General features: G+C 40.2%; 47 protein-coding genes (2 of these 47 running past the window's edge). 22 read left to right on the forward strand and 25 right to left on the reverse strand.

All coding sequences use genetic code 11. From position 1 onward, the window contains the following. The 5 genes from V6C71_17130 to V6C71_17150 form a co-directional block, all read right to left on the reverse strand. Positions 1-78: the 5' portion of a hypothetical protein gene (locus V6C71_17130; GenBank protein ID HEY9770185.1), read on the reverse strand. 45 nt of this gene lie to the left of the window's left edge; 78 of the gene's 123 nt are visible here — the first part of the coding sequence; it begins with the start codon at positions 76-78; its stop codon lies off the left edge, out of view. Between the two features lie 15 nt (positions 79-93). Beyond that, positions 94-900: a pyrroline-5-carboxylate reductase gene (gene proC, locus V6C71_17135; GenBank protein ID HEY9770186.1), complete on the reverse strand. Its 807-nt coding sequence runs from the start codon at positions 898-900 to the stop codon at positions 94-96. A gap of 29 nt (positions 901-929) precedes the next feature. Continuing rightward, on the reverse strand, positions 930-1,505 hold the full coding sequence (locus V6C71_17140) for a cell division protein SepF (GenBank protein HEY9770187.1): 576 nt from the start codon (positions 1,503-1,505) through the stop codon (positions 930-932). A gap of 667 nt (positions 1,506-2,172) precedes the next feature. Then, complete coding sequence (locus V6C71_17145) at positions 2,173-2,844, reverse strand: YggS family pyridoxal phosphate-dependent enzyme (protein ID HEY9770188.1); 672 nt, start codon at positions 2,842-2,844, stop codon at positions 2,173-2,175. A gap of 29 nt (positions 2,845-2,873) precedes the next feature. Then, a complete protein-coding gene (locus V6C71_17150; GenBank protein HEY9770189.1) occupies positions 2,874-3,152 on the reverse strand; it encodes a PipX family protein in 279 nt (92 codons plus the stop codon). A 433-nt stretch (positions 3,153-3,585) separates the two neighbouring features. Between V6C71_17150 and V6C71_17155 the strand changes: the two genes are divergently transcribed. Beyond that, complete coding sequence (locus tag V6C71_17155) at positions 3,586-5,991, forward strand: ribonucleoside-diphosphate reductase subunit alpha (GenBank protein ID HEY9770190.1); 2,406 nt, start codon at positions 3,586-3,588, stop codon at positions 5,989-5,991. Positions 5,992-6,091: 100 nt separating this feature from the next. Here V6C71_17155 and V6C71_17160 read toward each other — a convergent pair whose 3' ends face one another. Then, entirely contained in the window at positions 6,092-6,487 is a 396-nt protein-coding gene (locus tag V6C71_17160) for a nuclear transport factor 2 family protein (GenBank protein HEY9770191.1), read from the reverse strand. A 124-nt stretch (positions 6,488-6,611) separates the two neighbouring features. Here V6C71_17160 and ilvC point away from each other — a divergent pair, with 124 nt between their 5' ends. After that, a complete protein-coding gene (gene ilvC / locus V6C71_17165) occupies positions 6,612-7,610 on the forward strand; it encodes a ketol-acid reductoisomerase (protein ID HEY9770192.1) in 999 nt (332 codons plus the stop codon). 72 nt (positions 7,611-7,682) lie between these two features. Here the strand turns inward: ilvC and V6C71_17170 are convergent, their stop codons facing one another. The 4 genes from V6C71_17170 to V6C71_17185 all read right to left on the reverse strand — a co-directional run bounded on the left by V6C71_17170 (position 7,683) and on the right by V6C71_17185 (position 11,520). Beyond that, the gene (locus V6C71_17170) at positions 7,683-8,903 is read right to left on the reverse strand and encodes a Piwi domain-containing protein (protein HEY9770193.1); all 1,221 of its coding nucleotides are present in this window, start codon (positions 8,901-8,903) and stop codon (positions 7,683-7,685) included. Positions 8,904-9,280: 377 nt separating this feature from the next. Continuing rightward, entirely contained in the window at positions 9,281-9,427 is a 147-nt protein-coding gene (locus V6C71_17175) for a hypothetical protein (protein ID HEY9770194.1), read from the reverse strand. Then, entirely contained in the window at positions 9,391-9,819 is a 429-nt protein-coding gene (locus tag V6C71_17180; GenBank protein HEY9770195.1) for a hypothetical protein, read from the reverse strand. The genes V6C71_17175 and V6C71_17180 overlap by 37 nt, the downstream gene beginning before the upstream one ends. A 105-nt stretch (positions 9,820-9,924) precedes the next feature. Beyond that, complete coding sequence (locus tag V6C71_17185) at positions 9,925-11,520, reverse strand: NAD(P)H-quinone oxidoreductase subunit N (GenBank protein HEY9770196.1); 1,596 nt, start codon at positions 11,518-11,520, stop codon at positions 9,925-9,927. Between the two features lie 276 nt (positions 11,521-11,796). Here V6C71_17185 and topA point away from each other — a divergent pair, with 276 nt between their 5' ends. From topA to V6C71_17200, 3 genes are all read left to right on the forward strand, one after another. Continuing rightward, positions 11,797-14,481: a type I DNA topoisomerase gene (gene topA / locus V6C71_17190; GenBank protein ID HEY9770197.1), complete on the forward strand. Its 2,685-nt coding sequence runs from the start codon at positions 11,797-11,799 to the stop codon at positions 14,479-14,481. A gap of 31 nt (positions 14,482-14,512) precedes the next feature. Beyond that, positions 14,513-15,136, forward strand: coding sequence for a tetratricopeptide repeat protein (locus V6C71_17195; protein ID HEY9770198.1), 624 nt, complete (start codon positions 14,513-14,515; stop codon positions 15,134-15,136). A gap of 95 nt (positions 15,137-15,231) precedes the next feature. Beyond that, positions 15,232-16,845, forward strand: a complete 1,614-nt coding sequence (locus tag V6C71_17200) for an alpha/beta hydrolase (GenBank protein ID HEY9770199.1) — start codon at positions 15,232-15,234, stop codon at positions 16,843-16,845. Between the two features lie 156 nt (positions 16,846-17,001). Here V6C71_17200 and V6C71_17205 read toward each other — a convergent pair whose 3' ends face one another. Together V6C71_17205 and eno are read right to left on the reverse strand one after the other, a co-directional pair. Continuing rightward, complete coding sequence (locus tag V6C71_17205) at positions 17,002-19,545, reverse strand: glycogen/starch/alpha-glucan phosphorylase (protein HEY9770200.1); 2,544 nt, start codon at positions 19,543-19,545, stop codon at positions 17,002-17,004. 230 nt (positions 19,546-19,775) lie between these two features. Then, entirely contained in the window at positions 19,776-21,068 is a 1,293-nt protein-coding gene (gene eno / locus V6C71_17210; protein HEY9770201.1) for a phosphopyruvate hydratase, read from the reverse strand. 31 nt (positions 21,069-21,099) lie between these two features. On the opposite strand from eno, the gene V6C71_17215 reads away from it, so the two are divergent. Next, complete coding sequence (locus V6C71_17215) at positions 21,100-21,237, forward strand: hypothetical protein (GenBank protein ID HEY9770202.1); 138 nt, start codon at positions 21,100-21,102, stop codon at positions 21,235-21,237. Positions 21,238-21,296: 59 nt separating this feature from the next. Here V6C71_17215 and gap read toward each other — a convergent pair whose 3' ends face one another. Continuing rightward, a complete protein-coding gene (gene gap, locus V6C71_17220; protein ID HEY9770203.1) occupies positions 21,297-22,334 on the reverse strand; it encodes a type I glyceraldehyde-3-phosphate dehydrogenase in 1,038 nt (345 codons plus the stop codon). Positions 22,335-23,099: 765 nt separating this feature from the next. Here gap and V6C71_17225 point away from each other — a divergent pair. Both V6C71_17225 and V6C71_17230 read left to right on the forward strand, forming a co-directional pair. Next, a complete protein-coding gene (locus tag V6C71_17225) occupies positions 23,100-23,906 on the forward strand; it encodes a DUF2993 domain-containing protein (protein HEY9770204.1) in 807 nt (268 codons plus the stop codon). A 124-nt stretch (positions 23,907-24,030) separates the two neighbouring features. Next, the gene (locus V6C71_17230) at positions 24,031-24,534 is read left to right on the forward strand and encodes a thioesterase family protein (GenBank protein HEY9770205.1); all 504 of its coding nucleotides are present in this window, start codon (positions 24,031-24,033) and stop codon (positions 24,532-24,534) included. Here the strand turns inward: V6C71_17230 and surE are convergent. From surE to V6C71_17250, 4 genes are read right to left on the reverse strand one after another with little or no spacing between them, the layout of a single operon-like run. After that, positions 24,524-25,204 carry a 5'/3'-nucleotidase SurE gene (surE, locus tag V6C71_17235; GenBank protein ID HEY9770206.1) on the reverse strand — a complete coding sequence of 227 codons (681 nt, stop codon included), beginning with the start codon at positions 25,202-25,204 and terminating at the stop codon, positions 24,524-24,526. The genes V6C71_17230 and surE overlap by 11 nt on opposite strands. A gap of 5 nt (positions 25,205-25,209) precedes the next feature. Next, complete coding sequence (locus V6C71_17240; protein ID HEY9770207.1) at positions 25,210-26,607, reverse strand: DUF2079 domain-containing protein; 1,398 nt, start codon at positions 26,605-26,607, stop codon at positions 25,210-25,212. After that, a complete protein-coding gene (locus tag V6C71_17245; protein HEY9770208.1) occupies positions 26,594-28,048 on the reverse strand; it encodes a DUF2079 domain-containing protein in 1,455 nt (484 codons plus the stop codon). The genes V6C71_17240 and V6C71_17245 overlap by 14 nt, the downstream gene beginning before the upstream one ends. A gap of 38 nt (positions 28,049-28,086) precedes the next feature. Beyond that, positions 28,087-28,830, reverse strand: a complete 744-nt coding sequence (locus V6C71_17250) for an ABC transporter ATP-binding protein (GenBank protein HEY9770209.1) — start codon at positions 28,828-28,830, stop codon at positions 28,087-28,089. Positions 28,831-29,039: 209 nt separating this feature from the next. Between V6C71_17250 and V6C71_17255 the strand changes: the two genes are divergently transcribed. The 3 genes from V6C71_17255 to V6C71_17265 all read left to right on the forward strand — a co-directional run bounded on the left by V6C71_17255 (position 29,040) and on the right by V6C71_17265 (position 32,818). After that, positions 29,040-29,747, forward strand: a complete 708-nt coding sequence (locus tag V6C71_17255; GenBank protein HEY9770210.1) for a 1-acyl-sn-glycerol-3-phosphate acyltransferase — start codon at positions 29,040-29,042, stop codon at positions 29,745-29,747. A 412-nt stretch (positions 29,748-30,159) separates the two neighbouring features. Then, the gene (locus V6C71_17260) at positions 30,160-31,929 is read left to right on the forward strand and encodes a protein phosphatase 2C domain-containing protein (protein HEY9770211.1); all 1,770 of its coding nucleotides are present in this window, start codon (positions 30,160-30,162) and stop codon (positions 31,927-31,929) included. A 109-nt stretch (positions 31,930-32,038) separates the two neighbouring features. After that, positions 32,039-32,818 (forward strand): aminotransferase class IV, encoded by a 780-nt coding sequence (locus V6C71_17265; protein HEY9770212.1) that lies wholly within the window; start codon positions 32,039-32,041, stop codon positions 32,816-32,818. Between the two features lie 32 nt (positions 32,819-32,850). On the opposite strand, the gene hmpF is transcribed toward V6C71_17265, so the two are convergent. Then, on the reverse strand, positions 32,851-34,572 hold the full coding sequence (gene hmpF / locus V6C71_17270) for a pilus motility taxis protein HmpF (protein ID HEY9770213.1): 1,722 nt from the start codon (positions 34,570-34,572) through the stop codon (positions 32,851-32,853). A 629-nt stretch (positions 34,573-35,201) separates the two neighbouring features. Between hmpF and V6C71_17275 the strand changes: the two genes are divergently transcribed. The 5 genes from V6C71_17275 to alaS all read left to right on the forward strand — a co-directional run bounded on the left by V6C71_17275 (position 35,202) and on the right by alaS (position 42,996). Beyond that, the gene (locus V6C71_17275; GenBank protein HEY9770214.1) at positions 35,202-35,567 is read left to right on the forward strand and encodes a response regulator; all 366 of its coding nucleotides are present in this window, start codon (positions 35,202-35,204) and stop codon (positions 35,565-35,567) included. A gap of 59 nt (positions 35,568-35,626) precedes the next feature. Continuing rightward, entirely contained in the window at positions 35,627-36,154 is a 528-nt protein-coding gene (locus V6C71_17280; protein ID HEY9770215.1) for a chemotaxis protein CheW, read from the forward strand. A 198-nt stretch (positions 36,155-36,352) separates the two neighbouring features. Next, positions 36,353-38,917, forward strand: coding sequence for a methyl-accepting chemotaxis protein (locus tag V6C71_17285; GenBank protein HEY9770216.1), 2,565 nt, complete (start codon positions 36,353-36,355; stop codon positions 38,915-38,917). Between the two features lie 115 nt (positions 38,918-39,032). After that, positions 39,033-40,064, forward strand: a complete 1,032-nt coding sequence (gene pdhA, locus V6C71_17290) for a pyruvate dehydrogenase (acetyl-transferring) E1 component subunit alpha (GenBank protein HEY9770217.1) — start codon at positions 39,033-39,035, stop codon at positions 40,062-40,064. Positions 40,065-40,341: 277 nt separating this feature from the next. After that, the gene (alaS, locus tag V6C71_17295) at positions 40,342-42,996 is read left to right on the forward strand and encodes an alanine--tRNA ligase (protein ID HEY9770218.1); all 2,655 of its coding nucleotides are present in this window, start codon (positions 40,342-40,344) and stop codon (positions 42,994-42,996) included. A gap of 71 nt (positions 42,997-43,067) precedes the next feature. Here alaS and V6C71_17300 read toward each other — a convergent pair whose 3' ends face one another. From V6C71_17300 to V6C71_17325, 6 genes are all read right to left on the reverse strand, one after another. Beyond that, positions 43,068-43,352 carry a hypothetical protein gene (locus V6C71_17300; GenBank protein ID HEY9770219.1) on the reverse strand — a complete coding sequence of 95 codons (285 nt, stop codon included), beginning with the start codon at positions 43,350-43,352 and terminating at the stop codon, positions 43,068-43,070. 629 nt (positions 43,353-43,981) lie between these two features. Beyond that, positions 43,982-47,041, reverse strand: coding sequence for a response regulator (locus tag V6C71_17305; protein HEY9770220.1), 3,060 nt, complete (start codon positions 47,039-47,041; stop codon positions 43,982-43,984). A gap of 113 nt (positions 47,042-47,154) precedes the next feature. Next, positions 47,155-48,798: a methyl-accepting chemotaxis protein gene (locus V6C71_17310; protein ID HEY9770221.1), complete on the reverse strand. Its 1,644-nt coding sequence runs from the start codon at positions 48,796-48,798 to the stop codon at positions 47,155-47,157. A 39-nt stretch (positions 48,799-48,837) separates the two neighbouring features. Then, positions 48,838-49,320, reverse strand: coding sequence for a chemotaxis protein CheW (locus tag V6C71_17315; GenBank protein HEY9770222.1), 483 nt, complete (start codon positions 49,318-49,320; stop codon positions 48,838-48,840). A 21-nt stretch (positions 49,321-49,341) separates the two neighbouring features. After that, positions 49,342-49,707: a response regulator gene (locus tag V6C71_17320; protein ID HEY9770223.1), complete on the reverse strand. Its 366-nt coding sequence runs from the start codon at positions 49,705-49,707 to the stop codon at positions 49,342-49,344. Between the two features lie 103 nt (positions 49,708-49,810). Then, the gene (locus V6C71_17325) at positions 49,811-51,040 is read right to left on the reverse strand and encodes a response regulator (protein ID HEY9770224.1); all 1,230 of its coding nucleotides are present in this window, start codon (positions 51,038-51,040) and stop codon (positions 49,811-49,813) included. A gap of 227 nt (positions 51,041-51,267) precedes the next feature. Here V6C71_17325 and V6C71_17330 point away from each other — a divergent pair, with 227 nt between their 5' ends. The 6 genes from V6C71_17330 (at position 51,268) to V6C71_17355 (ending at position 56,632) form a co-directional block, all read left to right on the forward strand. Next, positions 51,268-52,017, forward strand: a complete 750-nt coding sequence (locus tag V6C71_17330) for a cobyrinate a,c-diamide synthase (GenBank protein ID HEY9770225.1) — start codon at positions 51,268-51,270, stop codon at positions 52,015-52,017. Positions 52,018-52,064: 47 nt separating this feature from the next. Beyond that, the gene (locus V6C71_17335; GenBank protein HEY9770226.1) at positions 52,065-52,631 is read left to right on the forward strand and encodes a hypothetical protein; all 567 of its coding nucleotides are present in this window, start codon (positions 52,065-52,067) and stop codon (positions 52,629-52,631) included. 436 nt (positions 52,632-53,067) lie between these two features. Next, positions 53,068-54,021, forward strand: a complete 954-nt coding sequence (cysK, locus tag V6C71_17340; protein ID HEY9770227.1) for a cysteine synthase A — start codon at positions 53,068-53,070, stop codon at positions 54,019-54,021. Positions 54,022-54,107: 86 nt separating this feature from the next. Then, entirely contained in the window at positions 54,108-54,803 is a 696-nt protein-coding gene (locus tag V6C71_17345; protein HEY9770228.1) for a J domain-containing protein, read from the forward strand. A gap of 109 nt (positions 54,804-54,912) precedes the next feature. Further along, a complete protein-coding gene (locus V6C71_17350) occupies positions 54,913-55,782 on the forward strand; it encodes a 6-carboxytetrahydropterin synthase (GenBank protein ID HEY9770229.1) in 870 nt (289 codons plus the stop codon). 412 nt (positions 55,783-56,194) lie between these two features. Further along, the gene (locus V6C71_17355) at positions 56,195-56,632 is read left to right on the forward strand and encodes a CAAD domain-containing protein (GenBank protein ID HEY9770230.1); all 438 of its coding nucleotides are present in this window, start codon (positions 56,195-56,197) and stop codon (positions 56,630-56,632) included. 54 nt (positions 56,633-56,686) lie between these two features. Here the strand turns inward: V6C71_17355 and V6C71_17360 are convergent, their stop codons facing one another. Then, positions 56,687-57,671: the 3' portion of a hypothetical protein gene (locus V6C71_17360; GenBank protein ID HEY9770231.1), read on the reverse strand. It continues 344 nt past the right edge of the window; the window shows 985 of its 1,329 coding nt (coding positions 345-1,329); its start codon lies off the right edge, out of view; the stop codon is at positions 56,687-56,689.

A 57,671-nucleotide genomic window follows, 5' to 3' on the forward strand; every position in this document is an offset into this window, starting at 1 on the left:
GACCAACCTTTCGGAGTTTTTAATTAGCTGCTGTAAGATTGCTCCCTCATATTGTTGCTTAGATTCAACGTTTGCCACTTTCTATTTTTTCTCCTACTTACCTAGTTCTTTAGATCTAGCTGTAGCAGTCTTAACTGCCTCAATTAACGCCGAACGAAACCCTGCACTTTCTAATTTAGCAACTCCCGCGATCGTTGTTCCTCCAGGACTCGTCACCCGATCTTTGAGGACTCCTGGGTGTATACCTGTCTCTTTTACTAAAGTTGCTGTACCCAATACTGTTTGGGTTGCTAACTGAAGAGCGATCGCTCTGGGTAATCCTGAAGCTACACCACCATCTGCCAAAGCCTCAATTGCCAGTGCCACAAAAGCAGGACCCGAACCTGATAATCCAGTTACGGCATCGAGCAAAGATTCTGGTACTTCTACTACTTCTCCTACGGCGGTAAAAATAGATTTAGCTCGTTCAATGTGTTGCTCTTTAGCGTATGTTCCTGAAGCGATCGCGCTCATCCCTGCACCTACTGTAGCGGGAGTATTGGGCATGACGCGAATTACTGACTGCTGCGGAAAAGCTGCTTCTAGTTTATCTATAGTTACTCCTGCCAAAATCGAAATAACGGTGCTGTTGGTATTGGGAGTAATGTCAACGACAACTGAATTAAATGTTTGAGGCTTAACGGCAAGTAATAGTATTTCAGCAGCAGATATAGCAGCCTGATTGTCTGCCGTAACTTGAACTTGGTATTTTTGGGCTAAAAAATCTCTTCTTTCTGCTCTAGGTTCGCTAACTAATACGGTATTAGCAGCAAAAACTTGTTGCTTTAAAAGGCGGGATAATATAGCTTCTGCCATTACCCCGCCACCAATAATACTGAGGCAAATACTATTAGATTTCATAATCTAATAATACTATTGATTCATTGAACTTACTGAGCTGCTGCATTGGGCTGTTGTCCCCAGGCATCAGGAGCAGGAACAGATCGACGTACATGAGTTTCTGGAGTGTGTACATCTTTCAAAATTCCCGAAAGACTACTGACTTTAACCGAGCTTGGAGTAAACAAAAAGATGCTTTCGCCAACTCTTTCTTGATGACCATCCATAGCATAAGTGCCGCCAGCAATAAAATCAACGGCTCTTTGAGCTTCTTCTGGGTTCATGACATTCAGATTCAATACTACTGACTTACGTTCGCGCAACGCTAGAATAACCTGAGGCATTTCTTCAAAAGAATGGGGTTCAATAACTACTACTTCTGAATTTCCGTTGGCTAATCCTGGCATACCGATCACATTATTTAGCTTCATTTCTTGTTTGCGGTTATTTTTCTGGTTGCTGGGAGATGATACTTTGGTTAGTTCTGGTTGAGTGTGAGATGCCGAAGAGTTAAGAAATGCTTGAGAATCCATTTCTTCCTGAGCAGGATCGTATTCGGCATAATTTTCATCTTCACCCTCGTATCCGTTTTCAATTCCAAAAAATTCTTTTAATGTATTAAACATATTGCTGACAATCCCTATTAATTTACGACTTTTAATTGGCTAGTACGATATTTCTTTAAAATTACTGTTTAGCTATAAGACTCGCCCTTTCCTTAGCGTTCAGATGCGGCTATAACCTTTCTGACGCAGCAAGTTCGCTTATCAATCTAATAAAAAACTATTTTTTTTGGACAACTTGTTTTTATGAGTTATCTTTTGTTAGTCATAGTTTGAAATATTAGGTCAACTATCAGTTTCATCCTCAAAATTTAGTGAGAAAGTGGCTGTGTTCAAAGAAATATTTTGTTTGGCGACTCAATTCTACTCCACATAACCCCAAATGACAGGTTCGGTACGATCTATTTATTGATTTAAATTTATTTAACTTAGCTTTTATTTATTTTTATTTACAATCAAAATTGAAGTGATTTGTTACTATCTGAATTTGGAGAGTGATAGAAAATCGATATATTTAATTTCATCTAGGTAGCGATCTGCAATTTTTCTCAGCTATCAGCATCTAAACCAAAAGCATACTTAAGGGATACATATCTTGATACTTAGGCATAAAAAATACTTCTCAAGTCAAATTATGCTCTGTTCGCTCAATAGCAAAAGAGCGAGCGCTTTGATTATACCTCCAGTGTTTTTGCTGATCCTTTCGCTTTCACAATGCTTGCTTAAGTATTTAAGTATTTCGCTCGCCAAAAATAATTCTACCTAGACGAATTGCCGTAGCACCTGCTTTGATTGCCAGTTGGTAATCACTAGACATTCCCATCGATAGCTGTTCCATGCTTAAATTCGAGTAGTTCTTTTGTTTTATTCTTGTTGCTAATTGATGGATTTCTTGAAATGCACTTAAAGTTTGTGCAGGAGACAATCCCTGAGGCAAAATTGTCATCAAACCCTGAATATTAAGATACTGATATTGATTCAATTGCTCTAAATCTTGTAACAATTCTGCAACTTGCCAGCCATACTTATTAGGATCTGATAAAACCTTGGTCTGCAAGAAAACTTTAGGTATACGGTTCAACTCCTCAGCGAGCCTGTTTAATCTTTGCGCCAAAGCAAAACTATCTACTGAATGAATCCAGTCAAAATTTTCCATGACTTTTCTAGCTTTATTTTTTTGAATATGACCAATAAAATGCCAGCTAATATCAGTTAAATCTTGTAGCTGTTCTTGTTTTGTTAAAGCTTCTTGAAGACGATTTTCACCAAAATTGCTGATTCCTGCTGCATAAGCTTCTCGCATTGCTTCAATGCCGACTTGTTTGGTAATTGCGATTAACTCAACATTTTGGGGAATTTGCTGCTTGATTAATTTAATTTGCTGCGTAATATAGCCTTCCATTAAGTTATTCTTTGAATTGGAGGTCAAAACTAAAGAAAAGTGCGTTGATAAATAGCCTGTAATTGTCGATGTTTTTCTGCTTCTCGGTCTAATAATAATCTTCGGAGTAAACTTTCCACTAACATACGAGCATCTGTCCTGCTAATAGGTTCAAAAGAAAAAGACGCGCTACTAGTAGTTACGGTAAAAAACAGACGTTGAGCGTACAGGGTAGTAAATAATTCTTGATTATCTTTCAACAGACATATTCTGTAGAGAAGTCCGAAAGTAGGGTGATTCAGGTAAACTTCATTGGGTTGATTATTCACTCGGTAATTAATTAATTTTTGCTATGTGCCAAGAATATTCTAAAAATTATACTATTCACCCTTCACCAGTGGAAATTCAAAGTTATAGATATAGCAGTCAAATTTATAGCTGAGGACATCAGAATCTTGTTACAAAGAAAACGGGGAAGAGGAAATAGGAAAACGAGTAAAAATATTTTAATCTTTGCCCCGACTGCTATAACTCAGTATAAGTGAAGCTAATTATCTTAGATGAGCGTTAAACTATGGCTCAGTTGTGATAGCATTTTTGGGTCGAAAATCAAGTTATCGTTCTGATACCAAAGCTCAAAAAAACTAGATCTAAAACTATATATAGAGTAATATGGGCTAATCCTCGTTTACGAAACGCTATATGTGGTAAAAGTTGAGCTATAGTAAACAGACGAGTAAAAACTTTTCAGCCTCAGAGTATATGCAGCCAAGTTTCCCGTTAACCAGCAACTCCATATCAACAGCTAATTCAGAGCCAAAAGTCTCGAAAACTGGACGTAATCAGCAGCCGATCGCTAATCCTAATGGTTTAGGTAGCGTATTGCCTCAACAGCGTGATTCTACTTGCGCTCAGATGCCAGGAGAAATATTTGAGGCTGGTTCAACGACATCGATTCAGGTGGTAAGACGAGATGGTTCACTTACGCCTCTTAATATATCTAAAATTCGTTCTGTAGTTGAATGGGCCTGTAGCGAACAAAATGTTAATCTAATTACCCTAGAAGCTGGTTTAACCACTAGATTACGCAGCGGTGTAACCACTAGAGATATTCAGGATAATTTAATCGACTGCGCGTTGGGAATGTGTAGTCCTGATGAACCAGCATGGCGTTATGTAGCGGGAAGACTGCATATCTGGAGTCGCTGGAAAGATACTCAGGTAAGTCGGGGATTTGGCTATGGAAACTACCCCGCAGCAGTGCAATTTCAGCTAGAGGCCAAACGTTACGATCGCAATATTTTAAAATACTCTACGGCTGAACTAACGAAAGCAGGAACTTGGATTAATCCTGATTGGGACAAAGATTATGATTATGCTGGGGCAGTACTGTTAACTAAACGTTACCTGTTAACCAATGAACTACCTCAAGAAGCTTATCTTACCTGTGCTTTACTGCTTGCTGTTAATGAAAAGTCCGAAGTTAGATTGAATGTAGCCAGATCTTTTTATGAAGCGATCGCCCAACGGAAAATTTCCTTAGCCACGCCGATTTTAGCTAACTTAAGAGTGCCAGATGGTTCTTTGAGTAGCTGCTTCATCATTGGCATGGATGATAATTTAGAAAGCATTTTTGCCGAAATCACCAACGCAGCCAGAATTTCTAAGAATGGTGGTGGCGTTGGGGTAAATGTCAGTCGGATCCGCGCTACTGGTAGCTGGGTAATGGGCAAAGATCATGCTTCTGGGGGCGTTATTCCTTGGATTAAGTTGCTCAATGATACGGCGATCGCCGTTAATCAGGGTGGACGTAGGGCTGGGGCTGTGACTATTGGCTTGGATATCTGGCATTTAGATGTGCCTGAGTTTTTAGAGATGCAGGCGGAAAATGGCGATCGTCGTCGCAAAGCCTATGATGTCTTTCCCCAACTGGTAATCGTCGATGAATTTATGCGTCGAGTCGAGCGATGCCAAAAGTGGACGCTGGTAGATCCCTATGAAGTTAAAGAAAAGTTAGGTATTGAGTTAGCCGAACAATGGGGCGAAAACTTTGAAGCTGCTTATGCTCGAATTGAAGCAGAATTGGATCGTAAAATTACTCTCTACAAGCAAATAGATGCCCGCGAATTGTTTAAACACATTATGCGGAGTCAGGTAGAGACAGGAATGCCTTATCTGGCGTTTAAGGATACGATTAATCGGGCAAATCCCAACAAGCATGAAGGTTATATTCCTGGGGTAAATCTCTGTTGTGAGAGCTTTAGCAACGTCAAGCCAGGGTTGGAGGCGCACTGCTGCAATTTAGTATCTCTTAATTTAGCTAACGTCGAAGAATCTGAAATAGCTGATGCTGCTCGCTTAGCCGTGAGAATTCTCGACAATACAATTGATATAACCAAGCCTCCCTTTACCGATAGCAAGACCCATAACGACAAATACCGCACGATTGGCGTAGGCTGTATGGGGTTAGCTGACTGGCTGGCAAAACGCCATTTAACTTATGAAAGCCTAGCGCAAATTAGTCATCTGTTTGAAGAGGTTGGCTACTGGTCTACCGCCGCTTCGATGGAATTAGCCAAAGAGCGTGGTGCTTATGCGGCGTTTCCTGGTAGCGAATGGAGTAAAAACAAACTAATAGGTTCTAAGTCGTTAGAGGAGATTTTAGAACTTGCTCAAGATAAAGATCGTTGGATCCAGTTAGCCCAGAATATTAAAACCTACGGTATTCGTAATTCACATATTACGGCGATCGCTCCTAACACTTCTTCTTCTCTGGTACAGGGTTGTACCGCTAGCATTCTACCTGCATACAGTAAGTTTTTCTATGACAAGTGGGCAAAAGGTACTGTACCTATTGCTCCTCCCTTTATCGAAGATTGCTTTTGGTTCTATCGCGAAAATAAAAGTCTCGATCAGAAAATCGTAGTTAAAGCAGTTGCAGTTATCCAACAGTGGATCGATACAGGCATTTCAATGGAATTATTGTTTAATCTCAATCAAGGAGTATATTTCCCTGATGAACCAGAAAGAGCAGTGAAAGCTAAAGATATTTATGAAACCCTAATCATGGCATGGAAAGAAGGCTGTAAAGCTGTCTATTACGTTCGTACTGTCCAAAAAGATGACTTTAAAGAGTCTGGTGAAGGCTGTACAGCTTGTGCCAATTAAAATTGCTTCATGTTTTTGAGGATGGGTAGAGTTATAGCGAAACCCATCTTTTCTCTAAGTTAGTCCAGTAATTTATTTAATCTCAGACGCTACTATTAAATCACCGCATGATCGGGCTACCATGATGACTGACGATATACCATTTCTGCGCCATTTTCTGAAAGACATTAGTTGCCATTGATTGCGCCTTCATTTTTTTGCCTCGGCTTGACTGCAACACTATTTCTCTGACCATCACGTAAGCAAGTGAGCGATCTGTTTCCACTTTGACAATTTCTATATCTATCTCCAAAGAATCAGTGTTACGAAAAATAGCGTCCCACGAGTCTCTAATCTCTGACCAACCTAAAATCGGCTGACTACCAGGATGAATGCACAAGCTAGTTGAACCTTGCCACCATAAAGATGTCATTGCTTGGAGATCCTGACTAGAAAAAGCCTGGTAAAAAGATTCATTAGTAGCTAAAACTATCTCTTTGTCTGTTGGATTAGTCATAAAAGAATTCCGCTTAACACCTATAGATTGTGTCTATAAAGTTTATCGTTTTCATTATGTTTTCTCAGTTGGCATAAAAAACTATAATAATCAGGCAAGATTTAACGATGCTGGAGAAATTCTTATGGCGCGGATGTATTACGACGAGGATGCCAATCTAGACCTGTTGAAAGATAAGACAGTAGCAATAATCGGTTATGGTTCTCAGGGACACGCTCATGCCCTTAATCTTAAAGATAGCGGAGTAAACGTAATTGTTGGTTTATATCCTGGAAGTAAGTCAAAAGCCAAAGCAGAGGCAGATGGATTAACCGTTCATTCTGTAGAAGATGCAGCTAAAGCAGCAGATCTAATTATGATTCTGCTACCAGATGAAGTCCAAAAGAAAGTGTATACCGAAGAGATTGCGCCTCATCTAACCGACGGTAAAATTTTAGCGTTTGCTCATGGGTTCAATATTCACTTTGGTCAAATTATTCCTCCCCAGTCGGTAGACGTAATGATGGTTGCGCCAAAAGGTCCAGGACACTTGGTTAGACGCACCTACACTCAAGGACAGGGTGTACCCTGCCTATTTGCGGTATACCAAGATGCGACAGGTCAGGCACGCGATCGCGCTATGGCTTATGCTAAAGGTGTAGGCGGTACTAGAGCGGGTATTTTAGAAACTTCTTTTAGAGAAGAAACCGAAACCGATTTGTTTGGCGAACAAGCAGTTCTTTGTGGTGGTCTAAGCGCTTTGATTAAAACGGGCTTTGAAACCCTGGTAGAAGCTGGCTATCAGCCTGAATTGGCTTACTTTGAATGTTTGCATGAAGTTAAATTAATCGTCGATTTGATTGTTGAAGGCGGTTTGGCCAAAATGCGCGATAGTATCTCGACTACCGCTGAATATGGTGATTATACTCGTGGTCCGAGAATAGTCAACGAAAATACTCGCGCTGAAATGCGTCAGATTTTGCGAGAAATTCAGCAAGGGGATTTTGCCCGTGACTTTATCTTAGAAAACCAGGCTGGTAAGCCAGGATTTACCGCTACCCGCCGTTTGGAAGCAGAACATCCCATTGAAGAGGTGGGTAAAGATGTTCGCGCTCACTTTAGCTGGCTCAAAAATGTCAAGTAATGAGTTGAGCTACTAGGCGATCGCCTTAGTTGAAGATTATACCTTTAAGTAGGGCGATCGCTGTACATCAAATTAGGCACAGATAATTTTCTGGCGATCGACTCCTTGTAACACCCCAACTCCTCCCAAACGCTGAACCAATTTTGCCATTCTATCGGCAAAATGAATAACGCAAGGAAGACGACTATAAGCAGATGCGCTGGCAGGGTTTAGCATACACAGTCTATCAATTTGACGAGCTAAAATTTCTAAAGGCGCATCTCCATAATCTCTAACTACTTGCAAAGGACGCGCGCTTCCTCCCGCCTTGGCTTCAGAAGTAACAATACGAAAAGTATCTCCATCAGCTGATAGTATCGCTGTTCCAGGTAATGCGTCTTCTAAAGACTCTGATTGATAAGGTAATACTGCCATCCTACCTGCACCACTTTTTCTCACCCCTAAAATATCGACGGCGATCTTTGCTTGCTTCAACTCGGCAACTGTTTCCAAAAATTCATCCGCCTGAACCAAACCATCTCTCAGTAACAGTATCCGTTTCGGCATTCTATTTTCTTGATTCTGAAATATAGTAATAATATTACTTACAGTACGCCAGACTACTCGACCACTTATTGTTTCTCGTTGCGCTTCAGGAATTTCCCAACCCAAATTTTGTCCGTTGGCTAAGACAGCAAACGCACTTGTACCGTAATACATTTGTCTATTTGTTCCCGCATCAAAACCAATCACTACTTCTGCTGCGTATTGATCTTGGATCGCTTTTAATCCGACTGGCTGCCATTTTGCTTTCAGTAATAAACCTAGAACAATGTTAGCAATGCGATAATCTTCAAGCTTAAACATAGGCTGCATAAACTGAAGTGCAATATTAGCTTCTAAAGCTTCTCTTTGAAATTGAGCTTTTATTGTATTTTCTAACCAGGGGGTGACAACCAAAATAGTTTGAGTACCTTGATTTGCCCAACTCTGCCAAAATTGTTTACGTGCTAACGAACTATTTGGTAAATCCTGTTTATTTTTTGCAGATTCTAGAAAAATATTTACATCACTTTTTTTAGCTACACTTTCTAGCTTATTGCTAATAAATTTTGACCAGCCACCGCTGTTTGTTAAATCTAAGCAACCAAACTGTTTTTCCCCAACACTATAACAGCCTAAATCTAGACTTTTTTTAGGACGATTAACCTTAATTGATTTAGTTAATAGTAAGGGCGATTTATCTCTCAAAATAATTCCTAGAACTTTTTGAGGTTTTATCCTAACATCAACATTGTAAATTTTTTGAGCCAACCATTTAGCTGTATTCTCCCCTTTTTTAAAGCGATCTTTAGTAGGTTGACGAGTTTGAGAAAAAACTTAGCAGCTTCTTTGGAACCTCTTTCTTTTAAAATACTTAAAATTTCCATTGTTATACTAGGTCTTAATCTAGTAGAAAGATGTGGTATTTCTTGATTTTTGCTATCTAAATAAACAACCCTCGCATCCTTAATTTCAGCTTCTGTTGCAGGTATGTTTAATTTTCGATGATAATCTGTTAGACTCGCCCCTGTTAATAATATTACTTGCTCAGGGTTTTCATTACTAGTGCGAACTAGTTGCCAAGAAAGAAAATTATAGGTATTTCGTACCCACTTAATTGGAATATCAGAATAAGTTTGTAACCATTGTTATAATGTCCAAGGAGAGTAAAAACGATGATGAGTATCAAGTTCAACTAATACCATGCCTGAATAGTGAAGCTCTAAATCTAAACGAACCCCTGTGTGAACTTCCCAACCTAAATCTTCGAGAATAATTTTATCCGCATTCCACAAATAAATCCTCCTTCTCGGGCTTTTTCTATTCTATTTCTTGCGGATCTTTGTCTAATTTCATTACCTAACCAACGCCTTTCTAGTCTTTCTAAAGCCTGTTTTTCAACTAACTTTTCTGAATTTAAAAGCTTGGTTTCTTGATGTTGTAAAGTCCAATCTTTATTACTCAAGTATTTGTCAGATATTTTCTCTTTAGTAATAATAGTTGAACCAAATCTTACTCCTGATGTATATCCAATTTTATAAGGAATGCTGTTGATTGCAGAATATTCTTGACCTAATTCAGGAGATGACTCAAAGTTGCATTTATAGATCTGAACAGTTTTATCCACCTCAGTTAATTTTTTAAGCGGAAAGCGATTTAAGTAGACTTTAACGTCGGCTTGATTCATTCAAGTAAGTTTGTTTAGTTTCTGATTCGTGCAAATAATTGAGATTGTATCTCCTAAAAAAAAAGCCTGCCAAGGCAGACTAAACATAAGTGTTATCTAACTAAATTAATTAGTTGATTGTTGATTAATCAAATCTTTCACTGTCGAGACTTGAACTTTGCTTTGAGGTATTTGTATTTCTTGAGTAATAATCGCCGATTGCAATATTGGCGTAGTAGCAACAGAATTACTGCTCAAGGTAAACAAAGGATTAGATAAAATTCCAGCTAAGGAAGTAATAATTGCTGAAGCTACAAGACCTACTTGTAAAGGTCGCATGCCTGGAAGCTTCCAGTTGATAGTCGGGTAGTTTTTAACCGACTCGGACATTTCCTGGGGTTCTTTCACTACCATCATTTTAACGACGCGGATGTAGTAGTAAATCGAGATAACGCTGGTGATTAAACCAAGTAAGACTAAGCCATAAAGCCCAGCTTGCCAACCTGCCCAAAATAGATAAATCTTACCGAAGAAGCCAGCCATCGGGGGAATACCGCCCAAAGAAAGTAAGCAGATGCTCAAGCAAAGAGTTAGTAAGGGATCTTTTTGATATAAACCTGCATATTCACCAATTTGATCTGTACCTGTACGCAGAGAGAACAGAATAATACAGGTAAACGCTCCCAGGTTCATAAATAAATAGATAAACAGGTAAAAGATCATGCTGGAGTAACCATTATCAGTACCAGCAATCAGACCAATCATCACAAAGCCAGCTTGGGCGATGGATGAATATGCCAACATTCGCTTGATGCTAGTTTGCGCTAGGGCTACCACGTTACCCAATATTAGACTGAGAATTGCCAGGGCAGTAAAGATAAAGTGCCACTGTTCGGTTAGCGAACCAAAAGCAGTTACCATCAGGCGAATAGCGAGAGCAAAACCCGCTGCTTTTGAACCAACAGACAGGAAAGCCACTACGGGAGTGGGTGAACCTTCATAAACGTCTGGTGTCCACTGGTGGAAGGGAACTGCCGAGATTTTAAAAGCAATACCTGCAATAACAAATACCAAAGAAATCGCTAAACCCAAAGACTGTACGCCGTTGATGGCTGTAACTTTACTAGCGATCGCATTAAGATTTGTTTCTCCCCCAGACAAACCATAAAGTAATGACATTCCATAAAGGAAAATTGCGGAACTGGCAGCACCAATCAGCAAATACTTCAGCGCAGCTTCGTTAGAACGAGGATCGCGCTTCATGTAGCCCGTCATCAGGTAAGAAGAGATACTCAACATCTCTAGAGAGATAAACACCATCGTCAGCTCATTTGCCCCAGAAAGGAACATTCCCCCTAAGGTAGCGGTAAGCATAATTGCGATGAATTCTGCCAAAGATGTTCCCGACTGCTGAATATAGCGAATAGACATCGGGATAGTGACCATTGCAGAGAGAGCGACAATCCCGCGAAAGACAATGCTAAGATTGTCACCATTAAACGAGCCTAAAAAGGCGATCGCCTCAGGGTTGTTCCACTGAAAAAAGAGAGCTACGAGAGTTGTAAATAAGCCTGCGATCGCCAGATACGGCAACCACCAGGAGGAACTACGCCCAAAGATTAAATCGCCTACTAAAACAGCCATTATAGTAATAATGACAATGCCCTCAGGCCAAATTGTCGCTGCATGAAGCTGAGAGGCTACGCTGCTAGAAAAATCCATAGAGTTTTTAGGTATTGTCAGATATAGATACAATTGAAAAATTGCTGTAAGAGCTATACAAAGGATTGTAACTCTCTATCTTTATTCTGTTTCAGCTTATTATGTTTTGGCTTTTTAATAAACCGAGCATCAACTTTTCGCAAATCTTGGTTATGGTGAAAACAACACCTCAACAAAAAAGATGTTTGTCGTTTGAGGGATTATAACTATAGATTAGAAAATAAATCTCTATTAAAAATTAACTCCTGCTATTAAACTTTCGTTAACTTCATCTCTATGTCAACATTAGTTATTGTCGAGTCTCCTACAAAAGCGCGTACTATTCGTAACTATCTGCCTTCTGGCTATCAGGTTGAGGCATCTATGGGTCATGTTCGAGATTTGCCCCCCTCTGCCAAAGAAATTCCCCCTGCCTACAAAGACAAGGAATGGGCAACTTTGGGAATTAATATAGAAGATAAGTTTCAGCCGATTTATGTCGTTCCAGAGAAAAAAAAGAAGATAGTCAGAGAATTAAAAACTGCTTTAAAGACCGCAGATGAATTGATTCTGGCGACAGACGAAGACCGCGAAGGAGAAAGCATTAGCTGGCATTTATTAGAGATTCTTAAGCCTAAAGTGCCGGTAAAACGCATGGTGTTTCATGAAATCACTAAAGAAGCGATCCAAAGGGCATTACTAGACTGTCGTGAGGTAGACCAAGATTTAGTCCATGCACAAGAGACGCGACGCATTTTAGATCGTTTGGTGGGCTATACTGTCTCGCCTTTGCTGTGGAAAAAAATATCCTGGGGTTTATCCGCAGGTAGAGTTCAATCTGTAGCAGTGCGCTTAACTGTAGCCAGAGAAAGAGAACGCCGAGCATTCCAATCTGGTGGTTACTGGGATCTCAAAGCCGACTTGGAACAAAACAAAAAACCTTTTGAAGCAAAGCTAATTACCCTCGATGGCAAAAGGCTAGCTACTGGTAGCGACTTCGACTCAGATACAGGAAAAATTGCTGAAGGTCGAGACGTTGTATTGCTCAACGAAACTGAAGCCAATAAGCTCAAAGAGCGAATAATTGACAAGACTTGGACAGTTACTAATCGTGAAGAAAAAGCTTCCAAACGCCGTCCTTCTCCTCCTTTTACTACCTCTACCCTACAGCAAGAATCTAATCGTAAATTCGGTATCTCTGCTAGAGAAACTATGGGAGTAGCCCAAAAACTCTACGAAAAGGGATTTATTACCTATATGCGGACAGATTCAGTCCATTTATCTAAACAGGCGATCGCGGCTGCCCGTAACTGTGTAGAACAAATGTATGGCAAGGACTATCTCAGTCCTAAATCTCGTCAATACAGCACTAGCAGCAAAGGCGCACAGGAGGCGCACGAAGCAATTCGTCCGGCTGGGGAAAGTTTCCGTACACCAAAAGAAACCAAGCTTAAAGACCGCGAATTTAAGCTGTATGATTTAATCTGGAAACGGACTGTTGCTTGTCAGATGGCAGATGCCCAACTGACTCAAATTGCGGTTGATGTGAGCGTAGAAAATGCGGTTTTTCGCGCCAACGGTCAGCGAATCGAGTTTCCAGGCTTCTTCCGCGCCTATGTCGAAGGTTCGGATAATCCAGATGCAGCTTTAGAAGATCGAGAAGTACTTTTACCTGCTTTGAAAAAAGGCGATCGCCCCGAGTGTAAAGAATTAGAAGCGATCGGACATGAAACTCAACCTCCCGCTAGATATACCGAGGCATCTTTGGTTAAAACTCTTGAAAAAGAAGGTATTGGTCGCCCTAGTACCTACGCTAGCGTTATTGGCACAATCATCGATCGCGGTTATGTTCAGATGCGTGGCAAGGCTTTAATTCCTACCTTTACCGCTTTTGCGGTGACTGCCCTGTTAGAAGAACACTTCCCCGATCTAGTTGATACAGAGTTTACTTCCAAAATGGAGCAAACTTTGGATGAAATTGCCCGTGGTGGGGCCGAGTGGATTCCCTATCTCAAGCAGTTCTATAAAGGAGAAACAGGTCTAAAAACTCAAATTGATGTCAAAAATGATCAAATCGAACCAGCGATCGCCAAAACCATTCACTTAGAAAACCTCGACGCTACGGTTCGTATCGGCAAATATGGTCCTTATATTGAAATAACTAATGATGAGGGAGAAACAGAAGTCCTCAAAGTTTCGATTCCCGACGATTTAACCCCTGCGGATCTAAACCCAGAGCAAATTGAAGCTTTAATTCGCCAGAAGAAGGAAGGACCTGAAAAAATTGGTCTGCATCCCGAAACGGGCGAACCAATTTATTTTAAAATTGGTAAATACGGCCCTTATGTACAGCTGGGTGACAAAACCGATGATAATCCTAAGCCAAAAATGAGTTCGATTCCCAAAAAAGATAGCAAAACAAATGCTACTAAGGATGACGTAACTCTAGAAATGGCGGTGGGCTTATTGTTACTTCCCCGTTTATTAGGACAGCATCCCGCTACAGGAGGCAAAATTAAAGCGGCATTAGGACGTTTTGGCCCTTATGTAGTTCATGAATTTAAAGGGCCAGAAGACACTAAACTACAGCGAGATTATCGCTCGCTCAAAAAAGAAGATGATGTCTTAACCGTAACTCTAGAAAGGGCTTTAGAGCTACTGGCAGAACCAAAACGCGGTCGCGGAGGCAGCAAAAAGACACCCCTGCGGGAATTAGGCGCACATCCTGAAGATAAAGAGCCAGTCAATATTTATCAAGGTCCTTACGGTAACTATGTCAAGCATGGCAAAGTTAATGCTGGTTTACCTCAAGACGAAACTGTAGAAGGTATGACTTTAGAAAAAGCTCTAGAGTTATTAGCCGAAAAAGCAGCGACTAAAAAGAAAACCACTAGAAAAACTACGGCTAAGAAAAAAACTACGGCTAGGAAAAAAACTAGTACTGCCAAGAAGAAAACTACGGCTAAGAAAGAAGCTTCTTAAGAAGTCAGAAGTCGAGGAGAATAATAACAATATGTCCTTAAAAATTACGGCAAAAATTCTTTTAGCGATTACGCAATTAGTCGCAGGCGTCGCCAGTCTAGAAATTGTCTTATTTTTCAGCACTTTAACCCCCATAGCCACAGCGCAAAATATTTATTCCCCGACTTCCATACCCAGAGAAACTGTTAACCAGGCGACAAAACTGTCTCAGCAAGGAAAAGCTAAAGCCGAGGTGCAAGACTACCGAGGAGCGCTCGCCGATCTTAGTCAAGCTATTCAGCTTAATCCCAACGAAGCAGATTTCTATTATCAACGTGGTTTAATTCTTGTTAAGTTATCAGACAGACAGGCTGCGGTTCGCGACTTTGACGATGCAATTCTAAGAGATCCAAATCATGCCTGGGCATACCTACATCGAGGAGGAATCGCTTTAAATTTGGGGTCTAGCTATCAAATCGCTGATTATCGAGGCTTCAATTACCAAATTACCCAAGTCATTGGCGATCGAGGAGGAGATGCTCAAGCCATGCTAGATCTACGCACAGCCAGAGATTTGTTTGCTCAACAAGGCGATCGCGAAGGATATAAAACAGCAAACAGACTAATTCAACACTTTGGCACAGATATAAAACAAAAAGCTAATCAGGATTTTTAGTGACAACTAACAACTAACAACTAACAACTAACAACTAACAACTAATAATTTTCTAAACTAAAAAATAGCTCTATTGAATAAATCAATTAAATTCGGTGGTAATTGCTCAAAATATTAGGTCTGGTCTTATTTCTTTGGTTTTAGGCGTTTCTTCGGTCTTTTTTTCCTTTTCAGTCGCCGCAGCAGAAAGAATTGCATTTAATTTTCCGCCCTTGGGTCAGTTTGATATTAAGGTTGAAGATCTCGAAGCCTTTGCCAATCAAGGGGAAATATCTGCCGAACTTGCTTACTATTTAGATCGCTTGCCACCAGAGCAACTAGCAAGGCTGCCTGAGATCTTGTCTACTCCCCTAGAGTTCGATCCTCTAACTATTGCTAAATTTAGCAATTCTAGTATTGGAGAAGCGGTTATCAAGAATTTTGGCAAAGGTATTAGAGGCGATATTGAACGTAATGGTTTTTATGCTTTAAGAGGAGCAATTATTGCTGCTGCCTTTGATGATCGAGGATTAACGATCATCAATTTACTACGCCAATTTCCTTTGTCAACAGTTTATCTGGATTTGAAAGTGTTGACTCAATACATCCAACTAGGGACGGCACTCGCTTCAAATCGCGAAGCAATTAACCAAACTTGGTTTGCCGATGATGAGCATCGGCAAGGCGCAAATAATCATCATACAGAACTCAATCGGCTACCAGATCTTAAAATTTCAGGAAAATACACTTGGAACAAACAAACCATTACCTACAATAATCCTCGTCGCCCCAATCCAGGATATTTCGATCTTTATCAGCCATCAACAAAGCAACCTGTTTCCCTAATAGTTATTTCTCATGGTGTAGCTTCTAACCGTCTTACCTTTGCTTATTTAGCCAAACATTTAGTTTCCCATGGCTTCGCTGTAGCTGTAATTGAACATGATGATATTAGTCTGAACAAGTTTGATCGATTTTTAGCGGGACAGGAGCGATTTCCCGAACCAAATAATTTAATCGATCAGCCTTTGGATGTAAAATATGCTCTCGATAAATTAGAATCAGAATCCAAAATTAATCTGCAACAGGTAGGAATAATTGGTCAATCTTTTGGCGGTTATACCTCTCTAGCTTTAGCTGGAGGAGAATTAATTGCTGACCAAACGGCCACAGAGTGCGAACCAGAAAATTATCGCGATGTCCTATTAGATTTATCTTCTTTAGCCAAATGTACTTTAAATGAATTAAATCAGCCTCGCATCCAGTTAAAAGATCCCAGAATCAAGGCGGTTATCGCCATCAATCCGATGGGAAAAATTTTTGGTAAAGCTGGAATGAGTTCGATCCAAGTACCCACTATGCTAGTTTCGGGAACAAATGATTTAATCATGCCGCCTGTTACCGAACAAATTAGACCGTTTAGCTGGTTAGATGGGGATTTAGATAAATATCTGGTGTTGTTTAAACCAGGAACACACTTTAGTTTTTTGCAAGAGGGTTTAGGGGTTTTACCGATCCCCAATACAGTTGTCGGGCCTAGTCCAACTTCGGCGCATCCTGCTTTAAAAACTTTAAGCACTGCTTTTTTTAAAGTTTATCTGGCTCAACAACCAGAATATCAAACCTATTTACAAAGCGATCGCTCGAACCAACTCAGCAACGATGTCTTTGAATTATCAATTATTCGTTTCTTAACTACAGCTCAACTGGAAGAAATCATTAACAACTAGACCAAGACAATCTGGGTAATTCTTATTTAAATGCTTCAGGTTGATTCTGGGCTATAAAAAAAGATGCCTTATTTTAAGACATCTGTTTAATTAATTAAATTAATCTATTAATCTATAGTCGCATTGTTAGCTTGAATAAGATTCGACTAGCTGGTGCTAGTTATTGTATGCGTCTAAATTAATTTGAACTGACTCTACATCCCAAATTTGTTCACAGTATTCTTTAATAGTGCGATCGCTAGAAAATTTACCCATCCGTGCGGAATTGAGAATCGACATCTTAGTCCATCGATCTCGATCTTTGTACGTCTCAGAAACTCGCTCCTGACAGTCGATGTAGTCTTGATAATCTGCCAGCAACATATAGGGATCGTCAAAGAGTAAAGAGTCAACAATCGGTTTAAATAGCTTGGTATCACCGTGACTGAAGTATCCGTTAGCAACGCGATCGATTACTGCCTTTAATCCCTCGTTGCTATTGTAATACGACATTGGATCGTACCCATCTGCCTTCATTTGATAAACTTCCTCGGCTGTCAAACCAAACAAGAAAAAGTTCTCTTCCCCAGCTTCTTCACGGATTTCAATGTTAGCCCCATCTAAAGTACCAATAGTCAATGCACCATTCATGGCAAACTTCATATTTCCCGTACCCGAAGCCTCTTTACCAGCGGTAGAAACTTGCTCGGATAAGTCCGCAGCTGGATAGATTTTTTGACCCAAAGAAACATTAAAATTGGGCAAAAAGACTACTTTTAAACGTCCTCTGACATCGGGATCTTTGTTGACTACTTCTCCTACCGCGTTAGCAAATTTGATAATTAGCTTGGCCATAAAATAACCAGGGGCAGCTTTCCCACCAAAGATAAAGGTACGAGGCACAATATCGATATTGGGATTTTCTTTGATGCGGTTGTAGAGAGTAATAATATGCAGCACCATTAAATGCTGACGTTTGTATTCGTGAATTCGCTTGACTAAAACATCAAAAATGGAATCAACGTTAACGTCAATATTTTTAGTTTTCTTAATTTGCGCTGCCAGGTTAATTTTGTTTTGACGCTTAATTTCTCGCCATTGCTGACAAAATTCGGGATCGTCGGTAAATTTTTCTAATACTCGCATCTCGTCTAAGTTTTTCAACCAAGAGTCACTTTGACTTTTTTCCGTAACCAGCTTTGCTAGTCGAGGATTGCTGAGCAAGATCCAGCGACGAGGAGTAACCCCGTTAGTTTTATTAAAGAATTTTTCGGGCCACAATTTGGCAAAACCCTGAAGAGTATATTTTTGCAGCAGCTTGGTGTGTAGGGCGGCAACGCCGTTGATGGCATGGCTACCAACGCAGGCAAGGTTTGCCATCCGAACTTTTTTGTCTGCTCCTTCTTCAATAATGGAAAGCTCAGAAGCTAAATCTTCATCGTCAGGAAACCAGGTGCGAATATCTTCTAGAAAACGGTGATTAATTTCGTAGATAATCTCGATGTGTCTTGGCAACATTCGACCAAATAAACTAACTGACCATCTTTCTAACGCTTCTGGTAGTAGAGTGTGGTTAGTGTATGCCAAGGTTTTTTGAGTAATGTCCCAAGCCTGATCCCAGTCCATGCCGTGTTCATCAACCAACAGGCGCATTAATTCTGCTACCGCTACTGCGGGATGAGTATCATTGAGTTGAATTGCCGCCCGTTCGTGGAAGTTACTTAGGTCGGGATGAACGTTTAAATGAATGCGAATCAAATCATACAGCGAAGCAGAAACAAAGAAATATTGCTGTGCTAGGCGTAGCTCTTTACCTTGGGGAGTATTATCGTTGGGATACAGTACCTTAGAGATAGTTTCCGAACTCATTTTTTCGGCTACGGCGCGGTCATAGTTACCTGCATTGAACGCCTCGAAGTTAAATTGTTCACTAGCTTCAGCTTTCCAGAGGCGCAAGGAGTTTACGGTATTAGTGCGATAGCCTGCCACAGGTGTATCGTAAGGAACGGCTTTTACCTTGCGATCGCAAATCCAGCTCACGCGGTTGTGTCCTTGTTCATCACGATAGCTTTCGGTATGTCCCCCTAGCTTGATCTCGACTGAATCTTCGGGACGAGCTATTTCCCAAGGATTTTTAAACATCAGCCAGTTATCGGGAATTTCTGCTTGCCAGCCGTCCCTTAAAGCCTGATGAAAAATGCCAAATTCGTAGCGAATACCATAACCAATGGCGGGAATTTCTAAGTTAGCTAAAGAATCAAGGAAACAAGCAGCCAGTCTACCTAAACCGCCGTTACCCAAGCCTGGATCGGGTTCTTCTTCTACTAGCTCTTCGATATCTAAATTGAATTCTCCTACTACCTGGCGCATTTTTTCGTAGATACCAAGAGAAATCAGGTTGTTTTCCAAATGGCGACCCATTAAAAACTCGGCAGAGAAATAAGAAACGACCTTAACGTCTTCTGTATAGTAGGTGCGTCCAGTCTTGATAAAACGATGGAGTAAACGATCTCTGACTGTGAAGGCTAATGCCTGATAGTAATCATGAAGTGTAGCCGTAGATTCGTCTTTCCCCTGAACATAAAATAAGTTGTCATTAAAGGCTCGTTTTAGAGTCTCTATGCTCATTCCTGTGCGATCGTCTTCTACTTGAATCGTCGGATTAGCCAAATTACTACCAGTATGGTTTTGACCAAGCTTTTGAGAAGTTTTTATGTCCATATTTCCCTAAAGATGATGTTTGGATAAATAATTGCTGGTGGCATAGACAGGCATTTTGATGACAAAATCGCACCAGGGCAAACGCTGTCTAAGTCCAATTTTGTATAATTCACTTCTATACTGCCATGTCTAATTTCGATCTGGCTGTTTATAGAGTACTACTAGAATTGGGATCAAAGGCTGATAAAGACCCAAGCCTTAATTTTTGGTTGAGAAACTAAGAATTGATATTAGCCTTTTGGACCTAACCCAACTGTGCCAGCATATACCGCGCGATCGCCTAATTCTTCTTCAATTCGCAACAGACGATTGTATTTGGCAACCCTTTCACTACGGCAAAGTGAGCCAGTTTTAATCTGTCCAGCGCGGGTAGCAACCGCTAAATCGGCAATGGTCGTATCTTCAGTTTCGCCAGAGCGATGGCTAATTACGGAACGATAGCCACTACGAGTAGCCAGATCGATTGTTTCGAGGGTTTCAGTCAGCGTACCAATTTGATTTAGTTTGATTAAGATGGCGTTACCCACCTTTAAATCAATGCCCTTCTGCAACCTGGTTTTATTGGTCACAAACAGGTCATCTCCCACAAGCTGAATCTTTGAACCCAGTTTTTCGGTTAAAGTTTTCCAGCTATCCCAATCATCTTCATGCAGCGCGTCTTCAATCGAAATAATCGGATATTTTTCAACCAACTCCGCTATGTAGCTAATAAATTCTTCAGGGGAATGAGCTTCACCATCATAGGTATACTTCCCGTCTTGATAAAATTCGCTGGCAGCCACATCCATTGCCAAAGCAATTTCCTCTCCTGGCTTATAGCCAGATTTTTCAATAGCCATAATCAGTAGGTCTAAAGCTTCCTGATTTGAACCCAAGTTGGGCGCATAGCCTCCCTCGTCTCCCACTCCAGATAAAAGACCTTTCTCGCCTAATACCTTGCTCAGGGTGGCAAATACTTCTGCTCCCCAGCGTAATGCCTCTTTGAAAGAATCTGCCCCCACAGGCATAATCATAAACTCTTGAAAGTCTACATTGTTGTCTGCGTGTGACCCGCCGTTAATCACGTTCATCATTGGCACTGGCAGTACATTCGATAATGGCCCGCCTAAATAACGATATAAAGGTAGTTCAACCTCTTCCGCAGCAGCTTTAGCTGTGGCTAAAGATACCGCTAGAATGGCGTTTGCTCCCAAATTCTTTTTGTTGGGTGAACCGTCACGCTCAATCATAATCCGATCTACGGTTTCTTGTTCTAAGGCATCCACATTTAAGAGTTCGGGAGTAATTTTTTCCTTGACGTTACGGACTGCAATTAAAACTCCTTTGCCTCCGTAGCGATTTTTATCGCCATCTCTTAGTTCATAAGCTTCAAAACTACCTGTAGATGCGCCACTAGGCACTTGAGCCAATCCCACAACTCCAGTCTCTAGACGTACCTCTGCTTCAATGGTTGGACGACCACGAGAATCGAGGATTTCTCTGGCAGCGATCGCTTCAATTACGGCTTCTGATTGGTTCAGCATCAATTCTCCTTAAACTAGTAAATTTTATGTCTTGATCGATATCCAGGCGAAAATTAATATATCTTTTTTGGTGACAGTACGGGGAACTTTGTGTATTGAAGATGGCGATGCGACCCAGAGTCAAGCAGTTGCTTTGAATCGCGATCGCGCACTTTTAACAGAAATTTAGACATTAGGCATGAGAATAAAAAAATTCCGCTTGACCCTTATTTCTAAAATAATTTAAGCTTATGCCGTAGCTAGTATTTCTGTTTCTTTAGCTACCATTGCCAAAATTAGATCGATTGCTCGATTAGAATAACCCCATTCGTTGTCATACCAAGCTACAACTTTAAAGAAGTTGCTGTTTAGCTCCATACCTGCACTGGCATCAAAAATACTAGAGTGGGGATCGCCCGTAAAGTCTGTAGAAACTACAGGCTCGGTAGTATAGCCCAAAACTCCTTTCATCTCGCCTAATGCTGCCGCTTCCATGGCGCGACAGATTTCATCATAGCTGGTGGCTTGTTCGGTGCGGAAAGTAAGATCCACCACCGATACATCAGGAGTTGGCACGCGCATTGCCATGCCCGTTAATTTTCCTGCTAGCTCTGGTAAAACCAAGGCTACAGCTTTAGCTGCCCCTGTAGATGCAGGGATGATGTTTTGAGCTGCACTACGTCCTGAACGTAAGTCTTTTTTATTAAATCCGTCTACTGTGGGTTGAGTGGCCGTCATCGCGTGGATGGTGGTCATCAAGCCTTCTTTTAAGCCAAAGTTATCGTTAATTACCTTGGCGATGGGGGCTAAACAATTAGTCGTACAGCTAGCGTTAGAAACGATCTCATCGACTCGGGGATCAAAACTGTCGTGATTGACTCCTACTAGCAAGGTTTTTACTCGCTCGGGATCTTTAGTCGGAGCTGAAATTACCACTCTTTTCGCTCCTGCGGTTAAATGTTTGGATGCTCCTTCATAAGTGGTAAACAATCCTGTAGATTCAACCACATAATCTACCTGATATTCTGCCCAGGGCAATTCTTCTGGATTTCTGACTGAGATACAGGGAATATGCTTGCCGTTGACTACAATAGCGTTATCTTGGGCTTCAACACTACCCGAAAAACGACCATGAGTAGAATCATACTTGAGAAGATAAGCGATCGCTTCTGCGGGAACTAGATCGTTAATACAGACAAATTCTATTTGGGGATTGTCTAATCCAGCGCGGAATACTAATCTGCCAATGCGTCCAAAACCGTTAATCGCTACTTTGACGGTTGCCATTATTACTCCTTGAAATTATTTAAATTATTGGGTGCGATCGATAAATACTCTTTTGCCCCAACCTTACCGTTCTATATTTTCTTGGGTCGGGCTTAACTTTTATTAAATCGATAAAAGCTAATTTTTTAAACGTCTAGTTTGTTAAGAAAAAATTAATTTTCAGACTGAAAAAGTCTTTACTTTTTTAATCATCTTTTGACTATTTTGTTTAAAAATTGTGGCTTATTGTAATTGCCAAACAACTTCTTCAATAGTGAGATTAAAAACACTTTATTACAATTTCAACGATAATTTCGGTAAATATTTAGTCTTTTTTATTAAGCAAAATTTATAAATCCATTTATTCTTAGCATTTTTCGATTGTCTGGATGTTCTGACTAATTTTTAAATCAGGTTTGATTACACTATTTTTCGAGTTAATTATTATTGAATTTTGCGGTTTAAAGTAAAAATTTCTTGAGTTGGGCAAAATGTCAAGCATCTTTAAAAATTGCGCAGATATCAAAAACTTGAGTAACTATAAAATATTAAGTTAATTCGCTCTTCGATTTAATCAAACTATTTATATTTATTGACATAATCTCTCTAAAAAAAACTCAAGCTAAAATAACTAATAAAAGTTGCTCAGTTTCAAACGTTGCTTTCAAGAGAACTCAGAGAGGGGAAAGCTGATAAGCTATAGATACCTATAGATACTTAGTTGCTTAAAACTATTTACTGTAATTTTCCAATTAAGTTAAATACGTCCGTCGATCTGGATCGATCATGAATAACAAATCTAACGATAATTTCGATTTTCAGAAAACAGTGATAAATAAAGCTGCTGAAGCTGCGATCGCCAGTCAAATAGAGTCAGCTAAAAATGTTGAGGTTGAAGTAGATAGCGAAACTTCACAAATAATTCATGGAGAAGTAAACTCTCTAAAAATTATTGGAGAAAAGATTATTGCTGTCCAAGATATTCAGTTAGAGCAAATAGATATTACCAGTGACAATTTGTCGCTCAACATAGCTCAAGCGCTCCTCGGCAAAATTTCTTTTGAACAGCCTGGCAACTTTAAGGTCAAAATCATCTTTACTGAATCAGATTGCGATCGCCTATTAAATTCCGAATATGTCAAAATCCTCTTACAAAACTTATCTTTAGAAGTTACACCACAGTCAGCAAATTTTTATATTGAACAAGCCAAATGCCATTTAAAAGACGATGGTCATCTATCTTTGGTAACTACGATTGTCCTCAATCGAGAACAGCAAATTAAAATAGCCAGATTTGAAATTGCGCTCCAGGTTTGCCGAGATGGCACAATAATAAAAGTAATCAAGTTTAATGGTGGTCGGTATTTAGAAAATCAGACCTTAGATTTAGACGAGACAGTCGCAATAATGAGCAAAATTAGTGCTTTACTTTATCTGCGTGACTTTAGCAATGCTGATTTAGCTCTTAACATAACTGGCGTTGAGGTTAAAGCTCAAAAACTTATTTTACAGGGAAATGCTCAGGTAAAAAGACTACCTAATTCCATAACTCAATCGCTCGAATCTGTCGCTTCAAAAATAAATCAGACTTAACCGCTATCTAGTAGAGCGAATAAGTAACTAGTCACTAGTTATTGTTGACGGCTAAACTTATGGTTCTAAAGTTTTAGAATAATCTAAACGACTACTGGAACTATAAAATCAGGAGTATAAGCAAGTGACAGATCGAGAAAAGCAACCTCCTCAATTACCAAAATTACCAACCTTGGCGATTGAGACAGATCCAGGTTTACAGGCAAAAACTCAAAGATGGTTTGAGTATCCAGTCAAAGCTCAACCGCATCATACAGATTATGCAGGCGTTGTTTGGCACGGTACATATTTGACCTGGATGGAAGAAGCTAGAGTCGAGTACCTGCAAACGATTGGGATTGGATTTGCCGATTTGGTTGCCATGGGTTGCGATCTGCCAGTAGTAGAGCTTTCTCTGCGCTATCATTTGCCAATTCATCTGGGAGTATCAGCAATAGTTAAAGCACGTCTGGTAGAAAGTAAAGGAGTGCGCATCAACTGGGATTATGAAATACAGTCGTGCGATCGACAAGAATTATTTCTGACAGGAAAAGTTATTCTAGTGGCAGTAGATCGAGAAAAAGGCAAAATTATGCGTCAACTACCATCTCAGGTTCAAGATGCTTTAGTCAAGCATATTACAGCTTAATCAGGGTCACAGCGATATTGCCACCAAAACAAATATCCACATCTGTCCCAGGATGGCGATCGCGCTTGGCATATTCTCCTTGATAATGATAAGTATCTCCTTGGGCTCGATAATCTACTGGTAGAGGAGCAGTACTTGATTCACACAAAATAATTTTGGGTTCTGGTCGATTTGGCTCGAGATGGGGTAAATTGACGTTCCAAAAGCTACCTGGTGGCAGAGGACGAGGCAATAAATCTTGTAATACCCGACTAGTCCAACGAGTCGCTACCTCCCAATCAATAATTAAAGGGCTTTTAATCCAGTGAGAGATCGCCACTCCAGGAATACCATGAATAGCAGCTTCTCTTACCGCAGCTACCGTACCAGAAATATAAACATCTATTCCTAAGTTTCCTCCTGCGTTAATGCCCGACAAAACTAGCTTGGTGTTTGTGGCTATCTGCGTAATAGCGATCCGAGTACAATCAACAGGAGTACCGTTTACAGCATATTCCCTAGCCGACCTTTTTTCTAGCTCTATGCCTCGATGAGTTGTAACCTGATGTCCACAGCCAGAATGTGCTTGTTTAGGAGCGACAATGGTAGTTTCTCTCATGGTCACAGCCTGTTGCAAAGCGCGAATCCCAGGCGCATCAATGCCATCGTCGTTAGTGAGGATAATTGTCATTGGTTTCAAGGAATTCTAGTAAATAAAAATACATCGTCTTGTTGAAACTTTAGCTGAAACTTTGATGTTTGCTTCAGTTTAGTCAAAAGAGCTTCAGCTATTTTAAGCGAGCTTCCCCAACCAGGATGGCGTAAATTAAGCAGGATATATTTAAATTTTCCTAATTCTTCATAATTTAAGTCATCACTGGTCAACCCCAAGAGCGAACGATGAGTAAGATGTGGTGCAATATCGCTTGTGGTTAATACTCCCCCTGAACTGTCAACTAGAGCGATCGCCGTTTTGGTTGCTCCCCAAGTATCCCAGGTTTGTAGATAAATACTACCAAAATAACCATATTTTGCCAAAGCCAACCAAGCCACTACCGACCAAATCAAAATCTGGCGCTGGCTTTTAAACCAGACGTGCTTACTGCTCATCGCCATAATTAGCATCACAAACAGCCAAGGAATAATCGGCAAACAATACTGATGTACTAAATTACGTTGAGCAGGACTTTCAGAAAGAATATTAATCAGTAAAATTGGCAGTGCGCCGACAATAGGCATCAAGTGTTGGGCTGATAAGCCCCAGCAGACAGGCACGGCTAGCAAAAGAAGATAACCAAAGGTAGAGGGCGAAAAAATTTTGCCTAAGACTAAATTTGGCTTAATCAGCAAATTTTTGGCTATATCTAGTACTGAATCCCCAAGATAACTATAGCGGTCAACCGCAGCAGCTTCAGCTCCACTAAAGGCGGGAATAATCAATTGAGTGGCGATCGCAAACCAAGCGCAGCCCAATACAATAGCAATAATGCCATATTTGTACCTGGATTTGGATGAGAGCAACAGCCATAACCCCATGGCGATCGCACTCAAAGCTAAAACGGCTTTACAGCTTAAAATTAAAATAATTGCCGTAACAAACCACCAAATTCGCTTCAGCTTTACTGCCAAGATGGCACCAAAAATAGCGGGTACGGCAATAACTTCAGGATGAAAATCAAAAAGATTGACGTTAAAAATTGCGGGATACAGCAAATAGACTAACGCCAGTGTATTGCTTTGGGTTAAGCTTAAGCCCGATGCACGACTCAGATGCCACAAAGGCAATGCACCCAAACTCAAAGACAACGCCTGAATAAAAAATAGCCAATGAATGTCAGGATAAATCTGATACAGCAGGGCAAGAGGATAAATGATCCAGGCTGCATGATCGCCTAAAATATGCAGACCTCTAAAAGCAACGAAGGGTTTCTCTCCTTGACTAATTAAATAAACAGCATTGTCAAAGATAGCCAGATCGAAACTTGATTGAAACAAAGCATGGCGTACACTGCTACATAAAAATAAGCTTAAAGTGCTAATAGCGATCGCCAAACTGAGAAACCAAAACTGAGACTTATTTTTAACCAGAAGCATTGTTAATTATTTTCTTGAACAGAAAAACATCTTGCTGTTGGTAAACCAAGTTAAACTCAGAGGATTTTAACAAGTCCTCAATAGTTCGCTCGGCTACCTGCTGCGAAATACCTAAGCCCAAATGTTGCTGGGCAATCAATACTGTGTCGATACCGTGTTGTGCTACTCTTTCTAGATTAGGATCGTTATCTAGTAACATAATCGTGGAACGGTGACTGAGATGAGGTGCAATGTAGCCTGAAGTTAAAACTTTGGCATCAGGTTCAACCGAGTTAACTGCACCTTGAACCGCAGCCACGTTAGCAAATAAAGGTGCGTAGCGAGTCCAAAAATAACCATATTTAGCCAAAGCCAGCCAAGCAAGAAGCGACCAGGTAATTAATAAACGTCTAGACAGCCATTGTCTTTGATGACGTTTGGTCAAATAAGCCAAAGACGCAATCAACCAGACAAATAAAAACGGAATAATTGGCAAAGAATACTGATGAATTAAATCTCGCTGTCGCGGAAAATCAGCCAAAATGTTTAATCCTAGCATCGGTAAAGCAGGCACAATTGCCGAGATTTTGCGCCAGTGTAAGCCGAGTAAAATCGGCAAGATTAACAGTAAATAATAAAATAAGCGATCGCCTGTTAAAGCCCGACTCAACAAAATTTGGGGATTAGTCATTACCTTGACCGCAATTTCTGTCAAGGAAGTTCCCAAAGATTCATAGTGCCAAGTCCCCGCCATTTGATTCCCACCACGAAAAGTAGGGATCAGGTAAACAGCAGCGAAGCTAAACCAAACTACCCCAGCGACAATACAGCTCAAGCCATAGATTAAGCGTTGCTGCAATGCTAGCCATAACCCCAAGCCAATTACAGTGAGGCTCATCGCCTCCTTACAGCTTAGAACTAAAATAATGGCGATCGCTAATTGCTCAGAAGATTTTTTAACTGCGGCTAAAACCGCCCAAAGTAAAGCAGGTACAGCAATAGTTTCGGGTCGAAACTCCGTATAAAAATTGATGTTAAATATCGCGGGATAGAGAATATAACACAGAGCAACTGCTTTGGCATATCTTACTGACAAACCATTTTCACGACTTAAAGCATAAATCGGAATTGCACCACTGGCTAAAGCGATCGCCTGCACTGCTAATAACCAATAAACGCTAGGATAAATTACATATAGCAGTGCTAAAGGAAAAAGAATGACTGCTCCATGATCGCCAACTAAATGCACTCCTTCTAAAAGAGTAGAAATAGGAGCTTGTCCTCGACTTAGCAAGTAAACTAGCTGATCGAAGAAGCCCAGATCATTCCCCGCACGAAACAGCCATAGCTGTAGACTACTAAAACCCAATAAAATCAAAGATGCGATCGCTACCAACCCAGCTAAGAACAAAGTAGCTGATTGATGTCGATTTTTGACTATCTCAAGACGGGCAATTTTCACTAATAACTAATAATCCTTAACAAATGACAGACGAGCAATTACTGACCTAAATACGCTTCTAAGACCGAGGCATTATTCTGAATCTCTTCTGGTGTACCTTCTGCTAGGTTAGTACCTTCTGCTAATACCCAAACGCGATCGCACAGGCTCATAATCACATCCATGTTGTGTTCGATTATTAAAAAAGAAATTCCTCGCTGATTCCAGTCAACAATATGTTTGCAAATCTGATTGATTAAAGTCGGATTAACACCCGCTGCTGGTTCATCCAATAAGATTAGCTTAGGATTGGTCATCAGAGTACGAGCCATTTCTAAAAGTTTTCTCTGTCCACCAGATAAAGCACCTGCATAATCGTAAGCCTTAGCAGCCAACCCTACAGATTCCAAAATGTCCATTGCCCGTTCCTTATTTTCTCGTTCTTCTGTGCTTAATTTTGCTTGTTGAAACCAAACCTTAAAAAAGTTTTCTCCTGTTTGGTTTGGCGTTGCCAGCAACATATTTTCCAATACTGATAAGCGAGACAGCACTCTAGCTACCTGAAAAGTACGAATAAAACCTAGAGTTGCAATTTTATAGGATGGCAAATTGTGGATCGGCTGGCGATCGAACAAAATTTTGCCGCGATCGGGCTTAATAAAATTAGCCAGCAAATTAAATAAAGTTGTTTTTCCTGCTCCATTAGGCCCAATTAAGCCCGTAATACTGCCGCGAGCGACTTCAAGACGAGCATTATTTACCGCTTTGATTCCGCCAAAGCTCTTCGACAAATCTGTAGCCATAAGTAGCGGATCGTTTGACAAATCTGGTTGCACTATTTTCTAAATATTATTTGGTTAACAATTTATCTAAAGTACCAAAAATTTTTATAACTAGCTTCAAATACCTGCTAAACATAATGACAACTCAGTAAGTGTCCAGTATTTAAACCACATTTGATTAAAGAAAAATTAAGGTAGTAACATAGAATAGAGCAAATCTTAGTTCGTTAATGAATCAGTTAAAGTCGCAGCAGAATTCAATTAGTTTAAGTTCAGAATCTGATGAATTAAATTCTCGTATATCTCCTTGGATGGCTAAAATACTATATCCATTGGGATGCTATCTAGTTTTACCTCTTTTCTTTGGCAAAATTCAAATTAACGGACAGGAAAATATTCCTTTACAAGATCCTGTAATTGTTGCACCAACTCATCGCTCTCGTTGGGATGCTTTTATCGTACCCTATGCCATAGGAAGACTAGTCAGCGGTAGAGACTTGCGCTTTATGGTTTCTGCTAACGAGGTAACAGGATTTCAAGGTTGGGTTATTCGTCGCATGGGAGGGTTTCCTGTAGATACCGACCATCCTCAGCTAAGTAGCGTACGCTATAGCGTTGAATTGCTAAAGCAAGAGCGGGAAATGTTAGTAATTTTTCCCGAAGGCGGCATTTTTAATGATTACAAAATTCATGCTCTTAAAAGGGGAGTAGCCTCTATTGCTTTACAGGCAGAAACAGACAAATCAAATCGAAAGGTTAAAATATTACCGATGACAATTCGCTATAGCCAGCCTTACCCAAGCTGGGGAACAGAGGTTAAAGTCGATATCGGTAAGCCTTTAACTGTCAATGAGTATCTTGGCAAATCACTGCGCCAAAGCTCTCAAAAGCTAACCATTGCTTTAGATGAGAGCTTGAAACAGCTCTATGAGCAATGAATTTGTTCAGCAATAAGTAAAATTGCGACAAAAACCAACATAAATATAATTTCTAATTTACTATAGAGAAATCTTAAATACGATGAGATTTGGCAAAATAAATCGATTGGGAAGTTTATAATATCAGCTTGAGAGCTAGTGATTCTCCGCCTTTGTTTGGCAGAGACGGCTTTAACTGTTGGTCAAGAAACGTCAAATTTATGGAGTCGCTTATTCATCCAAATTTTAGAGTGGCTTTCTACAGCTAAAAGTAATCTCAGCTCCGCTTGTATCGGAGTATGCTCAATAGTTTAAAACATCCATGTCACACCCTGAGCTTAGAATTCAATGTTCGAGTCCTCATTGCGCAGCGTCTAACCCACTAGAAGCTAGTATTTGTGAACGATGTAGCACTCCAATAGTAAGACGTTATTTGTGGAGCAATCAAAAGGCGATCGCTCCAGAGCAAGAGCAAACCTTAATCAGCGGTAGATACTTGGCGTTGAGCGAGCGCATATTTTTAGATACTCAACCTAATCAGCCTCCAGTAACCTCAGAAGAAGTTCCTCCAGAAATCGTAGTTTATCTACAGCTCTTTTCTTGCTATCCTCATATTCCGCAAGCTTATGGTTTATTAGATGGGACAGATGCTTGGCTATTTGATTATGGTACTGTGCCAATTGATGCTGATACGGGGAAATTAATCGACCCACAACTTATTCCCCCAATCAAACATTTATGGATTGAGGCAACACCTCTGCAACAACTCAATTGGCTCTGGCAAATCGCCAAATTATGGAATCCTTTGTTGGATAAAAATGTAGCATCTACTTTACTTAATCCCGATCTAATCAGAATTAATGGACAGCTAGTACAGCTATTGCAGCTCCACCCTGAGGACGAACATCCACCTAATCTTCGAGATTTAGGCGATTTATGGTCGCAGTGGGCAGAAAATGCCCATCCTAATATTAAAAATGTCATAAATGAGCTTGCAGTGCGTTTAAAAACTGGCATAGTCGATCGAGCAAGTCAGGTAATTGCCGTTTTAGATCGTGCGATCGGTCTTTGTCGCAAAGCCAACCAGTATTCCTATCATATTTATGCTCTCAGTGATTCTGGACCTAGCCGAACTAATAATGAAGATGCTGCTTACCCAGTTCATCCCCAGGAAATTTCAGGCTCGGAAAATGCCTTAGCAATTGTTTGTGATGGAGTCGGAGGTCATGATGGCGGAGAGATTGCCTCTGGAGAAACAATCAAATATTTACGCAGTAAAATCTCCAAACTAGCTTTAGAAGAGCAATACAGCTCCAGCCAAATGTTAGATAAATTAGCCAAGTACATTAATGGGGCTAATGACATTATCAGCAAGCGCAATGATACCGAACAGCGTCAGGAAAGACAGCGCATGGGTACAACCCTAGTAATGGCTCTTTCTTACGCCCAAGAAATGTTTCTCGCTCACGTTGGTGATTCCCGAATTTATTGGATTACCCCTAATAGCTGCCATCAAATGACTATTGATGACGATCTTGCCTCACGGGAGGTTCGTTTGGGGTATGCTTTGTATCGAGATTCTTTACAATACCCTTCGGCGGGAGCATTAATTCAGGCTATAGGAATGCGAGATTCAGCGGCGCTTCATCCTAATCTGCAACGCTATATGATTGATGATGACTGCATTTTCTTGCTTTGTACTGACGGCTTGAGTGATTTTGATCGCGTAGAACAACAGTGGCGACATAGTGTTTTACCAGTACTCGAAGGCAAACAAGATCTTGCCACTGCTGTTAAAGATTTAATTGCCCTTGCCAATGAGAAAAACGGTCATGATAACGTCACCATAGCGCTGGTTCACAGTATGGTAAAGCCATCAACTAATGTTAGTGAAGTATCAGTTTCCTGGTCTGATGTCGAATTTGTGCTGGATGAATCAACATTGTGGTCTAAAGCTAATATGACTAACTCTATTTTGCCAGACTCGACTGCTGTTGAGAGTTCACCAACAGAAACTGAAATTCCCGAACCGAAAATTGGCGAACCATTGCCAGCTAAAAAACAACCAAAATGGCTCAAGCCACTAATTTTGCTGCTGCTAATTTCAACCATCATCGGATTATTTGCTTATTACTTGTTGCATGACAGAATAAATGACAAAGATAATAATCAGCTTGAGGGTCAAGATACGGAAATAAATTAGTAATTTTTAGCAGTTCATCTATCTCAAATTAGACTGAAGAATTAGAAAATATTAAAATTGCTGTTGATTGTTATCTTGGTAAATATTTGAGCAAATAAATAATTGCGATATGTTTTGGTACAGTGGCAAATTAATTAATTCTGAGCAAATCCAGCTCGATATTGATGAGCCAGGGTTATGCTACGGAGCAACAGCTTTCACCACCATGAGGGTATATAATCATTCCCTTCAACATCCTCTCACCTGTTGGCAAGCTCATGGCGATCGCCTTAATCTTACTCTTCAAGCATTTAACTGGCGACAACCAAACTGGCAGCAGCTACAACGAGGAGCAGAGCTAATGCTACAACATTTTCCGATTCTTCGTATGGCGGTATTTCCCAACGGTAAAGAATGGATTGCAGGACGTAGCTTACCGCCTGAACTTAAACAACGCCAAACCAAAGGTATTACAGCCTGGATTGCCAAAGAGCCTATATATAGAAGAGATTTAGCTCAATATAAAACTGGTAATTATTTATCTGCTTATTTAGCTCGCGATCGAGCATTAAATTCAAATGCTCAAGAAGCTATCTTGATTGATGCTCAGGGTAACTGGCTAGAAACTAGTACTGGTAATCTTTGGGGGTGGAGAGATGACTGTTGGTACACTCCTTGTCTAAGTTCTGGGATTCTACCAGGTATTGCGCGATCGCGCTGGCTCAGTTTTCTGAGAGAGAATAAAATCGAAGTCATCGAAAATGTCTGGACTCCCGAATTTAGCCAAAGTTTAGCAGCTTTAGCTTATAGCAATTGTGTAGTAGACATGATTCCAATCACCACAGTTCTCAATTCAAATTACCAGGTGCGTTATTTACGTCAACTGCCTTTAAGCTCTAACATTAGCTGAGCAAAAATAGCATTACCAGAGCAGATAAAACTTTAAGCAACCGTTAATTCATTAATAATTTGCTCAATTTTAGCCAAAGCGTTATGAGGATTATTTTCCGCGTAAGTTACCATCGACTGCTCCATAACTGCAACTTGCTCGCCCACAGCATCTAAAGCATCCTGCAAAGGCTTTAGCTTTTGTTGATAAAAATCAATTTGGGACTGCATTTGAACGATGCTCAAATTTAATTTATGCCAACTATTTTGTTGTTGCTCTATTTCTGACTCTAATTGTCTTTTTTGAGCTTTTTGTTGAGCTAACTTAGTTTCTAACCCCTTAATACTCTGCTCTATTTGTGCTATCTCTCCCAATAGCTCTTGTTGTTGTCGTTGCAGCTTTTGCTGTTGTTTTTCTAAACCTTCTTTGATGGGAGTTAAATCTATATCTTGAATCTCAGACTCCAAATCAAAGTCAATTATTCCTTGACGGCGTTTTAAGACTCGAGAATGTTGCAGCAATACATTGTGCCTTTCTTTGAGAGAGCGACGCTGACCGACCAAAGTTTGATCCAGCATCTTTTTGGCTTCCCTTTCATCAGCTAACTCCTGTTCTAAAGTCAGACGCTCAAAATCTCCTGCGGCAACCATCTTAGCTTCGAGTTCTTCTACGGCTTTGCATTGCCAACCTAACTCTTCCTCTTGGTCATTGACAAATCTGGCTACCTTTTCTAGGTCTTGCTTCAAACTCTCAACCCTAGTCTCTAAATTTGGTAAAGGCATATTCTCCAGTTCGCCGAGATTAATCTTCCCTCCCCCATCAGAATCAGCTTCAGAACCCGAAAGCATCTGTAACATGGTGTTTTGAGCTTCTGATTGCAGATTGAGAAACTGAGTTAATTCATGTTTAACTTCTAAAGACTTTTGTTCTATACTCAGCTGTTGTTCCGCTTTAGCAATATATTCTTCTAAAGATTTTACTTGCTGTTTTTTCTCTGATAATCCTGCTGTTAAATTGTCCAGATTTTGACGTGAGGTCTGGATATCTTCGCTGCTTTGCGCCAAATTTTGCCAATGAGGCTGTAAAATTTGCTGTTGCTGTTTGACCGCTGCTGCTGCCAAATTCATCTTATCTTGAAGAGAACTAGTAGAATCGTTGGCAGCAGAAATAGCTGCTAATTGTGTTTTGATTTCCTGGGCGTGATCTCGATCTAAAACTTTGGCTTGTTTTAACTGCTCCTCTAAATTTTGTTGTTGACCCCGCAATTGTGCCCAAGCACCTTCTAGATTCGTGCTTTTAGCTGCAAATTCAGCTCTCATCTTTTCGGTTTCTGTTTGAGCGATCGCAATTTCTGAGCGTTGTTGCTCAAACTGTTTAAACTCCTCTTCCATCTGCTCTACCTGTTCCAGACGAGTTTCCATCTCTATCTGTCGTCGGCTTAATTCTTCACTTTGAATTGCTAAAGACTCTTTCCACTGGTCAATTTCTTGTTCTTGATCGTGAGTTTTTTCTAACAGGCGAGAGAAATTTTTGAGTACGCCAATAATTTTTTGCGAGGCTGATTCTATCTTTCCCTGTATTTGGCGGTTAACACCTAAGTTAACCACGACCATAGCTCCATCACCAAAGTCGTTAGCTTCTTCAGTAGTAACTGATTCATTATTAATCAGGATCCAGCTTTGATCGTTTCGCTGACAGGCTATGAGCTTTAGCTTAGTCTCCACACCACCCATAAAACCTTTACTCTGTTTTTGTATTTCCGCCAGATATAGCACTATGCGCCTTCCTCTTGATTTCTTCTGTGCAGGAACTCAGAAAAATTAAGCTTTTCCAGTTTACTGCCGATTTATTAAAATAACCAGATTAAATTAAATTCAAATCTGACCCACAATTTGCCAATTAATTAATTGGCTATTTTTAGCATAACCAGCAACCTAATTGGTTGCCAAGATTTTTTAATTAACTAATTTTTGATCGCAGCAATAGCCGTCAGCAATAATTTATTTTGAATAGTAAGATTGCAATCATACTTCTGTTATTTATACTCAGCATAAATATGAGTTAAATAGTTGAATTCAACTTGATAAAAGCTCAATCATAATCTATAAAATAGCTGATTTTCTCCGTAAATAACATATTTACAGATTTATGAGATTACCAAATAGTCACGATTCAATTAAATTGAGCGGTAAGCAATTTAACTAAAAAGTAAAGCTAGCTTGAATTATGTTGATCGTGACATGGCGATCGGTCAAAAAGTAGAGTATATTCTGAAGCGGATAGGTTACCAATCAAATAAATTTATTCATACGTAAACGAATTTGGGTAGAAATTTAACTTTCATTAATTTAATGATTTGCCAAGTAGACTTAAGTTAAGTATGACTTTTCGTAGATAGCGTGTTATGAGCAAAGTTCTAATCGTAGAAGATAGTCTGGCGCAAAGACAAATGATTTCCGATCTCCTCAAAGGTAGCGGTCTTAAAGTAACTGTTGCTTGCGATGGAGTTGAAGCTTTAGAGCATCTAGAAACATTAAATCCTGACATAGTGGTTATGGACATTGTCATGCCCAGAATGAATGGCTATGAATTGTGTCGTCGCTTAAAATCAGATCCTAAAACTCAAAATGTTCCAGTCGTTATGTGTTCTTCCAAAGGAGAAGAATTTGATCGCTACTGGGGCATGAAACAGGGTGCAGATGCTTATATTGCCAAACCTTTTCAACCAGTCGAATTAATCGGTACTGTCAAACAATTGCTTCGAGCCTGAATCACAATTATTTTTGATGATACAGTTAGCAGTCTCAAATAATATTTACAAAAAATCTTATGGTTACTAATCCAGAACTGTATACCGACAGTGGTCTAGATTTATCTCTAGACATCAAGCCATTAGAAAATCCTGATGGCGAACTTCATCTGCGCTTTTATTTGCCATCAGGGGAGGCTTGTGCTTTTCCCGCTACAGGTATAGCGGAGGTGATGCAACAAACGCCCGATCAAATTGCCCCGATTCCTAACGCTTCTCCTTTATTATTGGGAACAATAAACTTACGAGGAAGAGTAATCTGGGTTGCCGATCTCGGTCAGTTTTTGGGGGATAGTGTCGCTTTAAAAACCGACCGTCCAGCAATTCCGGTAATTGCCATTGAAGAGCAAGAGCAAATTATCGGTTTGGCAATCAGCAGTATTGGCGATATGGATTGGTTAGATGTAGAACAATTAGAAATTTATCAACCTTTAGCCGATAGAATGGCTCCTTTTGTTCAGGCTCAATGGCAGCCCGAAGATGAAAATTTAATTGTAAATTTATTAGATCCAGGAAAAATTTTACGGTCTGCACGATGGGCAACCTAGTTACACCGAAGAGTCAATCATTCAATCAATGCTTAAGTTGAAACTTATACCTAATTCAGCAATATTGAAGAAAATATCATTATTACCTTAGTTTTTTATTTCTATAAACTTACGGTCATCATCAGAGTCAAATCACAGAGTAACTATCACTGGTCAGCACAAGCAACTAAAATTTAGATTAATTTGGCAAGAAGCATAATGGCATCAGGAACTAACTATTCACAGGAATACGGGCAAGCAGAAAAAGCCTATTTAGAAAGTAATTTTGCTCAAGCAGCAGAAATAATCGATCATTTAGTTGATGAATTTCCCAACGATCCAAATGTCTTGTTGCTGCGGGGTCATATTTATTGTTATGGATTCCAAAACTATGATCTGGCGAAACACCAGTATGAAAGGGTTTTAAATCTTAGCGAAAAGCAAGATTTACTCGATTTTGCTCACAGTGGGATCGAACAGGTAGAGCAACTTCAACAACAGTCAGAATCAGCATTAACTATTGATGAAGATCACCTAGAGCTGACACAAATGAGCGATGAAGAGGATGTTGACGAGATTGAAGATTTGATTGGCATTGATTTTCCTGACGAAGATATAATCGTTGAAGATTTTGATAGCGGGGGTTTTGTTCCTGAGCAGGATTATGAGACTGTTGATGATCTTGCGAGTATCGACTCGGACATCGATGATAGCTTTATTTCTGGGGGAGAAGACTCCTATGGCAATCCTTTCGCCGAAGATGTAGATGTCAACCTAGAAAATATAGCTCCTATTAATGAATACGATCGCTCCGAAGATCCTTTTGCTCAGTTTGAAACTGAATCAGCTTCCGTGTCGGCAAAATTGCCAGCACAAGAGCCTATAGACGTTCATACTAGCTCTACCTTTATAGATGATGATGACCTGCCCGATTATACCGCCGAAGACTTTGCCGTCGATCAAAGCGAATATGAAAATGATGATGATGACAGTTCTGAACTAGAAATTGATACTGTTTTAACTGAACCGTTCTCGATGGGAGGTGAGGAACACTATGGCGTGGAGGATATTGCCGAACAAGAGGGTTTAGATTATCAGGACGAACTAGAATTTGATGAAATTGACAGTAGCTTTTTTGATTTGGAAGAACTCGAGCAAGGTCTTCCAGATACTGGATTATTTAACGTAGATGAAGAACCGATTAGCGCTAGTTTAAACACTACTAATGATTTCGTTTTAGAACCAAACCCGATTCCATCTGAAGAAGTTGCTGTTAGTGAATTGAGTTCAGGTGCAACAACATTTGCTAAAGCAAAGGAAGAGCCACAGATAGAAGTCAAGCAAGGAAATTTAGGCAACTTCATTAATGCTCCGATTCAGAAAAAACAGCTAATTACTGCTGGAATAACCGGGCTGGTCTCGGCGATCGCCGTTTTGCTCATTGGTCTAATCGGCTCTAATATCGCTGCGCGTCAAAATCCTGACCGAACCATCGCAGGAGTTCAAAATAGCTTTTTATTAGCTTTGATTGCTGGATTATCGAGCGCGGGAACAACAGCAGCACTGGGTAACATTACAGCCAAACATATCACCAAAGCCAGCCAGGATTTACAAAATCAGTTTGATGATGTTTATCAGGGTAATCTTAACGCTAAAGCAACCGTATATTCCCAAGATGAATTTGGACAATTAGCCTCTGGCTTTAACCGCATGACTAGAGTAATTCTGACTACTACTCAGGAAGCTCAAAGAAGAGCCGAGGAAACTGAACAGGCAAAAGAAGATCTTCAACGTCAAGTAATTCGTTTACTAGATGATGTAGAAGGTGCAGCCAGAGGAGATTTAACGGTTCAAGCAACCGTAACCGCCGACGTACTAGGAGCTGTTGCCGATGCTTTCAACTTAACGATTCAGAGTCTGCGAGAGATTGTCCGTCAGGTAAAAGAGGCTGCCGAACAGGTAAACCAAAGCTCTACCGATAGTGAGTTGTTTGCTCGTAATCAGTCTAGTGAAGCCTTGCGGATGGCCGAAGAATTAGCAGTTACCTTGAATTCGGTACAGATGATGACTGAATCTATCGAGAGGGTAGCAGATAATGCGCGTGAAGCAGAAGAAGTTGCTCGTTCGTCTTCAGTCACTGCTCTCAAAGGCGGTAAAGCAGTAGAACGAACCGTGTCGGGAATCTTCCAGATTAGAGAAACCGTATCAGAAACAGCCCGTAAAGTAAAACGATTAGCCGAAGCTTCTCAAGAAATCTCGAAAATTGTGCTTTTAATCTCGCAAATTGCCGAAAGAACCAACCAGCTGGCTCTTAATGCTTCAATCCAGGCGGCTAAAGCTGGCGAAGCTGGTCGGGGTTTTGCCGTAGTTGCCGATGAAGTCAGACAGCTAGCGGATAGATCTGGTAAATCTTTAAAAGAAATTGAGCAAATTGTACTCCAGATTCAAAGTGAAACTGGCTCGGTTATGACCGCTATGGAAGAAGGTATTCAGGAAGTAATCGACGTAACCGAAAGAGCAGAACAAGCCAAAACTGCTCTCGAAGATATTATTCAGGTATCTAATCGGATTGATGTCTTAGTGCGTTCAATTACTGCTGATACAGTCGAACAAAGAGAAAACTCTCGTGCCGTAGCTCAGGTAATGCAGTCGGTAGAGTTAACTGCTCAAGCCACATCTCAAGAATCACAACGGGTTGGTGGTGCGCTACAAAGCCTAGTAGGAATTGCTCGCGGTTTGCTTTCTTCAGTCGAAAGATTCCGTATTGATAAAGGCGAAGAATAAAGTAATTATCTAATTCTCAATTTTAAGGCTTTTTAGTAGTCTGTCAAGCTCCTCTTTCGCCCACTGGAATTTTATGATTCAATAGAGTTTTGCGCCTTTATTTGTAAACTGCTTTATGTGTGCCGAAAGAACCTTACCCCAATTTGATTCTACCTCTGTCAAGATTACTCAGGAAGAGGGATTAATTCTGTATGAGGATATGGTTTTAGGACGCTTATTTGAAGATAAGTGTGCTGAAATGTATTATCGAGGCAAAATGTTTGGCTTTGTCCACCTTTACAACGGTCAGGAAGCTGTCTCTTCAGGTATTGTCAAAGCATTGCGAGCCAAAGGTGATTATGTTTGTAGTACGTATCGCGATCATGTTCATGCCCTAAGTGCTGGAGTACCAGCCAAAGAAGTAATGGCAGAACTATTTGGCAAAGAGACTGGGTGCAGTAAAGGTCGTGGTGGTTCGATGCATATGTTTTCTGCCGAGCATGGGCTTTTAGGAGGTTATGCTTTTGTGGCAGAAGGTATTCCCGTAGCGACAGGCGCAGCTTTTCAAAGCAAATATCGGCGCGAAGCAATGGGAGAGGCTGATTCTGATGCGGTTGCAGTTTGTTTTTTTGGTGATGGAGCAAGCAACAACGGTCAGTTTTTTGAATGTTTGAACATGGCAGCCCTCTGGAAATTACCGATTATTTATGTAGTAGAAAATAACAAATGGGCGATCGGCATGGCTCATGCGCGCGCAACTTCTCAGCCCGAAATTTACCAAAAAGCCAGCGTATTTAATATGGCAGGTTATGAAGTTGACGGAATGGATGTTTTAGCCGTGAATACTTTAGCTAAAGAAGCCGTAGCCCGCGCCCGCGCTGGAGAAGGACCTACTTTGATTGAGGCTTTGACCTATCGCTTCCGAGGTCATTCTTTGGCCGATCCAGACGAGCTTCGAGATCCTCAAGAAAAAGAATTTTGGGGCAAGCGCGATCCAATTAAGAAATTTGCTACCTATTTGATCGAGCAAGACTTAGCCACAGCCGAAGAGCTAAAAGAGATCGCTCGCCAAGTTTCAGCAACTATAGATGAAGCGGTTAAATTTGCTGAAAGTAGTCCTGAACCAAGTCCTAATGATTTGCACCATTATATTTTTGCCGAGGACTGAACATACCTTGTTTAAAGGAGTTTAAACAAGGTTGTCTGCTTTTATTCCGTCTGGTCATCAGCGATCGCCCTTGATAAAATTAGAGAGTGAGCCAAATATGGCGATCGCTTTGTTGGAAAAGCTGTTTAAATGCTCTGTAGCTGATTAAGTTATTAAGTTAAAAATATACACCTGTCAAAATATAACCCGATCGTCCATAACAACTAAGTGTTAATTGCCTACATCCTAAACAATGTCAGAATAAATAAATACACGAATTGCATCTATCTAACTTATTATGGCTGACCTCGCACACCTAAGCGGTAGCGACATCCGCGACAAGTTCTTAAAATTCTACGAGTCTAAACAACACAAAATATTGCCCAGCGCATCCTTAATTCCCGAAGATCCAACGGTAATGCTAACTATTGCGGGAATGCTGCCGTTTAAGCCGATATTTTTAGGACAGCGCCAAGCACCTCAACCTCGCGCTGCAACTTCTCAAAAGTGTATTCGGACTAATGATATTGAGAATGTAGGACGTACCGCCAGACATCATACTTTCTTTGAAATGCTGGGTAACTTTAGCTTTGGTGATTATTTTAAAGAACAGGCGATCGCTTGGGCATGGGAACTTTCTACACAGATATATAAATTACCAGCAGATCGCATCGTACCTAGTGTATTTGAAAAGGATGACGAAGCCTTTGCCATCTGGCGCGACAAAATTGGTATTGCTGAAAATCGTATTCAGCGGATGGGAGAGAAAGATAATTTTTGGCAATCGGGAATTACTGGCCCCTGTGGACCTTGTTCGGAATTGTATTACGATTTTCATCCAGAATTGGGCGATGAGCATATCGATCTAGAAGACGACAGCCGATTTATCGAGTTTTATAACTTGGTATTTATGCAATACAATCGTGATGCAGAAGGTAATCTGACACCTTTAAAAAACAAAAATATTGATACGGGTTTAGGTTTAGAAAGGATGGCGCAAATCCTGCAACAAGTACCTAATAATTATGAAACCGATTTAATATTTCCCATTATTGAAACTGTGGCTGAAATTGCCGACATAGACTACGGCAAAGCCGATGAGAAAACTAATACATCTCTTAAGGTGATTGGCGATCATGTTAGGGCAGTAGTTCACATGATTGCGGATGGGATTACGGCTTCTAATACCGATCGCGGTTATATTTTACGTCGTCTAATTCGTCGGGTAATTCGTCACGGTAGGTTAATTGGGATTGAGGGTAATTTTGTTAATCAAGTTGCAGAAACTGCGATCGCTCTGGCTGAATCTGCTTATCCCAATGTTAGAGAAAGAGACAGCTTTATTAAAAGCCAACTACAGCGAGAAGAATCTCAATTCCTGAAGACACTGGAAAGGGGCGAGAAGTTACTGGCAAAAATTATTGCCGACGCTGCTAATTTATCAGAGAAACAAATATCAGGTCAAGATGCCTTTGAACTATATGATACTTATGGCTTTCCCTTAGAACTGACTCAAGAGATAGCTGAGGAACAGGGTTTAACTATCGATCTTCAAGACTTTGAACGGGCAATGGCAGAACAGAAAACTCGTTCTAAAGATTCCTATGAGGCGATCGATCTGATGACTCAAAATGCTTTGGGTGAAATAGTTACAGGCAGCAATGAAACTAGCTTTTTAGGTTACACCCAACTAGCAGCACAAGCTCAAGTTATGGGAATTGTGGTTAGTAGTAAAGATCTATCTGATAATGTCGTTAGTGCTAATGCAGGGGATACAGTCCAAATTATTTTGGATCAAACTCCCTTTTATGGCGAGTCTGGCGGACAAATTGGCGATCGCGGTTATCTTTCTGGGGATGATGTTTTAATTCGCATCGAAGATGTACAAAAAGAAGGCAATATCTTTGTTCATAAGGGCAAAGTCGATCGCGGTACTCTTAAGCTTGGAGATGTGGTCAAGGCTACCATAGATCGGGCTTGTCGTCGTCGTATTCAAGCAAACCATACTGCAACTCATTTACTACAGGCTGCATTAAGGAAAGTAGTTGATGATTCTGTGTCTCAGGCTGGTTCGTTGGTCAACTTTGATCGCTTGCGGTTTGACTTTAATTCTCCTCGCGCCTTGACTCAAGAAGATGTGCAGCAGATAGAAGAACTAGTTAATACCTGGATCTCGGAAGCACACGAAGCGGATATAAATATTATGCCGTTAGAAGAAGCCAAAGCTAAAGGTGCAACGGCGATGTTTGGCGAAAAGTATGCCGATGATGTACGAGTAATTGATTTCCCTGGAGTTTCGATGGAACTTTGTGGCGGTACTCATGTTCATAACACGGCAGAAATTGGCGTATTTAAAATCATCTCCGAAACAGGAATTTCTTCAGGAGTAAGAAGGATCGAAGCGGTGGCAGGGGCTGCTATTTTAGATTACTTGAATGTACGGGATAAAGTAATTAAAGAATTGAGCGGTACTTTCAAAGTTAAGCCCGAAGAAATTAGCGATCGCGTCAATAGTTTACAGACGGAACTTAAAGCTACTCAAAAAGAACTAGAAGCGGCCAAACAAGAACTCGCGCTATTCAAATCAGACAGTTTATTATCCCAAGCAGAAACCGTAGGAGAATACAAAATTCTGGTGGCTAATCTGGGCGAAATGGATGCTAAATCATTACAGTCTGCGGGTTCAAGATTACAGCAAAAATTAGGTGAATCTGCCGTAGTAATTGCTTCGATTCCTTCTGAAGGCAAAGTTAGTCTAGTTGCAGCCTTTAGTCAGAAAGTTATCCAAGAAAAGCAACTACAGGCTGGTAAATTCATCGGCGGTATTGCCCAAATCTGCGGCGGTGGAGGTGGTGGTAGACCAAATCTGGCTCAAGCTGGCGGAAGAGATGCTAGTAAGTTAGATGAGGCTTTGAAGACTGCCAAGCAACAGTTAATTGAAGGGTTGAGTTAAATATTCAGAGGTGGGTAAATACCCACCTATTTGTTTATATTTATTAAATAATTACCTTTTCATAACATTAGTTAGCATCCTAAAATATTCATGATTGCTGCAACAAGAGAAGCTAATACTTCTGCTCCTCCATAACTGGCAAAGGCATCTCCTGAGACAGCCGTAGCAATTGTTGAAATAGACGCACCACTAATCGCCATACTTACTATAGTTGAGCCAACACTAATAGCTGCAACTCCAGTCATAACACTAAATATTCCCGCACCGCTAATCAACGCAATAATTGTAACCCACTCAATAGCATTTGGTTGAGTGCAAACACCACCTACTTGTGCAAATATAAAACTCAAATTCATATTCTTTATTTGAAATCACTTTAACTCAATTATCAAGTTATCTTTTCTTTAGTTGTGTGATTAATCTCACTAAAGATGTACAGATTAGCTACAATTAGGAAGCATCACTAAATAAATTATTAATTTGCTTTTAATAGTAATAACAATGCCAAAACATCTAACAATAAGCGAAGCGCAAAAAGAATTACCATAATTATCAGAACAATTGACCGACCAGCCAGCAATTACAACCAAAGGTGGTAAACCCGTCATGATTGCTTTTGAATTAGAATAATTAACATCATTAATTGAAACAATTGAAATAATTACTGATAAAGAATTTATGAGAAATTTAAAACAAGGTATTAAAGAAGCACAATTAGAAGAAACTATTAGCTTAGATGATTTAAAAGCTGAGTTTAATCGTCAATAATCTAGGATCGAGAATATCAAATCAAATTGACGAAACAAGCGCGCAAGCTTTTTAATAAGATTAAAGACCGTAAAGAACAAGAAATACTATTAGTAAGATTAGAAAAACTAAAATACAACCCCGATAAATAATAAGCAATGATCGTGTTACATACTTTACTCATCTGTAGCAAACATTTAAGCATTTCATATTAGACAAAATAATAATTAGATAGTCGTTATTTTTTTGTCAACAAAGCTGCCACTGTATTAATTAATTGCTGTGGTTGAACGGGTTTACCGAGGTAATCTGTTGCCCCCAAACGTTTAGCTTTTTGCTGGTGGCGATCGCCCGTACGAGATGTTGCCATTACAATTGGCGTATTTTTAAAGGCGGGTTGTGCGCGGACTTTTTCTAGTAGTTCAAATCCATTTAATCTGGGCATTTCAACATCAGAAAGTATTAAATCGATTCGCCCTTGATATTGTTCTATTAGATCTAGAGCTTCCTGTCCATCACGGCACACAAGTACTTGATAACCTGCGGCAGTTAATACTTTATCTAGCATTCTTCTGGTAGCAACGGAATCTTCCGCAATTAGTATAGTAGAAACTGTATTGGCGATCGTCACCGTCCTATTTTTGACTGATGTTGAGGAGATTGCACCTTTAGCAATTCCTTGAGGCAAAATTACTGGAATCACCTCTCCCGTACCTAATACGGTACACCCCACAATATAGGTTGGTACGGGAACAGTTTCATCAAAAGGTTTAATAATTAATTTTTCTTCTCCCGCGATCGCATCAACTAAAATTGCCAGGGGTTCAAAAGCAGTTTCCAAGACAATAGCCACTTTGCCTTGACTTAATTGCAGCGGTTTTCTGGGACAGGGAAATAGATTAGATGCAGAAGCCAGAAGTATAGTCTGTTCTTTCCAGTTAATATATTCTTTACTTTGATTGGTAAAGTATAGTTCTTGATAGGGTAATATTTCCAGAATACTGGTGTGAGGAATAGCCAGCAGCCTGTTTTGTAACTGAACTAATAAAAGCGATTGCAAACTAAGATTTAAAGGCAAGCTAATCGTAAAGGTTGTACCCCGACCAACATCGGTCGTGACGTATAGTTGACCCCGCAGTTGGCTAATTAAGTTAAGCACAATATCCAATCCCATTCCTCGACCAGAAATATCACTAACTTTGGCAGCGGTAGAGAAGTCTGGTTCAAAAATCCAGTTGACAATTTCTTCGGGTCTATAATCTTTGATTGATTTGGTAGGAGGACAAATTCCTCTTTCTACCGCCCGATGGTAAACTTTCTCAGGATCGATCCCACCTCCATCATCTCGGATCGCAATGACTAGCTGATTGTTTTGTAACTGCGCTTTTAAAGTAATGGTTGCCGTTTCTGATTTATTAGCAGCGATACGGTCATACTTAGATTCAATCCCATGATCGAAAGCATTATTGAGTAAATGAGTTAAAGGAGTTTGGAGTTGTTCGAGCAATATTTGGTCAACTAGGGTATTTTTACCCTCAATTTCTAAATTCACTGGTTTATCAAAACGCTGACCTAAACCACGAATTTGCGGAATGAATCGTTTAGCTAAAACATCGAAGGGAACTAAGCGCGAATCAGTAACTTGCGCATAAAGGATATCCAGATTTTTCTCAGTTTGCTCTAAATCTCCAGCTAATTCTCGATCCACAAAGTCAATATCGGTACGAGTTTCTTGGATCTGTAACATTAATTCTTGGAAAGACTGCAAACTGGTGTGCAGGTCTGTATAACGATCCATTTCCAAAGCATCAAAATCATCGTCTTCGTCTGAATTGATTGATAACTTGTTGATTGAATTAACAGCAAGCTGATTATATAAATCTTGGATCTGTTCACGAATCGGTTCAAACTGGCGTGTTAGCGATCGCAAACGATGATTAGCCTGATTTAAAGTCTGTTGTTGGCGACTGATGCGGGATTGACTCAGAATTAATTCTTCAACATGATTGGTCATTCCCTCTAGCTTTTCTAGGGATATTCTGACCTGATTGCTACCAGCGGGCTTTTGAGATTCTACTACCTTGGCGACTATTTGATCTTCAGATAAAGCAGGGGGTGCAAACATTACTGTAGATAGTGCAGCATCATCTGCTTCTTCGGGAAAATCAAAAAATCCCTCGTCAGGAGCTTCTACCAGTTCATCTAACTCGTTATCCACCCGATCGATAGCTTCGACCTCTAAATCTGTAAAGTTGGCTAAATAATAATTACGCCGTTGGCGAATTTCGCCGACTAATTCCTGTACCGTTAATAAAGCTTCTAAAGGGTCGCATTCAGCCAAAATAGCTTCAATCGGCGCGATCGCCGAACTTAACCAGGGTAATTCTAAAGTTTCGCTCAAAAAGATACATTCGTCAGCAAAGCCTGCTATGGCTTCGTTAATTACCGCTTCTGGGGTATCCATGCCTAAATCGGCGATCGCCTGACACATCGCCTCGAGATCCTGGTTTAGGGTGTTAGTCACTAAATCACGATCTATTTCTGGCTGCGGTTCGACGTTGGCTACAAGTTCTAAATTATCCAGATACTGCCCAATCTCAGTCCGTAAATAGCTGATAATTTCTTTGGTCACTAGCAGTGATTCACCTGTGTCTGTTGTCTCCAGCACCTCAACTATCGGGTCAACAGCTTTTCCTAACCAAACCAGGTCCAAAGTTTCTGCTAAAAAAGTGCATTCATCGACAAAACCTGAGAGTAAAGACTGAACTACTGCTGCTGGAGCATCTATTTCCAGTTCTTCGATAACAACAAAGCTATTTTCTAATTCTTCCGTGAGAGTGCTGCGAATCAAATCGTGATTATCACCGCCAAATTCTGAGTCTGAGAACTCTTTTGCAGAACTTGAGCCGACTAAAGATTCTAGAGCAATCATTAATTCAGGATTAGCGATCGCATCATCGACGGTGCGCGCCTGACTGATAATATATCCTACCTCATCGATACTTTTCTCAACTAAAGCCCAAGCTAGTTCTATTTCTCCAATTTGCGATTGCTGTAGTCCCACCAGCACATCTTCGAGTTTATGAGCTAAATATTGCAAACTAGTTAATGATGCCAAACCAGCACCGCCTTTAAGCGAGTGTGCAGCCCGCAATAGAGCAGTAAAGTCGGGATTGGCGCGGTCATGAAAGCCTGAGTTGAGCATCTGAAGGTACTCTGGAGCATCTTCATTTAAAAAACATTGGCGCGCTTCAGCGGTAATAGCAGCGAGAATTACAGGATCTAACTGGGAACTCATTTTTTATAAGATTTTTTCTATCTAAATAGTTAATAAATAGTTATTAATGCTATGAGGCAAGACAGTGCGCCAAATTAAATCGCCAAGTTGCTGCCATGGTTATGAACCTAGTCTTAAAGCTTAAATTGCGAAATTGAAGACTGGAGGTTTTCCGCCTCAGATACTAAAGTTCGCAGAGACTGCACCACGTTTTGCGCTTCAGTAGAGTTAGTTCTTGCCAAAGTAGCAATGCCGCTAATTTTCTGGTTAACTTCTTGAGAGGTGTTAGTTTGGTCAATAGTACTAGTAGAAATATACTTAAGATACTCATCAATTTGTTTACTGGTTTGTGCCAAACTTCGCAGATTCAGTTTAGTCATACGAACTAGCTCACTGCCGTTAACTACTTCTGAAGTACTGGTTTCCATTCCTTGCAGCACCGAAGTTGTATCCTGCTGAATTGTATCGACTAACTCTTGAATGTCTTTAGTTGCTTCGGTGATTCGATCCGCCAAACGACGTACCTCTTCGGCAACAATTCTAAATCCTTCACCATGTTCTCCTGCCCGTGCTGCCTCAACCGAAGCGTTGAAGGCGAGTAAGTTGGTTTTTTCCGAAATACCCGAAATAATCTCGACAATTTGGGCGATTTCTTGGGAAGATTCGGCTAGCTGCTTTACTTTTTTTGAGGTGTTGGCAACAGTATCGCGAATTTTTTCAATACTATTTACCGTAGCATCCATAGCTAAATCTCCTTCCCTAGCTTGAATCGAACCGTTACGAGCGATTTTAGCTGCTTCTTGAGCATAGTTGGCTACGGTTTCGACGGACTGATTAATTTCATCAATACTGCTAAGAGCCTGGTTAATTTCTGCTGTTTGACTGATAGCCGATTCCGAAAGCTGACGTACCGAGTCCTCCCCTGCCAAAGATAACTGACCTACTTCGGCAGAAACCGCCTGTACCTCTTGTAGTAGTCCTCGCAGTTTACCCATAGTTGCATTAAAAGCATCGGCGATCGACCCTACTGCACCATCGGTCATTTGGGCTCTGACGGTCAAGTCTCCTTTTTGCGCGCCTTCTACGTCCAACAGCAAACTCATTACTCCTTGCTGAAGCAGCTCTTTTTCTCGACGCTGCTGTTTTGTCTCTGCTTCTTGGGTATATAGCAAGCCTTCGATTTGTCCTGCCATTTTATTAATATTGCGACCTAAATCTGCTAGCTCATCCTTTCCTGAGATCGATACGCGGGTTTTTAAATCTCCTTGACCCAATTTTTCGATTGCATCTCCTACCTGCATAATTGGTCGAACTAACCGATTAGCCGATAGATAACCAATCCCTGCGGTCACAACAGTTACTGCTGTTGCAGATAAAGCTAAAGTCCAAGCTAAATTTTGTGCCGTATCTATATTCTCGTTTTCAAAAGTTGTCTGCGTAGTTAATTGATTGACTAATGAGTATGCTGTAGCACCAACAAAAATTGTCGGAAATATGCTGAGCGCGATTATGAGAAACGGAACTTTGAATTTTAAACTAAAACTGTGCCACGATCTTGTTTGAGAATTAGACAAACTTACCTGAGACTGTTGAACGCTCGAAGACGATAACTCCTGCAAACTAGCTAAAGCCTGTTGAGCCACATCAGCGTAGTTACCACCACGATCTAACTCTAAAATTTCTTGATATAAAGCGATCGCCGCTTCTGCTTCTCCCGCATTTTCTAAGGCGTTTGCCTCAACGATCTTACTGACAAGATCATTAGTGTGATCGGACATAGACTTGGATTCCTAGTAATTCAATATATACAATTTAATTTAGGCTGATACCAGAATTGATTCTTGATGTAGCCGATTCAGTAAGGCAGCAGAATCAATGACATAAGTAGTTTGCAATTCGGTTTTGACAAGGGCACAACAGCACTCACGCAGCATTGGAGAAACGTTATCTCGATCTGTTAGGGGCTTCAGACAAGATGGCTCAACCGCCAAAATTCCCTTCAATTGTTGGGTTACTATGGCTACTTTCTTTTGATTATCTGACTGCTGATTTTTGAGAATTACCGCCGTGAGTTTTTGTGGTTGCCTGTTGTTCTTAATGTTTAAATTAAAAAAGCGATCGCTATCTAAGATCCACAGCAAAGAACCTTTAAAATTAACTACTCCATACCAAAAGTTAGCTACCCCTGGCACAGTACAAATATTTTTAACTTCAAATTGGGCTACTGTTCCCATATCTGCCAAAGAAAGCCCTACGTCAACCTCGGTTGATAATGCAATGGTAAAGTATTCTTGATTCATAAGATTAGAGCAAAACTTAATCTAGCTGACAAACTGAGTCACCTTATCTACCAAGTTTTGAGGAACATAAGGCTTAGTGATATACTCATTTCCTCCCTGGCGAATTGCCCAAAAGCGATCGAATTCTTCGGCCTTGGAACTACAGAAAAGAATCGGAATATTCTGCCAGTCGGAATGTTCTCTAATTTTGCGACATAAATCTAATCCGCTTTCTCCTGGCATGACAATGTCCAATAAGATCAAGTTGGGCGCAGGATGGTTATTAAGCCATTTCCAAGCTGATTCGGCATCTTCGGCAACCGCAACATCAAACCCAGCATGAGTTAATAAAGCTGAACTCATCTGTCTTTCTGCATGGGTGTCTTCAACAATAAGTACAGTTTTCATAATAATTAATTACTTTTTCCAATTATCTTCAAAACAAATAATTTGGCTATCACTATAATTCCCCAAAATTCGCTTAAACTACCATTACAGCAATACTTGTTGCTTAATTAACAGTTGCCGCCGATTTTTCTAATGCTTTGGTCAGGGTAATTAACTTATTAGGGTCACAAGGTTTAGTTAGATAGTCTGTCGCGCCAACTATTTTGGCTCTAACTCGGTCGATCATGCCATCTCTTCCTGTAAGCATCACAATCGGAATTTCTTTGAATTTTTGTGATTTTCTTAATAGACTACAGAGATCGTAGCCGTTGAGATTAGGCATATTGATGTCCAGAAAAATCACCGCCGGTTGATGTTGCGATAGTTTTTTTAAGGCTAGAGTGGGATCTAAAATACTCAAGACTCTATAGCCACCTGCTTCTAACGTCATTCTTAGCTGTTTTTGAACTGTTTTGCTATCATCAACACAGACGATTAAAGCTGATGAATTATCACTCTTAGACTCAGATGATTGAAGCAAATCAGACTTTGTTTGGCTAGAAGTTAAATTACTTTTTTTAGTCTGACTTTTCTGCTGGAGTTCTTCTAGAGTCAGTTCTTTGAAAGGGAAGAGGTCAATTAAACCTTCAGCTATAGATTGTTTGAGATATTTTGCCAAAAAATAGGTATCAGCGTTAGCTTTAGTCGCTATTTGGTACAGGCAACTTTTGGCAACAAATAAGCTAACAAAGGATGAAAGTTTATGTGTTTTGGCGATCGGCTCTAGTTCTGGATTAGCGTACTTGGGTTGCCAAATTTTATAAAACTTGAGCGCATTTTTCTGCTCTAAATATAAACGACAAAAGCAAGAAGGAAGATAAGATCTAATTTGTTGCCAAGCCTTAATTTGCTCTTCTAATTTAGCGACCAACTGTTCTAAGCTAAAGCTAATTATTGATTTTTTAATTCGTCTGGCGGGGATTAAATTAATTTTAGTTTGTTCGATACTTAAAACATTGCCTAATGCTTCTCTGGTAAATCGAAACAAATGTTTTTTAATCTCTAGATTAGATAACTGTTTGTTAGCCAAAGCTTGACATAGCTGGACATATTCTGAGGTTTCTTTTTTGTCTAGCTGAGGACACTGCGAACCCAAGTTAAATTTCTGCCAGAGGTAGTTTAAGCGTACCTGTTGACCTATGGAACTATTAATATACTGTATTTTTCCTTCCAGCAAGTAAACATTCCAACTAACAGAAGCATCTTGCGGTTCTTCAATTTCAATACAGCCAGACCAAGCTTCGTTAGATTTTACTTTAAGAACCTGTAAGGGATTCTGAAAATTATTGTTCATGATGTTGCTGAAATTTCCTGGAGAAATAAGCCAAAAATAGGGCGAAGTTTATTCCACGAGTAAAAATACGGCGATCTTCCTTTCTCGCGTCAAAAAAAACTTCATCAGAAAGTAGAATACAACTGACTCAAAATAAGCATATTTGTCGTACTGTTTTTATTGTTCCCAAAAACTTTACTGAAATTCAGGTTCTGATTATTTATATTTCAGATAAGAGATAGATAATTATGGGTTTAATCATTGCTGGCGATCGCTCTGGAGTAGGCAAAACAACCGTTACCCTAGCCATACTGGCTTATCTGACAGCACAAAGCGATCGCGTACAGTCATTCAAAGTGGGGCCAGATTACATCGATCCCATGTTTCATCGTGCTGTAACAGGTTTACCCTGTCGCAACTTAGATCCTGTACTAACTTCCCCAAGCTATGTCCAAGAGTGTTTTAATCGTCACGCACAAGGTGCTGACTGGGTAGTAATCGAAGGTGTAATGGGATTATTTGACGGTATTAGCAACCCCAATAAATCAGAATCTTTAAATGACTATGGCAGCACTGCTCATATTGCCAGAATATTAGATTTACCCGTAGTGTTAGTTTTAGACTGTTCTAGCTTATCGACTTCGATCGCTGCGATCGCCTATGGTTATACCAACATAGATCCTCAAGTAAATATTGCCGGGGTAATTTTAAATAAGGTGGCAAGCGATCGTCATTTAGAGCTATTAGAAACGGCATTAGCTAGTATTAAAATGCCAATTGTAGGAGTTTTAAGACGCGACGCGGCAGTAACTATCCCAGATCGCCATTTAGGTTTAGTTCCCTTCGCCGAACTTCCTAGTATTAGTGGTATTTTTGCCCAATTAGCCGATTTAGCTAAAACATCATTTAATTGGGATAAACTTGGTTCTCTTCTGGGTCAATCATCACCCAGTCACTTACTCACCCAGTCACTTACTCACCAATCAAAATCGCAGTAGCTCAAGATCGAGCCTTTAATTTTTATTACCAAGACAATCTAGATATCTTGACTGAACTAGGTGCAGAACTTATATTTTGGAGTCCGCTTCAAGATCACAATCTCCCCGATGAGATCCAAGGACTATACTTTGGTGGTGGTTTTCCCGAAGTATTTGCTCAACAGTTAGCTGACAACAAAAACGTTTTAAAACAGCTTAAACAGATTATTCAAGCTGGCATTCCTACTTATGCTGAATGTGGTGGCTTAATGTATCTCTGCAAACAGCTAATAGATTTTAAGCAACAAAGTTGGTCGATGGTAGGAGTTATTCCCAGCAATGTGACTATGCAAGCAAAATTAACTTTAGGCTATCGACAAGCGATCGCGCTACAGGATAGTTCTTTAATTTCAGCACAACAAATAGTTCAAGGACACGAGTTTCATCGCTCTAAATTAATCACACATCCAGAACATCCTCAATGGCAGCTACAGGGCTTTCATCAGTCTAGTCCTCAATTAACAGAAGGCTGGAATATCAATCGACTACACGCTTCCTATCTCCATATCCACTGGGGGGGCGCAAAATATCTGGCTCAAAGATTTATTCAAAGTTGCCGAAATTTTCCAATTTAGTTATATTGATTGGAGATACATAGTTATCAAATTAGCCATTTAGGGATACAGGAGGTGATGCCCATGACAGAATATAGTAGTAACATGGGTCTCCTAGTTGATGATAGCCAGCTGTGTGCTGGGGCTGTTCTTTAAGCAGTCGCATCTTGAACTTCTTCGGAAGTAACTAGGTAGACATTGTTGGAGTTCCTTCCAGCAGTTAGGTTTCGACTAAGAGACCCTCTAGACCGCCCTCATGAGTAATAACCATTGCAGCTTTGCTGTTTACCGTTATGGACTTGTGGGGGCGGATAGTTTTTGAGCAAATATATATTTCTGGTTTATTTCGGCAATCTCTACAGGAAATAAAGCTGAGAATTATAAACTATTAACAAATTGCTCGCTCGAGCAGTCAATAAGCAAGCAAAATAAATAATACCGATTACTTTTGCGTCCTATGAAAATTGCGAAAAACGTTACCGAACTGGTAGGCAGAACTCCTTTAGTACAGCTCAATCGTATTCCCCAAGCAGAAGGATGTATGGCAAAAATAATAGTAAAATTAGAAGGAATGAATCCTGCTGCCTCTGTTAAAGACCGCATTGGGGTAAATATGATTAACGCAGCCGAAGCCGAAGGGACAATTACCCCTGGTAAAACAATTTTAGTTGAACCAACATCAGGTAATACAGGAATTGCGCTGGCAATGGCAGCAGCAGCCAAAGGTTACAAGCTGATTTTAACTATGCCCGAAACCATGAATAAAGAACGACGGCTGATGTTAAAAGCTTATGGCGCACAGTTAGAACTGACTCCTGGCAGCGAGGGAATGGCAGGATGTATCAGGAAGGCACAGGAAATTAGCGAAAATGTACCCGATGCCTATATGTTACAGCAGTTTAATAACCCTGCTAATCCAGAAATTCATAAAAGCACTACCGCTGAAGAAGTTTGGGCAGATACTGATGGCAAGGTAGACATAATTGTGGCGGGAGTTGGTACAGGAGGCACAATTACAGGTTTAGCAGAAGTCCTCAAAAGATACAAGCCAGAATTAAAAGCGATCGCGGTTGAACCAATCGGCAGCCCGATCTTGTCAGGAGGACAACCAGGTTCTCATAAAATTCTGGGAATTGGTGCAGGCTTTGTCCCAGAAGTATTAAAAATAGATCTAATTGATGAAGTGATTACTGTTACCGATGATGAGGCGATCGATTTTGGTCGTCGCTTAGCCCGAGAAGAAGGCTTGTTATCAGGTATTTCGACTGGTGCAGCTCTTGCAGCAGCAGTCAAGGTGGCACAAAAACCAGAGAATAAAGATAAGCTAATTGTGATGATTCAGCCCAGCTTTGGTGAACGTTATCTTAGTACACCATTGTTTGCCGATCTCGAACAGCCTGTCTTTAATTAAGCTAAAAGCTATCAGCTATTAGTTTTGCTCACCCACTTTATCATAATTAGTCCTCTAGCAAATTAAACTAAAAATGATCCAAAGCCGTGAATCATTATCAAGTTCTTCAAGTTAATCTAAAAGCCACTCAACAAGAGATTAAACAGTCATACCGACGTTTGGCAAAGCAATTTCATCCAGACAGCCAAAACGAAGTTCAAAACTCTGACAAGATTATTGCCATAAATGCTGCTTATGAAGTTTTGGGCAACAGCAACAGCAGACGCTTATATGACCGACAACAACAGCTTGGTCAAGCCAGTGATAGTGATTTCTTGATCAGACGACAGGCAAGAAATGCTGCTGCTCATAGACAATATCAACAGCAACGCGCTTATACTACACCAGAAGTAAGTTATCAACAGTGGTTACAAGAGGTTTATTTTCCGATTCATCGTCTAACAAACGAAATTCTCGATCCCTTAGAAATAGAGATAGACCGTTTGTCTGCCGATCCATTTGATGATAGTTTAATGGAAAATTTTGAAGCGTATTTAGATAGCTGCGAAGATTATTGGCAACAGGCGCAACAGAAGCTAACATCTCAACCAAATCCTGCTCAATTAGCAGGAGTTGCAGCTAATTTGTACTATTGTCTCAATCATATCGGTGATGGTATCAAGGAATTAAAGTGGTTTACCTTAAACTACAACGATCGCTATCTCCATACGGGACAAGAGATATTTAGAATTGCCGAACAGCTACACGATCAAGCTCAAGAAAGAGCAATGTCTTTTTTATAATCAGTCAAGATAGTCCCCAATCTCCAATCTGTCGATCCCCACGAAATAGTTTATCCTGATAGAAGAAACGATTTACTTAACTTTACATTTTAAAATATCAGTCCAATATATGGAATGTACTATTCATCGTCGCGCCCAGTTTTCTGCGAGTCATCGCTACTGGTTGCCAGAATTAGACGACGCAGAAAACAAACGCCTTTTTGGTGCTTGTAGTCGTTTTCCAGGACACGGACATAATTATTTGCTGTATGTATCCTTGGCTGGTGATTTGGATCAATATGGCATGGTAGAAAATCTATCTGTAGTCAAACAAGTAATTAAACGAGAAGTTACCAGCCAGCTAAACTATTCTTATCTCAACGATACTTGGTCAGAATTTCAGTCAACTTTACCCACCACTGAAAATATTTCTAGAGTAATTTGGCAAAGACTTGCGCCTCATCTACCTTTAGTTAACGTTAGATTATTTGAACATCCCGAACTTTGGACGGATTATAAAGGAAATAATATGGAAGCTAATTTAACAGTCAAAACTCATTTTAGTGCAGCACATCGTTTAGCGATTTCTAGCCTCAGCTTTGAAGAAAACCAAGAGATTTATGGCAAGTGCGCTCGTCCTAATGGTCATGGACACAATTATCATTTAGAAGTTACCGTAGCCGGAGAGATAGATTCTCGCACAGGAATGCTGGTTGATTTGGGCGCACTGCAAAATGCGATCGATGAATACGTTGTTGAACCTTTCGACCATACCTTTTTAAATAAAGATATTCCTTATTTTGCTGAGGTTGTACCTACAGCGGAGAATATTGCGGTTCGGATTGCCGATTTATTGCGATCGCCCATCCAAGAATTAGGTGTAGAGCTTGATAAAGTTAAGCTAATCGAAAGCCCTAATAACTCCTGTGAAATTAATTGCCGTTCTGCTAAAACAACTACCAAAGCAGGAAATCATCAGCCTGCCATGGTTTCCTCATAATACACCGACAAATTAAATCTTCTGGCTGATTTTATCAAAAATTAATCGGGATATCTTATTTTATAGAGGAGAGGATATCCCTTTTTGCTTGAAATATAATTACTTACCTTTGCCGAATTATGACTACTATCAACATAAAGCGAAAATTAAGATTAACGTAGCAGTTTTGCTTAATTAATGTTGGATAATACTCGTAATCTGTTGAAAACTAGAAATATATCCCATTAAAGCGCATAATCTACCATAGGCTGACGACTATACTGTAAAAGCATACTTAAGACTATTAATAGTTACTTGAGTAATCTAATCAACATCAAAAGTGTTTGGTAATATGAGCAAAAGTATAGTCGTTAATAGCGAATCAGAGCAATAGCAGACTAATAATCATTTAAACAATAGGAGAGCCAAAAACATGGAATCTAATACTCCAGAAGTCATTGAAACCCAAGAAACCACAAGTTTTGATAGTGAATCCGCAGGGGCGATCGCCTCTACTCCACCCAAATCACCACCGACAGACAGCGCGGTTCAAGAATATTTGAATACGGGTTCAAGATTTTTAAGTCAAATTTTTGACTATCTCAAAGAGTTTGTCGACAATAATCAAAAATCGCTAGTCAACTTACTGCTAATTTTTCTAGGGATTATTGCAGTTAAGGTAACTTTAGCTATTATCTCAGCGATCAATGATATTCCGCTACTGGCGCCTACTTTTGAGTTAGTAGGTTTGGGCTATACTGGCTGGTTTGTTTATCGCTATTTGTTAACTAAATCTTCTCGTCAAGAATTAGTTCAAGAGTTTGAATCTCTTAAAACTCAGGTTGTGGGTCAAGATTCATCAAAGCTTTAATAGCTTAAATTTTAATTTATAATCGGCGTCCCCAGGAAACTGTTCTGGGGCTTTTTATTTATCCAATAGTCTTAGCTGGTGATTAATTCTACTGTGAACCGTCTGCAATTCTCGAAGGTTGGTTATTTCGGCAGAATCAAAACAAGCCTGAATTCTCCTGAGTGTCTTCTCTAGCTGCTTGGCTAATTGTAAAGCCTGTTCGCTAACCTTATCCATCTGTTGTTGCTCATAAATTTGCAAAGTCCGATTACGTAGAATTTGGATTCTTACTGTTTCTTCCTCTTGAAGCATAAACTCCAAACGAAGTAAGATTCGTTCCTGCTCATAAAATCTTTCTAAGATTACTTTTTTAGGATAGGCAGCTGTAATTTCAGAAAGTCTTGCCATCTTTTTGATTTCGTCAATCAAACAACAGAAGATTGGCAAGGGAATTAACTCGATCTGAGATTGAGACAATTCCTGTTTGTGGGCAATAATGCTACCGCGATCGCTATAGCGAGTTAAGCTAAGATATTCAGTTTGATATTTGAAAGCCTGTTCTAGCAATTTTTGCCACGATAGTTGAGGCATTAAAGTAGGTAAGTAGTTTTCAGATGCTGCGGCTTTTTGAGCCTGATTACCTAAAGTTTCGGCGATTAAATTCGCTATTGGTGCCTCGCCACAGGCAATTTCTGGATCTTCTTGAGATGTTCCTTGAGCTAATAGTTCAGCAGGATTTGCGCCAATGATCGTCGGTTTGTCATCAGAATTACGAGATGCTTTGTGATTGAGAAACTCTGGCGGAATCTCAAAGAGTATTGCTGTTGAATCTGCCTTAGACTTAGAAGCTTTTTGCACAGAATGTGGAGTTAAATCTAAATCTTTGAGAAAGTCTAAGTCTGGAGGTAAATCTGGCAATCCTTGAGAAATCTTAGGCTGAGATGAAGCAAATTCTTCTGGCTGAGAAATAATTGTGGGATCTGAATCGATAGATCTGCTTCTTGGCAAGTTATTTGAATTGACATTACTAGTATTGAAGTCAGTGTCAATCAAAGTTTTG

Source organism: Coleofasciculaceae cyanobacterium, assembly GCA_036703275.1.
GTDB lineage: Bacteria > Cyanobacteriota > Cyanobacteriia > Cyanobacteriales > Xenococcaceae > Waterburya.

What these genes read in the sequence shown, in the direction of transcription:
- V6C71_17140 (HEY9770187.1), bottom strand. Translation starts at nt 1,505, where the DNA reads ATGTTTAATACATTAAAAGAATTTTTTGGAATTGAAAACGGATACGAG.
- V6C71_17315 (HEY9770222.1), bottom strand. Translation starts at nt 49,320, where the DNA reads ATGAATCAAGAATACTTTACCATTGCATTATCAACCGAGGTTGACGTA.
- topA (HEY9770197.1), top strand. Translation starts at nt 11,797, where the DNA reads ATGTCAACATTAGTTATTGTCGAGTCTCCTACAAAAGCGCGTACTATT.
- ilvC (HEY9770192.1), top strand. Translation starts at nt 6,612, where the DNA reads ATGGCGCGGATGTATTACGACGAGGATGCCAATCTAGACCTGTTGAAA.
- alaS (HEY9770218.1), top strand. Translation starts at nt 40,342, where the DNA reads ATGGCTGACCTCGCACACCTAAGCGGTAGCGACATCCGCGACAAGTTC.
- V6C71_17255 (HEY9770210.1), top strand. Translation starts at nt 29,040, where the DNA reads ATGAATCAGTTAAAGTCGCAGCAGAATTCAATTAGTTTAAGTTCAGAA.
- surE (HEY9770206.1), bottom strand. Translation starts at nt 25,204, where the DNA reads ATGACAATTATCCTCACTAACGACGATGGCATTGATGCGCCTGGGATT.
- V6C71_17300 (HEY9770219.1), bottom strand. Translation starts at nt 43,352, where the DNA reads ATGAATTTGAGTTTTATATTTGCACAAGTAGGTGGTGTTTGCACTCAA.
- V6C71_17250 (HEY9770209.1), bottom strand. Translation starts at nt 28,830, where the DNA reads ATGGCTACAGATTTGTCGAAGAGCTTTGGCGGAATCAAAGCGGTAAAT.
- V6C71_17320 (HEY9770223.1), bottom strand. Translation starts at nt 49,707, where the DNA reads ATGAAAACTGTACTTATTGTTGAAGACACCCATGCAGAAAGACAGATG.
- V6C71_17350 (HEY9770229.1), top strand. Translation starts at nt 54,913, where the DNA reads ATGGAATGTACTATTCATCGTCGCGCCCAGTTTTCTGCGAGTCATCGC.
- V6C71_17265 (HEY9770212.1), top strand. Translation starts at nt 32,039, where the DNA reads ATGTTTTGGTACAGTGGCAAATTAATTAATTCTGAGCAAATCCAGCTC.
- V6C71_17240 (HEY9770207.1), bottom strand. Translation starts at nt 26,607, where the DNA reads ATGCTTCTGGTTAAAAATAAGTCTCAGTTTTGGTTTCTCAGTTTGGCG.
- V6C71_17155 (HEY9770190.1), top strand. Translation starts at nt 3,586, where the DNA reads ATGCAGCCAAGTTTCCCGTTAACCAGCAACTCCATATCAACAGCTAAT.
- gap (HEY9770203.1), bottom strand. Translation starts at nt 22,334, where the DNA reads ATGGCAACCGTCAAAGTAGCGATTAACGGTTTTGGACGCATTGGCAGA.
- V6C71_17355 (HEY9770230.1), top strand. Translation starts at nt 56,195, where the DNA reads ATGGAATCTAATACTCCAGAAGTCATTGAAACCCAAGAAACCACAAGT.
- V6C71_17280 (HEY9770215.1), top strand. Translation starts at nt 35,627, where the DNA reads ATGGTTACTAATCCAGAACTGTATACCGACAGTGGTCTAGATTTATCT.
- V6C71_17285 (HEY9770216.1), top strand. Translation starts at nt 36,353, where the DNA reads ATGGCATCAGGAACTAACTATTCACAGGAATACGGGCAAGCAGAAAAA.
- proC (HEY9770186.1), bottom strand. Translation starts at nt 900, where the DNA reads ATGAAATCTAATAGTATTTGCCTCAGTATTATTGGTGGCGGGGTAATG.
- V6C71_17160 (HEY9770191.1), bottom strand. Translation starts at nt 6,487, where the DNA reads ATGACTAATCCAACAGACAAAGAGATAGTTTTAGCTACTAATGAATCT.
- V6C71_17195 (HEY9770198.1), top strand. Translation starts at nt 14,513, where the DNA reads ATGTCCTTAAAAATTACGGCAAAAATTCTTTTAGCGATTACGCAATTA.
- V6C71_17310 (HEY9770221.1), bottom strand. Translation starts at nt 48,798, where the DNA reads ATGTCCGATCACACTAATGATCTTGTCAGTAAGATCGTTGAGGCAAAC.
- V6C71_17325 (HEY9770224.1), bottom strand. Translation starts at nt 51,040, where the DNA reads ATGAACAATAATTTTCAGAATCCCTTACAGGTTCTTAAAGTAAAATCT.
- cysK (HEY9770227.1), top strand. Translation starts at nt 53,068, where the DNA reads ATGAAAATTGCGAAAAACGTTACCGAACTGGTAGGCAGAACTCCTTTA.
- eno (HEY9770201.1), bottom strand. Translation starts at nt 21,068, where the DNA reads ATGCTGAACCAATCAGAAGCCGTAATTGAAGCGATCGCTGCCAGAGAA.
- V6C71_17305 (HEY9770220.1), bottom strand. Translation starts at nt 47,041, where the DNA reads ATGAGTTCCCAGTTAGATCCTGTAATTCTCGCTGCTATTACCGCTGAA.
- V6C71_17275 (HEY9770214.1), top strand. Translation starts at nt 35,202, where the DNA reads ATGAGCAAAGTTCTAATCGTAGAAGATAGTCTGGCGCAAAGACAAATG.
- V6C71_17225 (HEY9770204.1), top strand. Translation starts at nt 23,100, where the DNA reads ATGAATAACAAATCTAACGATAATTTCGATTTTCAGAAAACAGTGATA.
- V6C71_17185 (HEY9770196.1), bottom strand. Translation starts at nt 11,520, where the DNA reads ATGGATTTTTCTAGCAGCGTAGCCTCTCAGCTTCATGCAGCGACAATT.
- V6C71_17330 (HEY9770225.1), top strand. Translation starts at nt 51,268, where the DNA reads ATGGGTTTAATCATTGCTGGCGATCGCTCTGGAGTAGGCAAAACAACC.
- pdhA (HEY9770217.1), top strand. Translation starts at nt 39,033, where the DNA reads ATGTGTGCCGAAAGAACCTTACCCCAATTTGATTCTACCTCTGTCAAG.
- V6C71_17145 (HEY9770188.1), bottom strand. Translation starts at nt 2,844, where the DNA reads ATGGAAGGCTATATTACGCAGCAAATTAAATTAATCAAGCAGCAAATT.
- V6C71_17205 (HEY9770200.1), bottom strand. Translation starts at nt 19,545, where the DNA reads ATGGACATAAAAACTTCTCAAAAGCTTGGTCAAAACCATACTGGTAGT.
- V6C71_17180 (HEY9770195.1), bottom strand. Translation starts at nt 9,819, where the DNA reads ATGAATCAAGCCGACGTTAAAGTCTACTTAAATCGCTTTCCGCTTAAA.